This window comes from Actinomycetota bacterium, assembly GCA_005888325.1.
Lineage (GTDB): Bacteria > Actinomycetota > Acidimicrobiia > Acidimicrobiales > AC-14 > AC-14.
Genome location: VAWU01000028.1, coordinates 1 through 50,707, shown reverse-complemented (window position 1 = coordinate 50,707; position 50,707 = coordinate 1). Strand labels below are relative to the sequence as shown.

General features: G+C 70.0%; 50 protein-coding genes and 3 pseudogenes (1 of these 53 cut by a window edge). 14 read left to right on the top strand and 39 right to left on the bottom strand.

The features are described 5' to 3' along the window. The 4 genes and pseudogenes from disA to E6G06_11120 all read right to left on the bottom strand — a co-directional run. Positions 1-56, bottom strand: a pseudogene (disA, locus tag E6G06_11135) (DNA integrity scanning protein DisA); it reaches 962 nt to the left of the window's first position. A 43-nt stretch (positions 57-99) separates the two neighbouring features. Continuing rightward, on the bottom strand, positions 100-1,476 hold the full coding sequence (gene radA / locus E6G06_11130) for a DNA repair protein RadA (GenBank protein TML91019.1): 1,377 nt from the start codon (positions 1,474-1,476) through the stop codon (positions 100-102). A gap of 21 nt (positions 1,477-1,497) precedes the next feature. Then, complete coding sequence (locus E6G06_11125) at positions 1,498-2,238, bottom strand: hypothetical protein (GenBank protein ID TML91018.1); 741 nt, start codon at positions 2,236-2,238, stop codon at positions 1,498-1,500. 40 nt (positions 2,239-2,278) lie between these two features. Then, the gene (locus E6G06_11120; GenBank protein TML91017.1) at positions 2,279-2,650 is read right to left on the bottom strand and encodes a universal stress protein; all 372 of its coding nucleotides are present in this window, start codon (positions 2,648-2,650) and stop codon (positions 2,279-2,281) included. 57 nt (positions 2,651-2,707) lie between these two features. On the opposite strand from E6G06_11120, the gene E6G06_11115 reads away from it, so the two are divergent. Beyond that, positions 2,708-4,006 carry a peptidase S8 gene (locus tag E6G06_11115; protein TML91016.1) on the top strand — a complete coding sequence of 433 codons (1,299 nt, stop codon included), beginning with the start codon at positions 2,708-2,710 and terminating at the stop codon, positions 4,004-4,006. A gap of 9 nt (positions 4,007-4,015) precedes the next feature. Here E6G06_11115 and E6G06_11110 read toward each other — a convergent pair whose 3' ends face one another. Beyond that, entirely contained in the window at positions 4,016-6,505 is a 2,490-nt protein-coding gene (locus tag E6G06_11110; protein TML91015.1) for an ATP-dependent Clp protease ATP-binding subunit, read from the bottom strand. 122 nt (positions 6,506-6,627) lie between these two features. On the opposite strand from E6G06_11110, the gene E6G06_11105 reads away from it, so the two are divergent. From E6G06_11105 to E6G06_11095, 3 genes and pseudogenes are all read left to right on the top strand, one after another. Next, the gene (locus tag E6G06_11105; GenBank protein TML91014.1) at positions 6,628-7,617 is read left to right on the top strand and encodes a polyprenyl synthetase family protein; all 990 of its coding nucleotides are present in this window, start codon (positions 6,628-6,630) and stop codon (positions 7,615-7,617) included. A gap of 58 nt (positions 7,618-7,675) precedes the next feature. Continuing rightward, a complete protein-coding gene (locus E6G06_11100; GenBank protein TML91013.1) occupies positions 7,676-8,284 on the top strand; it encodes a hypothetical protein in 609 nt (202 codons plus the stop codon). A gap of 1 nt (position 8,285) precedes the next feature. Continuing rightward, a pseudogene (locus tag E6G06_11095) lies at positions 8,286-8,714 on the top strand (NDP-hexose 4-ketoreductase). A 181-nt stretch (positions 8,715-8,895) separates the two neighbouring features. Here E6G06_11095 and lysS read toward each other — a convergent pair. The 21 genes and pseudogenes from lysS to E6G06_10990 all read right to left on the bottom strand — a co-directional run bounded on the left by lysS (position 8,896) and on the right by E6G06_10990 (position 26,313). Then, positions 8,896-10,299, bottom strand: a complete 1,404-nt coding sequence (gene lysS / locus E6G06_11090; protein ID TML91012.1) for a lysine--tRNA ligase — start codon at positions 10,297-10,299, stop codon at positions 8,896-8,898. A gap of 1 nt (position 10,300) precedes the next feature. After that, complete coding sequence (locus tag E6G06_11085; protein TML91011.1) at positions 10,301-11,068, bottom strand: type III pantothenate kinase; 768 nt, start codon at positions 11,066-11,068, stop codon at positions 10,301-10,303. 9 nt (positions 11,069-11,077) lie between these two features. Further along, on the bottom strand, positions 11,078-11,929 hold the full coding sequence (gene nadC, locus E6G06_11080; GenBank protein TML91010.1) for a carboxylating nicotinate-nucleotide diphosphorylase: 852 nt from the start codon (positions 11,927-11,929) through the stop codon (positions 11,078-11,080). Beyond that, entirely contained in the window at positions 11,926-13,530 is a 1,605-nt protein-coding gene (gene nadB / locus E6G06_11075; GenBank protein ID TML91009.1) for an L-aspartate oxidase, read from the bottom strand. Before nadB ends, nadC begins: the two co-directional genes overlap by 4 nt. A 9-nt stretch (positions 13,531-13,539) precedes the next feature. Then, positions 13,540-13,929 carry an aspartate 1-decarboxylase gene (locus E6G06_11070; protein TML91008.1) on the bottom strand — a complete coding sequence of 130 codons (390 nt, stop codon included), beginning with the start codon at positions 13,927-13,929 and terminating at the stop codon, positions 13,540-13,542. After that, positions 13,929-15,563 carry a pantoate--beta-alanine ligase gene (locus tag E6G06_11065; protein TML91007.1) on the bottom strand — a complete coding sequence of 545 codons (1,635 nt, stop codon included), beginning with the start codon at positions 15,561-15,563 and terminating at the stop codon, positions 13,929-13,931. The genes E6G06_11070 and E6G06_11065 overlap by 1 nt, the downstream gene beginning before the upstream one ends. Positions 15,564-15,603: 40 nt before the next feature. Further along, entirely contained in the window at positions 15,604-16,056 is a 453-nt protein-coding gene (gene folK, locus E6G06_11060; GenBank protein TML91006.1) for a 2-amino-4-hydroxy-6-hydroxymethyldihydropteridine diphosphokinase, read from the bottom strand. A 16-nt stretch (positions 16,057-16,072) separates the two neighbouring features. Next, positions 16,073-16,432: a dihydroneopterin aldolase gene (gene folB, locus E6G06_11055; GenBank protein TML91005.1), complete on the bottom strand. Its 360-nt coding sequence runs from the start codon at positions 16,430-16,432 to the stop codon at positions 16,073-16,075. Between the two features lie 13 nt (positions 16,433-16,445). After that, complete coding sequence (locus E6G06_11050; GenBank protein ID TML91004.1) at positions 16,446-16,946, bottom strand: hypothetical protein; 501 nt, start codon at positions 16,944-16,946, stop codon at positions 16,446-16,448. Beyond that, entirely contained in the window at positions 16,943-17,698 is a 756-nt protein-coding gene (gene folP / locus E6G06_11045) for a dihydropteroate synthase (GenBank protein ID TML91098.1), read from the bottom strand. The genes E6G06_11050 and folP overlap by 4 nt, the downstream gene beginning before the upstream one ends. A 57-nt stretch (positions 17,699-17,755) precedes the next feature. Further along, complete coding sequence (folE, locus tag E6G06_11040) at positions 17,756-18,337, bottom strand: GTP cyclohydrolase I FolE (protein TML91003.1); 582 nt, start codon at positions 18,335-18,337, stop codon at positions 17,756-17,758. 43 nt (positions 18,338-18,380) lie between these two features. Beyond that, positions 18,381-20,255, bottom strand: a complete 1,875-nt coding sequence (locus tag E6G06_11035; protein ID TML91002.1) for an ATP-dependent metallopeptidase FtsH/Yme1/Tma family protein — start codon at positions 20,253-20,255, stop codon at positions 18,381-18,383. 8 nt (positions 20,256-20,263) lie between these two features. Further along, the gene (hpt, locus tag E6G06_11030) at positions 20,264-20,815 is read right to left on the bottom strand and encodes a hypoxanthine phosphoribosyltransferase (GenBank protein ID TML91001.1); all 552 of its coding nucleotides are present in this window, start codon (positions 20,813-20,815) and stop codon (positions 20,264-20,266) included. A gap of 39 nt (positions 20,816-20,854) precedes the next feature. Next, entirely contained in the window at positions 20,855-21,757 is a 903-nt protein-coding gene (gene tilS / locus E6G06_11025) for a tRNA lysidine(34) synthetase TilS (GenBank protein TML91000.1), read from the bottom strand. A 370-nt stretch (positions 21,758-22,127) separates the two neighbouring features. Continuing rightward, positions 22,128-22,484, bottom strand: a pseudogene (locus E6G06_11020) (response regulator). A 15-nt stretch (positions 22,485-22,499) separates the two neighbouring features. Continuing rightward, the gene (locus tag E6G06_11015; GenBank protein ID TML90999.1) at positions 22,500-23,570 is read right to left on the bottom strand and encodes a coenzyme F420 biosynthesis-associated protein; all 1,071 of its coding nucleotides are present in this window, start codon (positions 23,568-23,570) and stop codon (positions 22,500-22,502) included. 442 nt (positions 23,571-24,012) lie between these two features. Beyond that, positions 24,013-24,276, bottom strand: a complete 264-nt coding sequence (gene rsrA / locus E6G06_11010) for a mycothiol system anti-sigma-R factor (protein ID TML90998.1) — start codon at positions 24,274-24,276, stop codon at positions 24,013-24,015. Positions 24,277-24,288: 12 nt separating this feature from the next. Next, complete coding sequence (locus E6G06_11005; protein ID TML91097.1) at positions 24,289-24,840, bottom strand: sigma-70 family RNA polymerase sigma factor; 552 nt, start codon at positions 24,838-24,840, stop codon at positions 24,289-24,291. A 66-nt stretch (positions 24,841-24,906) separates the two neighbouring features. Next, the gene (locus E6G06_11000) at positions 24,907-25,089 is read right to left on the bottom strand and encodes a hypothetical protein (GenBank protein TML90997.1); all 183 of its coding nucleotides are present in this window, start codon (positions 25,087-25,089) and stop codon (positions 24,907-24,909) included. A gap of 121 nt (positions 25,090-25,210) precedes the next feature. After that, positions 25,211-25,396 carry a Flp family type IVb pilin gene (locus tag E6G06_10995; GenBank protein TML90996.1) on the bottom strand — a complete coding sequence of 62 codons (186 nt, stop codon included), beginning with the start codon at positions 25,394-25,396 and terminating at the stop codon, positions 25,211-25,213. A 170-nt stretch (positions 25,397-25,566) separates the two neighbouring features. Further along, positions 25,567-26,313, bottom strand: coding sequence for a hypothetical protein (locus E6G06_10990; protein TML90995.1), 747 nt, complete (start codon positions 26,311-26,313; stop codon positions 25,567-25,569). A gap of 35 nt (positions 26,314-26,348) precedes the next feature. Between E6G06_10990 and E6G06_10985 the strand changes: the two genes are divergently transcribed. Then, positions 26,349-26,561 carry a hypothetical protein gene (locus E6G06_10985; protein ID TML90994.1) on the top strand — a complete coding sequence of 71 codons (213 nt, stop codon included), beginning with the start codon at positions 26,349-26,351 and terminating at the stop codon, positions 26,559-26,561. Between the two features lie 72 nt (positions 26,562-26,633). Here E6G06_10985 and E6G06_10980 read toward each other — a convergent pair whose 3' ends face one another. After that, positions 26,634-27,110 (bottom strand): nitroreductase family deazaflavin-dependent oxidoreductase, encoded by a 477-nt coding sequence (locus E6G06_10980; protein TML90993.1) that lies wholly within the window; start codon positions 27,108-27,110, stop codon positions 26,634-26,636. 332 nt (positions 27,111-27,442) lie between these two features. Continuing rightward, entirely contained in the window at positions 27,443-29,065 is a 1,623-nt protein-coding gene (locus tag E6G06_10975) for an MFS transporter (protein ID TML90992.1), read from the bottom strand. A gap of 37 nt (positions 29,066-29,102) precedes the next feature. Here E6G06_10975 and E6G06_10970 point away from each other — a divergent pair, with 37 nt between their 5' ends. Then, positions 29,103-29,717 (top strand): TetR/AcrR family transcriptional regulator, encoded by a 615-nt coding sequence (locus E6G06_10970; protein ID TML90991.1) that lies wholly within the window; start codon positions 29,103-29,105, stop codon positions 29,715-29,717. 40 nt (positions 29,718-29,757) lie between these two features. Here the strand turns inward: E6G06_10970 and E6G06_10965 are convergent, their stop codons facing one another. Beyond that, complete coding sequence (locus E6G06_10965) at positions 29,758-31,080, bottom strand: glycosyltransferase family 39 protein (protein TML90990.1); 1,323 nt, start codon at positions 31,078-31,080, stop codon at positions 29,758-29,760. 159 nt (positions 31,081-31,239) lie between these two features. Then, positions 31,240-32,589, bottom strand: coding sequence for a glycosyltransferase family 2 protein (locus E6G06_10960; protein TML90989.1), 1,350 nt, complete (start codon positions 32,587-32,589; stop codon positions 31,240-31,242). On the opposite strand from E6G06_10960, the gene E6G06_10955 reads away from it, so the two are divergent. The 3 genes from E6G06_10955 (at position 32,507) to E6G06_10945 (ending at position 34,697) form a co-directional block, all read left to right on the top strand. Then, entirely contained in the window at positions 32,507-33,109 is a 603-nt protein-coding gene (locus E6G06_10955; GenBank protein TML90988.1) for a class I SAM-dependent methyltransferase, read from the top strand. The two genes, E6G06_10960 and E6G06_10955, sit on opposite strands and share 83 nt — an antisense overlap. 393 nt (positions 33,110-33,502) lie before the next feature. Beyond that, positions 33,503-34,234: a PAS domain-containing sensor histidine kinase gene (locus E6G06_10950; GenBank protein ID TML90987.1), complete on the top strand. Its 732-nt coding sequence runs from the start codon at positions 33,503-33,505 to the stop codon at positions 34,232-34,234. A gap of 106 nt (positions 34,235-34,340) precedes the next feature. Beyond that, positions 34,341-34,697, top strand: a complete 357-nt coding sequence (locus tag E6G06_10945; protein TML90986.1) for a cupin domain-containing protein — start codon at positions 34,341-34,343, stop codon at positions 34,695-34,697. Between the two features lie 12 nt (positions 34,698-34,709). Here E6G06_10945 and E6G06_10940 read toward each other — a convergent pair whose 3' ends face one another. After that, positions 34,710-36,395, bottom strand: coding sequence for a hypothetical protein (locus E6G06_10940; GenBank protein ID TML90985.1), 1,686 nt, complete (start codon positions 36,393-36,395; stop codon positions 34,710-34,712). A gap of 135 nt (positions 36,396-36,530) precedes the next feature. Between E6G06_10940 and E6G06_10935 the strand changes: the two genes are divergently transcribed. Both E6G06_10935 and E6G06_10930 read left to right on the top strand, forming a co-directional pair. Continuing rightward, positions 36,531-36,923: a GntR family transcriptional regulator gene (locus E6G06_10935; GenBank protein TML90984.1), complete on the top strand. Its 393-nt coding sequence runs from the start codon at positions 36,531-36,533 to the stop codon at positions 36,921-36,923. A 128-nt stretch (positions 36,924-37,051) separates the two neighbouring features. Continuing rightward, a complete protein-coding gene (locus E6G06_10930; GenBank protein TML90983.1) occupies positions 37,052-38,245 on the top strand; it encodes an acyltransferase in 1,194 nt (397 codons plus the stop codon). Positions 38,246-38,269: 24 nt separating this feature from the next. Here E6G06_10930 and E6G06_10925 read toward each other — a convergent pair whose 3' ends face one another. The 4 genes from E6G06_10925 to E6G06_10910 form a co-directional block, all read right to left on the bottom strand. Then, positions 38,270-38,704 (bottom strand): VOC family protein, encoded by a 435-nt coding sequence (locus tag E6G06_10925; protein ID TML90982.1) that lies wholly within the window; start codon positions 38,702-38,704, stop codon positions 38,270-38,272. Between the two features lie 40 nt (positions 38,705-38,744). Continuing rightward, positions 38,745-39,479 carry a hypothetical protein gene (locus E6G06_10920; protein ID TML90981.1) on the bottom strand — a complete coding sequence of 245 codons (735 nt, stop codon included), beginning with the start codon at positions 39,477-39,479 and terminating at the stop codon, positions 38,745-38,747. After that, positions 39,472-40,125: a nitroreductase gene (locus E6G06_10915; protein ID TML91096.1), complete on the bottom strand. Its 654-nt coding sequence runs from the start codon at positions 40,123-40,125 to the stop codon at positions 39,472-39,474. The genes E6G06_10920 and E6G06_10915 overlap by 8 nt, the downstream gene beginning before the upstream one ends. A 153-nt stretch (positions 40,126-40,278) precedes the next feature. Beyond that, positions 40,279-41,844: a hypothetical protein gene (locus tag E6G06_10910; protein TML90980.1), complete on the bottom strand. Its 1,566-nt coding sequence runs from the start codon at positions 41,842-41,844 to the stop codon at positions 40,279-40,281. 267 nt (positions 41,845-42,111) lie between these two features. Between E6G06_10910 and E6G06_10905 the strand changes: the two genes are divergently transcribed. Then, positions 42,112-43,782: a hypothetical protein gene (locus E6G06_10905; protein ID TML90979.1), complete on the top strand. Its 1,671-nt coding sequence runs from the start codon at positions 42,112-42,114 to the stop codon at positions 43,780-43,782. Between the two features lie 18 nt (positions 43,783-43,800). Here the strand turns inward: E6G06_10905 and E6G06_10900 are convergent, their stop codons facing one another. After that, on the bottom strand, positions 43,801-46,344 hold the full coding sequence (locus tag E6G06_10900; GenBank protein TML90978.1) for a hypothetical protein: 2,544 nt from the start codon (positions 46,342-46,344) through the stop codon (positions 43,801-43,803). A gap of 227 nt (positions 46,345-46,571) precedes the next feature. Here E6G06_10900 and E6G06_10895 point away from each other — a divergent pair, with 227 nt between their 5' ends. After that, positions 46,572-46,856 carry a hypothetical protein gene (locus E6G06_10895; protein TML90977.1) on the top strand — a complete coding sequence of 95 codons (285 nt, stop codon included), beginning with the start codon at positions 46,572-46,574 and terminating at the stop codon, positions 46,854-46,856. Positions 46,857-46,920: 64 nt separating this feature from the next. Here the strand turns inward: E6G06_10895 and E6G06_10890 are convergent, their stop codons facing one another. Genes E6G06_10890 through E6G06_10880 form a run of 3 tightly spaced genes read right to left on the bottom strand, consistent with a single transcriptional unit; the run spans position 46,921 to position 49,899 of the window. Then, positions 46,921-47,634: a hypothetical protein gene (locus E6G06_10890; GenBank protein ID TML90976.1), complete on the bottom strand. Its 714-nt coding sequence runs from the start codon at positions 47,632-47,634 to the stop codon at positions 46,921-46,923. Beyond that, positions 47,399-48,229: a hypothetical protein gene (locus E6G06_10885; GenBank protein ID TML90975.1), complete on the bottom strand. Its 831-nt coding sequence runs from the start codon at positions 48,227-48,229 to the stop codon at positions 47,399-47,401. Before E6G06_10885 ends, E6G06_10890 begins: the two co-directional genes overlap by 236 nt. A gap of 11 nt (positions 48,230-48,240) precedes the next feature. Then, complete coding sequence (locus E6G06_10880) at positions 48,241-49,899, bottom strand: DUF11 domain-containing protein (GenBank protein ID TML90974.1); 1,659 nt, start codon at positions 49,897-49,899, stop codon at positions 48,241-48,243. 224 nt (positions 49,900-50,123) lie between these two features. On the opposite strand from E6G06_10880, the gene E6G06_10875 reads away from it, so the two are divergent. Continuing rightward, positions 50,124-50,707 (top strand): hypothetical protein (locus E6G06_10875; protein TML90973.1); only part of this gene is annotated, 584 nt, incomplete at its 3' end.

Below are 50,707 nucleotides of genomic sequence, written 5' to 3'. Positions count from 1 at the left end.
CGGTCGAGGCCCTCCCGCAGCGGGCGCCCGGGCGCGACGGCAGCGAAAGCGTCCATGAGCGCCTTGCTGCGCCGGGGGGGCACGCCGAAAGAGTAGCGGCTAGGTCGAAATTCGCACCCGTTCACGCCGCAGCCCGAGGGCGACGACGGCCTCGCTCAGCGTGCCCGCGCGGCGGACGGTGATGCCAGGTGGCGGGTCGGGGGCGGACGTGGCCACGAGCGCCTGCCCGAAGCCGAGCCGCGCCGCCTCGGCCAGTCGTCGCGGGGTCTGGCTCACCTGGCGCAGCTCGCCCCCGAGGCCCACCTCGCCGCAGGCCACGAGGTCGTCGGGCAGCGCGGTGTCGGTGTGGGCGGAGGCAAGGGCCAGGGCGAGCGCCAGGTCGGCACCGGGCTCGACGACGCGCACGCCGCCGACCGCGGAGGCGTAGACGTCGGACCCGCCGAGCGACAGCTGCACGCGACGGTCGAGCACCGCCAGCAGCAGGGCCAGCCGGCCGCTGTCGAGCCCCTGCGCCGACCGGCGCGGCATGGCCGCGACGGCGGCGGGCCCGACGAGCGCCTGGAGCTCGACCAGGAGGGGCCGGTGACCCTCGATCGTGGGCACCACGACGGACCCCGGCACGCCGGCGCGGCGGTCGGCGAGGAACATGCCGCCCGCGTCGGGCACGCCCAGCAAGCCCGCGTCGACCATCTCGAACAGACCGAGCTCCGACGTCGGGCCGAAGCGATGCTTCAGCGCGCGCAGCAACCGGAGGGCGTGATGACGCTCGCCCTCGAACGAGAGCACGGTGTCGACGATGTGCTCGAGTACCCGCGGACCGGCGAGGGCACCCTCCTTGGTGACGTGGCCCACGAGCAGCGTCGCGAGACCACGCGCCTTCGACACCTGCACCAGCTGCTGGGCGCACTCGCGCACCTGCGTGACGGACCCGGGCGCGGACCCGAGCTCGGGATCGTGGAGCGTCTGGATGGAGTCGATGATGCACACGTCGGGCGCGACCTGCTCGATGTCGGCGACGACGTTGGGGAGCACGGTCTCGCCCACCAGCCAGAGCGACGCGGGCAGCGCGCCGAGGCGCTCGGCGCGCAGGCGCACCTGCTGGCGGGACTCCTCGGCGGACACGAGCAGGCAGCGGGCACCGCCCGCGGCGAGCGACGCGAGCGCCTGGAGCAGCAGCGTGGACTTGCCGATGCCGGGCTCACCGCCGAGCAGGGTGACCGAGCCGGGCACCAACCCGCCGCCGAGCACCCGGTCGAGCTCGCCCACGCCCGTCGGACGCGCCGCCCACTCGTGCGCGTCGACCTCGACGATCGGCACCGCGCGCTCGGCGGCGGCGCCGGGCGCGCCCACCCCGGCCGGGCGCTCGACCTCCTCGACCAGCGTGTTCCACTCGTCGCACGCCGGGCAGCGGCCGGCCCACTTGGGCGCGCCCGCCCCGCACTCGCCACACCTGAACAACGTCCGGGCCTTGGTCACGGGCGCGACCCTACGCGTGCCCTACGACACCGGACGCGGACCGTCTGCGCCCGCCTCAGGCGCCTCCGGGGCGTGCCGGGTCACGCGCCGCCGGCGCCCTGCGAGCAGCGTGACGGCCCCCAGCGCCAGGGCGACGGCCCCCACGCCGGTCAACCCGAGGGCACGCACGTCCCACGACACCGACGACGCGTCGAGCCGCACCGGCGGCGCCCCCACGCGTGGCCGCCACGTGCGCACCCGACCGGGGAGACGCGCCGTCACCCGCACCTTCAGCAGTCGCTCGAGGTCGACCCCGAAGCGGCGCTTCAGCGTCGCCGCGTCGACACCGGGGTTGGCCGCTCCCAGCCGGCGCTCGAGCTCGGCGTCGGCGAACCCGGCGAGCCCGGTCCCGAGGTCGACGGTGCCCGTGAAGCGGACGCGGGAGCGGAACCGCGAGCCCCCGTGCGTGAGCGCGAAGCCGCGAAAGGGGCCGCCGGGCCCGGTGAGCTGCGCGACCGCCCGATGCGCGCCGGCCGGTGACGCGAACGGATGGCTCGCGCGTATCCACGTCAGGCCGTCGCGCTCGCGCTGCGGCCCGACGACGCGCCAGCCGGCTCGACGAAGGTCGTCGACCTGCAACTGCCCCGCCAGATCGGGCACCTGGGCCAGCGCCTCGCGGTCGAGCCCGACGCCGGCGCGGATGACGCCGCCCCCGTCGGCGCGGGCGTCGACCTCGGTCGCGATCGTCACCTGGCACGCGGAGCACACCAGCAAGAGCGCCACGACCGCGAGGAGCCCCAGGCGGGGCGACGCAGTCGCCAGGTCAGGTCGTGCGGACGATGAGGAGCGAGCGCGACGCGTGGTGGCTCACCTTGTTCGGCACCGAACCGAGGAACGAGCGCCCGGCGCCGGTCATCCCCCGATTGCCCACCACGAGCAGGTCGTAGCCCCCTTCCTCCGCGATGTCGAGCAGCGCCGTCGCGGGGTCGCGCCCGTCGACGCGCGTTTCGATCGTGACGGCCGCGTCGCGGTGCCGCTCCGCCTCGGCTCCGACGACGTCAGCCGCGTCGTCGTGGCGACCCGCCATGACGATGGTCAGGCCGGCGCCGAACGCCGCGGCCACCTCGACGGCCCGGTCGACGGCGCGAGCTGCGGTGGTCGAGCCGTCGGTGCCTACGAGTACGCGCTCCAGCACGGCCGTCGACCGTAGTTGCTCGACGTGCCGCGCGCGGCCCCGTACCCTCGGCTCTCGATGCGACGGCCAGGAAGGCGACCGCTCGGAGCAGCCATCGTGGCCTTGGGACTGTTCACCTCTCTCTCGGCGCCCGCGATCGCGCGTCCCACCGCGCCCAACACCCCCAACGCAATCAATGCCGACGTGACGCACCGCGCGCAGCACCGGCGCGTCTGCCCACGGGAAAGCGGCCTCACGGTCGCGTGCCAGGCGATCGTGGTCACGCGCTCCGACGGCCTCCACCCGCTGGCCCTTCCCGGCCCGTCGGGCTTGGGGCCCTTCGATCTCGCCGCGGCCTACGGGTTGTCCGACCCGCGCCGCACCGACTGGGTGTGGAACGGGCGCAAGGTGATCGTCATCGACGCGTACGACAACCCACATGCGGAGTTCGACCTCGCCGTCTACCGCCAGACGTTCGGGTTGCCGCCGTGCACGACGGCCAACGGGTGCTTCAAGAAGATCTCGCAGGAGAAGGGCACGCGCCTGCCGCGCGGCGACGTCGTCTGGGGCCAGGAGATCGACCTCGACCTGCAGATGGCATCGGCCGTCTGTCCGCTGTGCAAGATCACGCTCATCGCGGCGGCGTCGGCGGAGCTGCCCGACATCACGCGCGCGGCTCGGCGCGCGGTCAGCCGCAACACGAGCGCGATCAGCAACAGCTACGCCACCGATGAGTCGCCCGAGAACAACGCCTTCGAGACCGCGTACGACCAACCGGGCATCGCCGTCACCGCGAGCTCCGGCGACAGCGGTTACGCCAGCACGTTTCCGGCGACCTCGCCGCACGTGATCGCGGTCGGTGCCACCAGCCTGGTGCGCGACTCGTCACCGCGCGGCTGGGACGAGACCGCGTGGAGCGGCAGCGGAAGCTGGTGCAGCGCGTCGTTCGACCCGCCGGCCTGGCAGCTCGGCCTGGTCGCGTCGGACCCGAGCGGCAGCACCTGCACCCGACGCACCACCGCCGACGTGGCCGTCGTCGGCGACCCGGCCACGGGCGTCGCCGTGTACGATAGCTACGGCTCCGTCGGGGGCGACAACTGGTTCCAGTTCGGAGGCACGAGCGTCGGAGCACCCATCGTGGCGGCCCTGTTCGCGGTCGCCGGCGACGCCGTGCAGACCGCCGCCGTCTACCCGTACCCGGCCCGGCGTCTCTACGAGCAACGTGCCGCGATGCGCGACGTCACCTCGGGCTCCAACGGCAACCCGCTCCACGACTGCTGGCCCGCGTCGCCCGATCCCTACTACCTGTGCCACGCGCAGGTCGGCTACGACGGCCCCACCGGGCTGGGCGCGCCGAACGGCTTGGGAGGGTTTTAGCCCGCGCTGCTACTCGGCCGGGCCGGCCTCGGCCAGCTCGACCGGCGGCTGGGGCTCGATGCTCTCGATGGCCCGGAAGGCGATCTCGCCGTTCTCGGCGTCGACGATGATCGTCTCGCCGGCGCGGAACTCCTTCCAGAGGATGCGCTCGGACAGCGCGTCCTCGACCAGACGCTGGATCGCCCGGCGCAACGGTCGGGCGCCGAGGGCGGGGTCGTAGCCCTTCTCGGACAGCAGGGTCTTCGCCGCGTCGGTGAGCTCGAGACCCAGGCCCTGGGTGTCGAGCTGCTCGCGCACCCGGCGCATCATGAGGTCGACGATCTGGAACACCTCGTCGCGCGTGAGCTCGTGGAACACGATCGTCTCGTCGATGCGGTTCAGGAACTCGGGCCGGAAGTGCTGCTTGAGCGCCTCGTTGACCTTCTCGCGCATCTTCTCGTAGGTGACCGCCTCGTCGGTCTTGGCGAAGCCGATGGCGGCCTTCCGCAGATCGGCGGTGCCGAGGTTCGACGTCATGATGATGACGGTGTTCTTGAAGTCGACCGAGCGACCCTGCGCGTCGGTCAGCCTGCCGTCCTCCAGGATCTGCAGCAGCGCGTTGAAGACGTCGGGGTGGGCCTTCTCGATCTCGTCGAACAGCACGACGGAGAACGGCTTGCGGCGCACGGCCTCGGTGAGCTGGCCGCCCTCCTCGTAGCCCACGTAGCCGGGAGGTGATCCCACCAGCCGGCTGACCGTGTGCTTCTCCATGTACTCGCTCATGTCGAGCTGGATGAGGTGGCCCTCGTCGCCGAAGAGGAACTCGGCGAGCGTCTTGGCCAGCTCGGTCTTCCCGACACCCGACGGTCCGAGGAAGATGAACGAGCCACTGGGCCGCTTCGGGTCCTTGAGGCCGGCGCGCGTGCGCCGGATGGCCTGGGACACCGCCTTGATGGCGTCCTCCTGGCCGACGACCCGCTTGTGCAGCTCGTCCTCCATGCGGAGGAGCTTCGCCGTCTCCTCCTCGGTGAGCTTGTAGACGGGGATGCCGGTCCAGAGCGACAGGACCTCGGCGATCTGCTCCTCGTCGACCTCGTCGAACAGGTCGATGCCGGCGTCCTTGATCTCCTGCTCCTTGGTGGTCCTGCGCTCGAGCAGCGCCTTCTCCTGGTCGCGCAGCCGCGCCGCCTGCTCGAACTTCTGGTTCTCGATCGCGGTCTCCTTGTCCTTGCGGACACGCCCGATCTCGTCCTCGATCTCCTTGTAGTCGGGCGGCGTCTGCATGCGCCGGATGCGCATGCGGCTGCCGGCCTCGTCGATGAGGTCGATGGCCTTGTCGGGCAGGTGGCGGTCGGAGATGTAGCGGTCGGAGAGGTTGGCCGCGGCCACGATGGCCTGGTCGGTGATCGTGACCCGGTGGTGCTCCTCGTAGCGGTCGCGGATGCCCTTGAGGATCTCGATGGTGTGGGTGACCGTCGGCTCCTCGACCTTGATGGGCTGGAAGCGGCGCTCGAGCGCAGCGTCCTTCTCGAGGTGCTTGCGGTACTCGTCGAGCGTGGTCGCGCCGATGGTCTGCAGCTCGCCGCGCGCGAGCATCGGCTTGAGGATGCTGGCCGCGTCGATCGCGCCCTCGGCCGCGCCGGCGCCGACGAGCGTGTGCAGCTCGTCGATGAACAGGATGATGTCGCCGCGGGTGCGGATCTCCTTCAGCACCTTCTTCAGGCGCTCCTCGAAGTCGCCGCGGTAACGGGAGCCCGCGACCAGGGCGCCGAGGTCGAGGGTGTAGAGCTGCTTGTTGCGCAAGGTCTCGGGAACGTCGTTGGCCACGATGCGCTGGCTCAGGCCCTCGACGATCGCGGTCTTGCCGACGCCGGGCTCGCCGATGAGGACCGGGTTGTTCTTGGTGCGGCGCGACAGCACCTGCATCACGCGCTCGATCTCACGCTCGCGACCGATGACGGGGTCGAGCTTCTTCTCGCGCGCGAGCACGGTGAGGTTGCGTCCGAACTGGTCGAGCACCAGCGAGCCGCTCGGCGCGGCCTCGCCGCTCGGGCCCGCGCCTGCGCCCGAGCCCTTCTCGCCCTGGTAGCCCGACAGCAGCTGGATGACCTGCTGACGCACGCGGCTCAGGTCGGCGCCCAGCTTCACGAGCACCTGGGCGGCCACTCCCTCGCCCTCGCGGATCAGCCCGAGCAGGATGTGCTCGGTGCCGATGTAGTTGTGGCCCAGCTGCAGCGCCTCGCGCAGTGACAGCTCGAGCACCTTCTTGGCGCGCGGCGTGAAGGGGATGTGACCGCTCGGCGACGAGCCCCCCTGGCCGATGATCTCCTCGACCTGGTTGCGGACGGCTTCGAGCGAGATCCCGAGGGATTCGAGCGCCTTGGCGGCGACACCCTCGCCCTCGTGGATGAGGCCGAGGAGGATGTGCTCGGTGCCGATGTAGTTGTGGTTGAGGAGCCGCGCCTCTTCCTGGGCCAGGACGACAACCCGGCGGGCTCGGTCAGTGAAGCGTTCGAACAATTGACACCGCCTCCCACGACGGTCGTAGGTGCCGACTCAGTCTACTGGCCATAGCTTCGTAGGGAGATGCCCCGAGGTTTACCGATTCCCCTGTTCGGCGGCCGCGAACGTATCGTGCAGGCGTGATCGACCTGGCCTCGCTGCTGCGACTGCCCTGCCTGGGCGACGATCTCGCCCGGGTGGAGACGGCCCTCCTCGTATCGATCGAGGCCGACGACCCCTTCCTCACCGAGGTGGCCGGGCACCTCATCAGCGCAGGTGGGAAGCGTCTCCGCCCCGCTCTGACCCTCGCCGCCGCCTCCACGGCCGACGGGGGGGACGTGACCCCCGCCTCGCGCGACGTGGTCATGGGGGCCACGGCCGTCGAGCTCGTGCACCTCGGGTCGCTGTACCACGACGACGTCATGGACGAGGCCGAGAGCCGCCGGGGGGTCGAAAGCGTGAACGCCCGCTGGGGCAACCTGGTCGCCATCCTGGCGGGCGATTTCCTCCTCGCCCGGGCGTCCGAGATCGCCGCCTCCCTCGGCACCGAGGTCGCGGGGCTCCTCGCCGCCACCATCAGCCGCCTCTGCACCGGGCAGGTGCGCGAGGTGCGCACCGCCTTCGACAGCACGCGCACCGAAGCCGCATACCTCGCGTCGATCACCGACAAGACGGGGGCGCTCATGGCGGCCAGCTGTCGCATCGGGGGCATCACCGCACGGCTGCCGCGCGCGCACATCGACGCGCTGACGACCTACGGCCAGCAGCTCGGCATGGTCTTCCAGATCGTCGACGACATCCTCGACGTGGTCGCGACCGACGAGCAGCTCGGCAAGCCCGCCGGCAACGACCTGGTCGAGGGTGTGTACACGCTGCCGGTCATCCGTGCCCTCGCCGATTCCGACGGCGCGGACGACCTCGCCGCGTTGCTGGGCGGCCCGATCGACCGCGCCGGCGCCGACCGCGCCCGCGCCCTCATCCGGTCGAACGGCGCGGTGGCGGCCGCCAAGGACGTCGCCCGTCTCTACGCGAAGGAGGCGGCCGCGGTGCTCGACGAATTCCCCGAGAGCCCGGTGGTCGGGGCCCTGCGCGGTGTCGGCGACCACCTGATCGACACGATCCCGGGCTGACGCGCGCAATTCGGCGGCGCCGAGCGGCCGGGTCGCACTGGACGTAGCGTGACGTGCGATGTTCGAGCGTTTCACGGAACGGGCGCGGCGGGTGATCGTGCTGGCCCGGGAGGAGGCGCGCCTGCTGGACCACGACCACATCGGCACGGAGCACCTCCTGCTCGGCGTCGTCGCCGATGACGGGGACGCGGCCGGGGCGCTCGCCGACCTCGGGCTGGATCTCGAGACGGCGCGTCGCGAGGTCGAGGACGCCGTGGGCCGCGGTGCCGCGACTCCGAGCGGGCACGTCCCCTTCAGCCCTCGAGCCAAGAAGGCGCTCGAGAGCTCGCTGCGGGAGGCGCGGGACGACGGGCACGACCACATCGGCCCCGAGCACATCCTCCTCGGCATCGTGCGCGACTACGACGGGACGGCGGCCGAGGTGTTGGCGAAGCACGAGGCTTCGCCCGAAGCGCTACGCGCGCACATCCGCTCGCGCCTCGAGACCGGCCCTGCCGCAGCCACCACTCCGCCCCTCTGCGGGCGTTGCGGCGCCGGCCTCACCGACGCGCTGACGACGACTGAGGTGCAGGTGCCCGAGCACGAGGGAGAAGGCCGCCTGGCCGTCACGTTCGCACGCTGCGAGCGGTGCGGCGCCGTCGTCGGGCTGTTCCCCGGAGGGCCCTGAGGTGTTCGAGCGCTTCACGGATCGCGCCCGCCGGGTCGTCGTCCTCGCCCAGGAAGAGGCGCGGCTCCACAACCACAGCTACATCGGCACCGAGCACATCCTCCTCGGCCTCCTGCACGAGGGCGACGGAGTCGCCGCGAGGGCCCTCGAGTCGATGGGAATCGCGCTCGAGGCCGTCCGCAGCCAGGTCGAGGAGATCATCGGCGAGGGTGGCCTGTCGCCGAGCGACCACCTCCCCTTCACACCTCGCGCCAAGAAGGTGCTCGAGCTCTCGCTGCGTGAGGCGATGCAGCTGGGCCACAACTACATCGGAACGGAGCACATCCTGCTCGGCCTGGTCCGCGAGGGCGAGGGCGTCGCCGCCCAGGTGCTCGTGAAGCTGGGCGCCGACCTGAGCCGCGTGCGTCGCCATGTCATCCAGCTCCTCTCGAGCCTGACCGGCGCGCGGGAGAAGGTCGACGTGACGACGGCGCCGGTCGAGCCCGACGTCGAGCCGCGGTGTCCCCGCTGTGGCGCGGACCTCACCGCGCAGGCGGCGTACCGCATGACCGATGCGGGCGCCGCGATCGTCTTCTGTCTGTGGTGCCACACGACCGTCGGCGTGTTGGGACCTAAGCCTGCTCCGGCCTGAGCGTCGGGAACAGGATGACGTCGCGGATGTGGTGGACGTCGGCGAGGAGCATCAACACCCGATCGATCCCGATGCCGAGACCTCCCGTCGGTGGCAGGCCATATTCCAGGGCGCGCAGGTAGTCGTCGTCGACGGTCATCGCCTCGTCGTCTCCGGCCGCACTCTCACGTGCCTGGTGCTCGAGCCGGGCGCGCTGCTCGTCGGCGTCGACGAGCTCGCTGAAGGCGTTGCCGATCTCGCGTCCCGCGATGATCGGCTCGAAGCGCTCGACGAGACCGGGAAGCTCGCGGTGGTCGCGCGCGAGCGGTGAGACCTCCTTGGGGTAGTCGCACACGAACACCGGTCCCCAGAGCTCGCCTTCGGTGGTCTTCTCGTAGATCTCGAGCACGAGCTTGCCCGGGCCCCACCCGTCGTCGACCGGCACGCCGTGCTCGCCCGCGATGCGGCGCAGCTCGTCGACCGGCATCCGCACGTCGACGTGGGCTCCGATCTGCTCTTCGATCAGCGCGGTCATCGACGCCCGACGCCACGGAGGCGTGAGGTCGAGAGCGCGACCCTGGAACGCGATCTTCGTCGTGCCGCGCAGCTCCTCGCACAGATGGGCGACCAGCTCCTCGGTGAGCACCATCATGTCGCCGTAGTCCGCGTAGGCCTGGTAGAGCTCGAGCATCGTGAACTCGGGGTTCCAGCGGTAGCCGATGCCCTCGTTGCGGAACACCCGTCCGATCTCGAAGACCCGCTCGAAGCCGCCGACCACCAGGCGCTTGAGGTAGAGCTCGGGGGCGATCCGCAGGTAGAGGTCGAGGTCGAGCGCGTTGTGGTGGGTGACGAACGGCTTCGCCAGCGCGCCACCCGGGATCGGGTGCAGCAGAGGTGTCTCCACCTCGACGAAGTCGCGTTCCTCCAGCCAGCGTCGCGTCAGGCTCAGCATGCGGCTGCGCATGACGAACGTGCGGCGGGCCTCGTCCGTCACCCACAGGTCGACGTAGCGCTGCCGGTAGCGCGTGTCGACATCGGCGATGCCGTGCCACTTGTCGGGGAACGGACGACGGGCTTCGGCCAGCAGCACCCACTCGTGCACGCGCACCGAGAGCTCGCCCGTCCTCGTCTTCACCACCTCGCCTTTGGCCCCGATCCAGTCGCCGTGCGACAGCGCGGTGAGCTCCTCGAATCGCGCCGTCACCTTCGGCGTGCAGAAGAGCTGGATGCGTCCGCTGCCGTCCTGCAACGTGAAGAACGCGAGCTTCCCCATGGGTCGGTGCAGCATGAGCCGTCCGGCGACGGTCACGATGACGCCGGTCTCGGCCTCGGGCGCGAGCTCGTCGAACTCGTCGTGCAGCGCCGCGGCCGTGTGGTCGGGCTCGAAGCGGTACGGGATCGTCACGTCACGCGGTGTTCTTCTCGTAGATGAGGCGCAGGCCGTGCAGCGTGAGCCAGGGCTCGTGGTGCTGGATGGTGTCGGAGAGCGGGGCGATCAGCCCACCCAGGCCACCGGTCGCGATCACCGTGCTCCTGCCCAGCTCGTCCTCGAAGCGCCGCACCATGCCGTCGACCATGGCGACCGTGCCGTAGACGACGCCGGCCTCGATCGACTCCACCGTGCTCCTGCCGATGACGTTGCGCGGCTCGACCAGCTCGACCCGCCGCAGCCAGGCGGCACGGGCGAACAGCGCGTCCATGCTGATCTCGATGCCGGGCACGATGGCCCCGCCGAGGTACTCGCCGTCGGCCGAGATCGCGTCAAAGGTCGTGGCCGTGCCGAAGTCGACGACGACGGCCGGCCCGCCGTACAGGTCGAGGGTGCCCACCGCGTTCGCGATGCGGTCGGCGCCCACCTCGCGGGGGGTGTCGTAGAGGATGGGGACGCCGCTCTTGATCCCCGGCTCGATCACCACCGCGTCGAACCGGAAGTAGCGATCGGTCATCTCGCGCAACGCGGCCGTCAGGCGCGGCACCACCGATGACACCGCGATGCCGGTGATGTCGTCGTCGAACGAGAACCCGTGCTGATCGAGGAACTGGGCGAACAACAACGCGTGCTCGTCCGACGTGCGCTCCGCGTTGGTGGCGATCCGCCAGTGGTCGAGCAGGTCACCATCTCCGTAGAGGCCGATGACGGTCTGGGTGTTGCCGACGTCGACGACGAGCAGCATGACGTGCGGCTAGGCCCTTCCCGCGATCTCGATGTCGAGACCGATGTCGAGCACGGGCGCGGAGTTGGTGATCGACCCGGCCGAGATGAGATCGACGCCGAGGTCGAGGTACTGCCCGAGCGTCTCCATGGTGACGCCGCCGGAGACCTCGACGAGGCACCGCCCGTGGATGGTCGACACACATGCCGAGACCTCCTGCGGCGACATGTTGTCGAGGAGCACGACGTCGGCACCGGCCTCGACCGCCTGCTTCACCTGGTCGTGGGTGTCGCACTCGACCTCGACCGTTCGGCCCGGCCAGTGCAGCCGGGCCCGGTCCACGGCCTCCTCGATGGTGATGCCGGTGAGATGGTTGTCCTTCACCATCACGAAGTCGGACAGGCTGCCCCGGTGGTTGGCGCCGCCGCCCGCGCGGACGGCCGCCTTCTCCAGCGCGCGCAACCCCGGCGTGGTCTTGCGGGTGTCCCAGATGCGGGCCTTTCCCTGGGTGGCGCGCACCCAGTGCCGGGTGGTCGACGCCACCCCGGAGAGGTGTTGCAGGAAGTTCAGCGCGGTGCGCTCGGCCGTCAGCATCGACGCGAGCGGGCCCTCCACGTGCGCGAGGGTCTGGCCGGGACCGACCTCGTGGCCGTCGTCGGCCTGCCAGCGCACCTCGAGCGCCGGGTCGACCTGGTGGAACACCTCGGTAGCGGCGGCGCAGCCGGCAAGGACACCCTCCTCGCGCGCCACGATGGCGCCCGTCGCACGTTGGTGCACCGGGATGAGCGACGCGGTGAGATCGCCCAGCGCGCCGATGTCCTCCGCCAGCGCCCGGGCCACCGCTTCACGCACCGCGGCGCGCGGCGGATGAACGGTGCTCATGCGTTCCTCGCGACGCCGCCGCGCTTCTTGAAACCGAGGCCGATCACCAGCCGGAGCTTGAAGCGGTCCACCACGTCGGGGAAGTCGGTGCGCGTGTGCGCGCCGCGGCTCTCCTCGCGGACCGACGCGGCGGCGATGAGCGCCCGTCCGACCGTCGCCAGGTTGCGCAGCTCCCACACCTCGACGCGATCGTCGCCGGTCGCATGGTCGCCGGCCTCTCGCGCGGCACCGTCGGCTTGTCGGAGCGACGACGCGTCGCGCAGCACACCCGCGTGGGCGGTCATTGCCCGCTGCAACTCCTCGCGCGCCTTGGCCGGCGTCACGTCGCCGGCGCGGCGCGCCCGACCGGACCGCAGGTCGGGGCCCTCGATGCGGCGGCCTCCCTCGTCATCGAGCACGCACCGCATCGCCCCGGTCGGCTGCGGCCCGTCGACCCCGGCGAGCACCGCCTCGACGACACGAGGCGCGAATACCATGCCCTCGAGCAGGGAGTTGGACGCGAGGCGGTTGGCACCGTGGACGCCGGTGCACGCCACCTCGCCGCACGCCCACAGCCCCGGCAGGGCGGAAGCGCCTTCGAGGTCGGTGACGACACCGCCGCTGAGATAGTGGGCGGCAGGCGCGATCGGCAGCCAGTCGACCGTCGGGTCGAGGCCGACCTCGCGCACCGCCGCCGCGATCGTCGGAAAGCGCTCGTCGAAGCGCTCGAGCCCGGTGGCGTCGAGCCACAGGTGATCGACTCCCTGCTCGAGCATGCGCGCCGTCATCGCGCGCGACACGACGTCGCGTGACGCCAGCTCGTCGACGAAGCGCTCGCCGCTCGCGTCGCGCAGCCGCGCTCCGTGGCCGCGGAGCGCCTCGGAGAGCAGCGGTCGCGGCATCTGCGGATGGTGCAACGCAGTGGGATGGAACTGCATGAACTCCACGTCGGCGACCGGGACTCCGGCCCGCAGCGCCATGGCCTGGCCGTCGCCGGTCGACTGCGCGGGGTTCGTCGTCACCGCGAACAGCTGGCCCGCGCCGCCGGTCGCGAGCAGGGTGTGCGCTGCTCGCACCTCGTGGCGCACACCCGCGGCGTCGAGGGCCACCACCCCGCGGCACCGGCCTCCCTCCACGAGCAGGTCGACCGCGAACCAGTCCTCGTAGAGCGCGGCGGCGGTACGCCGCACGGCCTCGACGAGGGCCCGCTCGATCTCCACGCCGGTCGCGGCGCCGCCTGCGTGCACGACCCGGGCCCTCGAGTGCCCTCCTTCGCGCGCGAGCTGCAACACGCCGTCGGGATCCCGGTCGAACACCGCGCCGAGCGCGATGAGCTCGTTGACGCGCGCCGGCCCCTCGTCGACGAGCACGCGCACCGCGTCGACGTCGCACAGCCCCGCGCCCGCCGCCAGCGTGTCCGCCAGGTGGAGGTCGGTGGAGTCCTCGTCGTCGTGCAGCGCCGCGGCCACGCCCCCCTGGGCCCACCGGGTCGCCGACTGCGTGAGCTCGGCCTTGCTCAGCACGCCCACCCGCAGGCCCGGCTCTGCCGCCGCGCGCACCGCGGCCGAGAGCCCGCCGACACCGCTCCCGAGGACCAGCAGGTCGAGATCGGGGGGTGGCACGAGGCGAAGCTAGTCGGTCAGGTCGTGCAGCTCGGCCTGCAGGGCGGTCATGGCCGGGTCGGTCGGACGGTTCCGGGAGTCCACGTGCACGACGCGCGGCTCGAAGCCGTCGAGCTCGGCCTCCTCGTAGTCGCCGTAGGTGATCACGATCACGCGGTCGCCCGGATGGACGAGCCGAGCCGCGGCCCCGTTGAGCTGCACCTGGCCCGGCCCGCCCGCGATGGCGTAGGTCTCGAAGCGGGCGCCGTTGTCGATGTCGAGCACGGCCACCTGCTCCCACTCGCGGATGTCGGCTGCGTCCATCAGCACCGGGTCGAGGCTGATCGACCCCACGTAGTGCAGGTCGGCGCTCGTCACCGTGGCCCGGTGGACCTTCGACTTCATCATGCGGCGGCGCATCAGATCGTCACTCCCCTGTTGTCGATGAGTCGGGCCCGGCCGAAGCGGGCCGCGACCAGCAGCCTCAGCTCACCCGACAAGGTGTCGGGCGCGGAGAGGTCGTCCGCCCGGACGACCTCCGCGTAATCGATCGCGGCGCGCGGCTCGGCCTCGATGACCGCGCGCATGACGTCGCGCACCACAGCCGGGTCGCGCTCGCCACCCTCGACGAGCCGCACCCCCTCGCCGAGCGCGCGGTGGAGGACCGTCGCCGCAACCCGTTCTTCGTCGGTGAGATAGACGTTGCGGCTCGACATCGCGAGCCCGTCGGGCTCACGCACGGTCGCGACACCCACGACCTCGACGGGGAACGAGAGGTCGCGCACCAGGCGCCGGATCACGGCGAGTTGCTGGAAGTCCTTCTCGCCGAAGTAGGCGCGGCACGGCCCGGCCAGGGCGAGGAGCTTCGTCACGACCGTGGCCACGCCGGCGAAGTGGGTGGGGCGCAGCGCGCCCTCGAGGCCCTCCGAGACGGAGCCGACCGAGACGGTCGTGGCCATCGCTTCCGGGTACATCTCCTCGGTCGACGGCGAGAGCACGAGGTGGGCGCCGCAGTCCTCCGCCAAGGCGACATCGCGTTCGAGGTCGCGCGGGTACGCGCCCAGGTCCTCGGTCGGCGCGAACTGCAGCGGGTTCACGAACACGCTCACGGCGACGACGTCGCACTCGGCTGCGGCCCGCCGGATGAGCGACGCGTGACCCTCGTGCAGATAGCCCATCGTCGGCACGAACCCGACCGTGCGCCCCGCGGCCCGTGCCGCTTCGAGCTCCTTGCGGAAGGCCTCGACTCGATCGACGACGGCGATGTGCCCCCCGACCTTCCCGCGCGAGGTGACACGAGGACGTCCTTCTCCGCTGGAGAGTCGGTGGGCGGCAGCGGCCATCGCCTCGTACGCGGGCCGCTCCGAGGCGTCGAGCGCCGCCAGATGACGGTCGACGGTCGCCCAGTCGCGGCGCGCGACGGGGCCCGTGAGCGCGGCGGCCGGACCGAGGGTGGCCACGTTGTCGACGGTGGCGCGGACCAGGTCGAGGAGCGCATCGAGGGGGACCCCCGCGCTCGCGGCGACGCGCTCGGCCTGGCCGAGCAGGGCGACGAGGTGGTTCGAGGCGATGCACGCGGCCGCGTGGTAGGCGACGCGGTCGCCGTCGGCCACTTGCAGGCTGCGGCCCCCGAGGTCATGGACGACCCGATGGGCGAGCTCGTCGCCCGTCACCGCGAACCAGGCGCCCCCGCGCAGGGCGCGGGCACCGGTGTCGGCGTCGGGCAGGCCGACCAGGGGATGGATCACCGCCCGGCGACGGTGAGGGAGGAGCACGTCGAGACCGACCGAACCCGCGAGATGGGCGACGACCGTGCGATCGACCGGCTCGACCGCGGCGGCCACCGCGCCGATCGTGCCGTCCGGCGTCGCGATCACCAGAAGGTCGACGCCCTCTCCGTCGACATCGCAAGCCGCGGCCCGCACGTCGTCGCCGCGACCCAACGGAGGGAGCACCCGCCAACCCGCCTCCGCCAAGGCTCGAGCCAGTGACGTCCCGGCCCGACCGGGGCCGATGACCCGAAGCGACTTGGCCTGCTCGGAGTTGGTCTGCATGGTGTGACGTTCCGGCCCCCGTACGGGGTGCCGTTCGTGGCTACAGACTACCCGCGCACCTCACCGAACCTTCCACTCGGTCCTCCCAGTCGGGCGGCACCAGCTCGGGCGCCAGGTCGGCAAGGGGCGCCATCACGAAGCGACGCTCGTGCATGCGCGGGTGGGGCACGACCAGGTCGGGTTCGTCCACCTTCATGTCCCCCACCAGCAGCACGTCGACGTCGAGCGTGCGGGGGCCCCACCGTTCGGCGCGCACCCGCCCGGCCGCCGCCTCCAACCGGCGGGCCAGGCCCAGCAGCTCGCGTGGCGTCTGGTCCGTGTCGAGCTCGACGACGACGTTGAGGTAGATGGGCTGACCCGGCGGCCCACCCACCGGCTCGGTCTCGTACAGGGGCGACACCGCGACGACGCGGTCACCGATCGCTTCGAGCGCGTCGCGCAACAGCCGGCGCGAGTCGCCGAGGTTGGAGCCCATCCCGAGGAACGCGCGCACCGAGGGCCGCTCGCCCTCAGGGCCTCGTGATGCGCACCGCGGCCGACGTGAGGTCGACCGGCACCGGCGGACGAAGCTTGCGGACCGTCACCGTGACCGACAGGACCCGCCCGTCGGCGCACACCTCCTCGGCGATGCGCGTCGCGATGCGCTCCAGGAGCGCGAAGCGCTCGGTCGTGACCACCCGCTCCGCGATGGCCGCGATGGCGCCGTAGTCCACGGTGTCGCCGAGATCGTCGCTGGCACCCGCGGCTCGCACGTCGGTGACCACGTCGAGGTCGACCTCGAAGGGTTGCGCCCGCAACCGCTCCTCCGGCAGCGCGCCATGGACGCCGAGCGCACGCAGGCCGCGCAGCTCGATGCGATCGGTGGTCATTCGCCGCGACGGCCTACGGCTTGACGGCGGCCGCCTGGGCCACCACCTCACGGCCCTGCGGGCCCATCTGGCGCTGGTTGATGCGCTCGACGACCGAGATGGCCTCGGCGGGGACGGGCACCAGGCCCGCGTAGACGAGGTAGCCGGCCAGGACGCCCTGGAGCCGGTCGCCGAGCTCTTCCTGGTGGACGAGCAGCTTGTCTCCGTGACCCAGCCACTCGCGCACCTTGGGGTAGAGCTCGCCGAGGACGGCGCGGATGTCGTCGTGGGGACCCATCGGCACGTGCTCCCACGCCACGTCGAGCTCCTCGTACGCGTGAAGGTTGTGTGGCGACGCGAGCAACGAGATCACGCGCGTGAACCCCTGCTCGCGTATCCAGATGATCTCCTCCTGGCGGCGCACCCGGCGGTGGTTGCGCGCGTACCCGCCCGGTCGCTCGCTGACGGCGAGCTGGTCCTTGATGATCCACGCGAAGTTGCGCGGTGCGATGCCCTGGGCCCACTTGCCCTTCACGACGCGTCTCCGGGGTCTCCAACCAGACGCGCCGCCTGCGCGGCGGGCCGCACGTCGTGGACCCGCACCATCGACGCGCCCTCGATCATCGCCCACGCGGAGGTGGCGAGCGAGCCTTCGAACCGGTCGTCGGGCGCGCCGCCTGCGAGCTTGCCCAGGAACGACTTGCGGCTCGTGCCCACGAGCACGCGGTGGCCCGTGTCGGCCAGCACCCGGAGGTGCTTCAGCAGCGTGAGGTTGTGGGAGACGGTCTTGCCGAAGCCGATGCCGGGATCGATCCACACCTCGTCGACACCGGCCCGCTCGGCCGCGTCGGCGCGGGCCACCAGGAAGTCGCGGACCTCGGCGACCACGTCGTCGTAGCTGGGAGCGTGCTGCATCGTGCGCGGGTCGCCCTGCATGTGCATGGCCACCCATCCCACGCCGCCCGCGGCCGCGACCGCATGCAGCGAGGCCGACACGTCGTTCACGAGGGTGGCGCCGGCGGCGATCGCGCCCTCGGCCACCGCGGCCTTGCGCGTGTCGATCGAGACGCGCACGTGCGGCGCGAGCGCCTCGACCACGGGCACCACCCGGCGCAGCTCCTCCGTTTCCGCGACCGGCTCCGCCCCCGGCCGGGTGCTCTCGCCTCCGACGTCGACCACCGCCGCTCCCGCGGCCGCCATCTCCAGGCCGTGGGCCAGGGCGGCCTCCGGGTCGAGCCAGCGACCACCGTCGGAGAACGAATCGGGCGTGACGTTCAAAACGCCCATGACGCGGGGGAGCACGGCCCCGAATCTACCGGTGCCCGCAAGCACCCCGAACCACGCTCAGCGGCCGTGGATGAGCTGCATGGCCTCGGAGCGGGTGGCCGGATCGGTGCGGAAGAGACCGTGGACCGCCGACGTGATCGTGGTCGTGCCGGGCTTGCGGACCCCGCGCATCGACATGCAGAGGTGCTCCGCCTCGATGACCACGAGCACGCCCCGCGGCTGCAGCACGCGCTGAATGGTGTCGGCGATCTGGGTCGTGAGGTTCTCCTGCACCTGGGGGCGCCGGGCGTAGACGTCGACCAGGCGGGCCAGCTTGGACAGACCGGTGATGCGACCGTCGGCGTTGGGGATGTAGGCGACGTGGGCCTTGCCCACGAACGGGATGACGTGGTGCTCGCACAGCGAGTAGAGGGGGATGTCGCGGACCATCACCATCTCGTCGTGACCCGCCTCGAAGGTGACATCGAGCACGCTGTCGGGATCCTCGTGCAGGCCACCGAGAATCTCGCTGTACATGTCGGCCACCCGTTGCGGCGTGCGCACGAGCCCGTCGCGGTCGGGGTCCTCGCCGACCGCCTCGAGGATCTCGCGGATGGCCTTCTCGATGCGCGCCCTGTCGACGCCCGCTTCACCGTTCATCCGCGTCAGGCTAACGGCAGCTGTGTGTTACTTGCCCGGCGGGCTACGGCTTGTTCAGCGGTCGCACCCAACGACGCCCGTTGCCACTCTCTGCGCCCTCGGTGCGAGGCGCGCGCTTCGACACCTCGGCCAGGATCGCCATGACCTCGGCCGTGTCGAGGGTCTCCTTCTCGACGAGCGCGTCGGCGAGCTTGTCGAGCGTGGCGCGATGGGTGACGAGGATGTCGGCCGCCTCCTGGTGCGCCTCGTCGATGAGCCGGCGCACCTCCGCGTCGATGTTGCCGGCCACCTCTTCGGAGTAGTTGGCCTGGTGCCCGAAGTCGCGGCCGAGGAAGACCTCGCCGTTCTTCTGCCCGAGCTGCTGGGGCCCGATGGCGTCGCTCATGCCGAACTCGGTGACCATCGAGCGGGCGATCTGCGTCGCCTTCTCGATGTCGTTCTGCGCACCGGTCGTCGGCTCCTGGAAGATCAGCTCCTCGGCCGTGCGTCCGCCGAGCAGCATCGCGAGCTGATCCCGCAGCTCCGAGCGGGTCACGAGGTACTTGTCCTGCTCGGGCAGGGCGAGGGTCCAGCCCAGGGCGCGCCCCCTCGGGATGATCGACACCTTGTGGATCGGGTCGGCGTTCGGCAACGCGTGGCCGACGAGCGCGTGCCCGCCCTCGTGGTACGCGATCACGCGCTTCTCCTTGTCGGAGATGATGCGCGTGCGCTTCTCGGGGCCGGCGATGACGCGGTCGATCGCCTCCTCGAGCTGCGGCATGCCGATCTCCCTGAAGCCGCGGCGCGCCGTGAGGAGCGCGGCCTCGTTCATGAGGTTGGCCAGGTCCGCGCCCGTGAAGCCGGGAGTGCGCCGGGCCAGCACGTCGAGCGCGACGCCCTTGGCCAGCGGCTTGCCCTTGCCGTGCACGTTGAGGATGGCGCGCCTGCCCTCGAGGTCGGGGCGGTCGACGACGATCTGGCGGTCGAAGCGACCCGGACGCAGCAACGCGGGGTCGAGAATGTCGGGTCGGTTGGTCGCGGCGATGAGGATGACGCCCGCGCGCGTGTCGAAGCCGTCCATCTCCACGAGCAACTGGTTGAGGGTCTGCTCCCGTTCGTCGTGGCCACCGCCCAGCCCGGCGCCGCGATGGCGCCCGACCGCGTCGATCTCGTCGACGAAGATGATGGCGGGCGCGCTCGACTTCGCCTGCTCGAACAGGTCGCGCACTCGGCTGGCGCCCACGCCGACGAACATCTCCACGAAGTCCGAGCCCGAGATCGAGAAGAACGGCACGCCCGCCTCACCCGCGACCGCGCGCGCCAGCAACGTCTTGCCCGTGCCCGGGGGCCCGAACAGCAGCACCCCCTTCGGGATCTTGGCGCCCATGGCCTGGAACTTCGCCGGGGCCTCGAGGAACTCCTTGATCTCCTGCAACTCCTCGACCGCCTCGTCTGCCCCGGCGACGTCGGCGAAGGTGAGCTGCGGTTGGTCTTTGTTGACGACCTTGGCCTTGGCCTTGCCGAACTGCATCACTCGGTTGCCGCCGCCCTGCATCGCGTTCATCACGAAGAGGAAGACACCGATGAGGAGGATGAACGGCAGGAACGTCTGGAGGATCGCCCACCAGACGGGGTCGCTCTGCTTGTTGGTGGTGACGCTGACGTTGTCGGCCGCGATGACGTCGGCGGTGAGCTTCTCCGCGTAGCGCTCGGGGAAGCTGACCTTGTACTTGGTGCCGCTGGCGAGCTCGCCCTTGATCTCGTGGTCGCGGTCGAGGATCTCGGCTGTCCGCACCTTGCCCGCGGAGAGCTGCGCGTAGAAGCGGTCGAGGGTGAAAGCCTGCCGCTCGCTGCCGCCCTTGAGCGAGCCGGCCACGAGGAGCATGGTGACCAGGACCATCACGATCCAGAACGGCGCGCTCCGAAAGATCTTCTTCATCGGTGCCCTTAGGGTACCGACGGATCGGGACCTGCGTACACGCACACGAAGGGCAGGTTCCGGTACCGCTCGCCGATGTCGAGCCCGTAGCCGATCACGAAGTCGGGGGGGATGCGGAACCCGACGTAGCGCAGCTGCGGGTCGCGCTTCTGGAGCCCTTCGCGCACGAGCAGCGCGCACACCTCGAGCGACGCGGGCCCCCGGGCGAGCAGGTTCTTGCGGACGTAGGAGAGCGTGAGCCCGCTGTCGACGATGTCCTCCACGAGGATCACGTGGCGCCCGCTCAGGTCGATGTCGAGGTCCTTCACGATGCGGACGACGCCGCTCGTCTTGGTGGCGCTCCCGTACGAGGACACCGCCATGAAGTCGAACTCCACGGGCAGCGCCACCGCGCGGGCGAGGTCGCTCATGAACATGAACGCGCCCTTGAGGACTCCGACGAGGAGGGGTGCGCGTCCCTGGTAGTCCCCGGTGATCTCCTTGCCGAGGGCGGCGATGCGCTCCTCGAGCTGCTCGGCGGTGACGACCACCGGGCCGACGTTGGGATCGTCGCTCTTCATGCTCGAGGTAGTTCTCCGGGTCCGGGCCGGACGGGCGATTCAGCCATCCGCCTGACGGTAGCTGGCATCGAACGCGAGCCGCCCACGCGACCGGGAGACGCGCCCGATCCCGGTCACCTCGGTCGCCCGCACCTCCCCCCGCGCGACCGCGAGCACGCGCTCGACCGCTGCCGCATCCGGCGGGTGGCCACCGCGCTCCGCCGAGGTGGCGAGCCATCGCCGAACCGCGCGCCGCGCCAGCGCGACGGGCGCAGCCGCCAGCGCGCCCGCGTCGGTGGGGTCGATGGGGGCGGCCAGGGCGTCGAGCAGGTCGGCGTCGGCCCGGAGCAGCGCGGCCTGGCGGGCGACGACGCCGGCGACGTCGCGCCGGGCGATCTCCGAGAGCAGGGGCAGCGCCTCGTGGCGCACCCGGTTGCGACGGAACGCGGGGTCCGCGTTGCTCGGGTCGGCGACCGGCGTGAGGCCCTCGGCCGCGCACAGGGCGACCGTCTCGCTCCGGCGCAGGCCCAGCAGGGGATGACCCTCGGGGCCCATCCCGGCCAGGCCGTCGAGGCCCGCGCCCCAGCAGAGGTTGACGAGCACGGTCTCGGCCTGGTCGTCGGCGGTGTGACCGGTGAGGACGTCGGGCGGCAACACGCGGTACCGCGCCCGTCGCGCCCGCGCCTCGAGGTTCGGCCCCGGCGCCACCTCGGCCCGCAGCGGGCGGAACCCGGCACCCAGTCGCGCCGCGGCCGTCGCCACCACGTCGGCCTCGGCCGCGGAGCCGGCGCGCAGGCCGTGGTCCACGTGGGCGGCCGTCACCCGACAGCCGGCAGCCACCGCCAGGACGAGCAGTGCCAGCGAGTCGGCCCCGCCCGAGACCGCGCACGTCACGTCGGTGCCCGCCGCCGGGAAGTTGGAGCGGGTGAGCAGGTCGACCCGCAGCTCAGCCGAGGAGGTCACCTTCGCGGACCAGGGCGAGCAGCTCGCGGACGGAGCGCGTGCCCAGCTTGCGGCTGATGCGGCGCAGGCTGGCGTACACGTTCGACCGGCTGACCTGCAGGTCGGATGCGGCCTGGCTGACCGACGCGGTGGCGTGCAGCACGTCGAGCAGCTCGCGCTGCTTGGGCGACAGGGTGCCGATGCGCTCGCGCACGGCTCGCATGTGGGGCGGCTCGGACTGCGGCTCCGGAGCCCGCTCCAGTCGGGTGAGGTGGGGGTGCACCTCACCGTCTCGCCCCGCCGACGCGCCCTTCTCCATGCGCGCCAGCTCGGCCAGCGACTCCTGCTGCACGTGCTTGCGGCGCACGGGCTCGGGCTCACCCTCGAGCGCGCGGTTGACCTCGGCGCACAGCTCATCGGGCAGGAAGGGTTTCGTGAGGTAGCAGATGGCGCCCTCGATGCCACCTCGCACGCGGTCGTCGTCGGTGGTCCGTGCGGTGAGCATCACCACGGGCACGCTCGCAACCTCGAGATCCGGGTCGCTCTTGAGGCGGGCGAGCACGTCCCAGCCGTCGATGCCCGGCATCATGATGTCGAGGACCACCACGTCGGGGACCTTCCGCCGCACCAGCTCGAGCGCCTCGGCCCCGCTGCGGGCGAGTAGGACCTCGTGTCCGTCCAGCTCGAGGTTGACCTTGACGATCTCGAGGATGTCGGGTTCGTCGTCGACTGCGAGGACGGTGGCCATGGCCGCCCGGTCAGGCTAGTTGTGCGCCGCCTCGGGTGCCCGGACTCGCTCGAGCCACAGCTCGGGCGCGCGGATCTCGGGGAGCGTCGGCAACCACTCGCTCCCCCACCACACGGTCTCGAGCAACTCGGGCCCGCCTTCGCGCTCGACGGCCTCGATGAACCGCTCCCCCTGCTCGTACTGGAGCAGCTTGGCCTCGATGCCCGTCAGCTTCTGGACCACCTTCGTGAGCCCCGACGCCTGACGCCGCTGACGCAGCACCCGGGCGAAGCGGTCCGCGCTCGGCACGTAGGCCCGACCGGCGCGATCCATGGTGACGTCGCCGTGGCCCTCGAGCAGGCTCATCAGTCCCTGCAGCCGTTGCAGGACGGCGTGCTGCTCGGGACTCGCCAGCAGCGTCACCAGCCCCCCGTCGTCGAGGGGGTTGCGCCCGGCGCGCACCTGCTCGGCCGCGCGGCGGATGGCATCGAGGATGCGACGGGGGTCGGCGTCGACCGCGCCCAGGCTCTCGTCGACGAGCGAGAGGAAGTGCTCGCGCATCCAGGGCACGCCCGTGAACTGGGCGCGATGGGTCACCTCGTGCAGCGCGAGCCAGAGACGGAACTCGCGCGGCGGGAAGCCGTAGCGCTTCTCGAGGCTCAACACGTTGGGGCCCACGTAGTAGACGATGTCCTGCTCGTCGGGGTCGTCGTCCTCCGCGATGAGCAGGTCGTACTGGCCGAGCACGCGCGTCGACATCCAGCCGAGCAGCGTGCCCACCTCGGCACCCGCGACCGCACGGCCCACGTTGCCGACCGGGCCGGTGCTGAGCCGCGCGCCCAACCGATCGGTGAGGGGTCGCAGCAGCCGGCGGAACGACGCGACGTTGGCGCGGACCCAGCCTGCGCGGTCGGTGACGCGGGCGCGGGCAGGGCCCGAGAGCGAGCGCAGGCCCGTCTCGGCCGCCACCAGCTCTTCGGCCTCCGCGGTGAACTCATCGAAATCCGGCTGGAGCGAGGCGTAGTGGTACGACTCGGCGAAGGGCTCGCGCCCGGCGACCCGGATGGCGACCCGTTCGGCCAGGTCCCAGGAGACGGGGTCGGTCACAGGCGGCTCACCCGCGCGGGTAGCGGGCGGCTACCACCTTGACCACGTAACCGATCATCACCGCCAGCAGGGCGAGGACGGTCACGAGCACGAGCAGCGGCGCGAGCCAGAACGTCCACGGCTTGGCGGCGGCCAGGAGATCCATGAGGTCGATGGTAACCGTGGCGTTCCCGCGCGCCCCAGCCGCGGGGTGCTACGCGATCTTCCGGCCGCGGGTCCGAGGGACGGTCATCGGCTCGTGCTGCGAGCAGAAGGACCCGTTGTTGTAGATGGACAGGACGGTCTCACAGCCCCTCTCGCGACACACACGTCCGGCCTTGAATGACCGGGACGGGCGATCGTTGCCCGAGATCGGGCGTCCTCCGACAGCGCGTTCCGACATGCCCTCACCAACCGCGCGGGTCGGGTCGGGTATTCCTGGCGGAGCGCCTTCAAAGGAGCCCTACAGCTGGGGCTCGGAGCCCTCGAGGCCGAGGGCGCGGGCCACCCGCGCTCGCAGCTGCTCGGGCACCTGCTCACGGCACTTGTGGGCGATCACCATTCGCAGCTCGGCCTCGAAGTCGTACGCCTCGAAGCATGGCGGGCACCCGTCGAGGTGGTGCTGGATCAGCTCTCGCTTCTCCGGGGTCAGCTCACCGTCGAGGTAGAGGTACAGCTGGTGGACAGCGTCGCCACACATGTCCGGCCGTTCACCCATGGTGCTCACCCACGCTGATGCTCACCCATTCGCAGTTGGTTGACGTTCTCCGACGAGGCCCCGGTCGTGACCGAAGTCATACAACCGCTTCTGCAGCGCTTTTCTTCCGCGATGGAGTCGACTCATGACCGTGCCGATGGGAATGTCGAGGATCTCCGCGATCTCCTTGTAGGAGAAGCCCTCCACGTCGCCGAGGAGGACGGCGATGCGGAACTGCTCCGGGAGCGACTCGAGCGCCTCCTTCACCTCGGCGTCGGTGACGTGCTCGAGCACCTGGTCCTCGGCGCTCCGCCCCGCAGCCACCGCCTCCAGCCCACCCAGCCGGTGGTAGAGGTAGAGCTCCTCCACGTCCTCGAGGTCGCTCTCGCTCGGACGGCGCTTCTTCGCCCGGTAGGTGTTGATGAACGTGTTGGTGAGGATCTTGTAGAGCCACGCCTTCAGGTTGGTGCCCTCGCGGAAGCCCCCGAAGCCGCGGTAGGCCTTGAGGTACGTCTCCTGCACCAGGTCCTCGGCGTCGACGGGGTTGCGCGTCATCCGCAGCGCGGCCGTGTAGAGCGAGGGCATGTACTCCATCGCCTGCTCTGCGAACCTCGCCTGGTCGGCCACGGGACCAACAGTATCGGCGGCACCGGCCGGCCGTTACAGCCGGTAGTCCTCCTTGAGGCCCTCGACGAACCGGTGGAAGGCGATGTGGTCCGATCGCAGCTCGCGACGCTCCCCGGCCTTCTCGATCGTGACGGTGTCGTGCTCACGTGTCTCCCCGTCGTCCGCGATGAGCTTGCGCAACTCGTCGAGCGTCGGGTCGTCGCCCCAACCCGCCATCCCGTCACAGTACTGTCACATTGGCGGCGGGCACCCGGGTGCTTCGCACCACGCCCGCCGCGTCCGGCGGGGCCCCGACCCCGCCGGCTTCCACCAAGGATCCCCACTGCGCGGCGAGGTCCTAGCTGCCGGCGCCGAGCGAGCTTCCGACACCGCTGAGCCCGGTCGAGACATCGTGGCCGAGGAGCTGGAGGGCGCCCACACACACGAGTCCGATGAGGGCGAGCAGCAACGCATATTCGACGAGGCTGGCTCCCCGCTCGCTCGACACGAGCCTCAACTGCACCTGCTGCACGAGCAACGCCACGCCTCGCCTTCCCCCCGAAAACCACGGACTGCCGCCGCGACTCCGCGCCCCGATTTGTCACCGGCAAGCATCGAGAATGGCGGCGCGATTCTCCATAGTGCGCTCGGCTCATTTCCTGACAAATTTCACACACAAATACACGGTGCGTGAAGTCATCACCACGAAAGGCGCTAGATCCGGACCAGCCAGACCCCGCGCGCGGCATTGAAGAGTCGGGGTTGCCAGGTCACGACGTGGCGGCCCTTCTCGCCTGCGTCGGCGAAGCAGACCTTGCCCTTCGCCGTCCCTCCGAGCTGGCCGCGCGAGAGGAAGTTCGCGAGCGCGTCGAAGTCCGACGCCGCGCTCGACACGGCCTCTTCGGTGCCACCGGGCGTCAGCAGCGTCCAGTTCTCGGCACCCACGACGGTGAGGACGTCGCGGACGTCGTTGGTCTCACCCTGCTTCAGCGGGCTGCGCACGGTGACGTCGCCGCAGATCACGGCCAGCCCGTCGGCGGTCGTCGCGCGGGCCCAGCCGGTTGCCGTGGTCGTGTACCCGGCCAAGCGCACGGTGCCGCTCTCGCCGGCCAACTGATCGCGCGTGAGCATGCCCCGATAGCCGTTCTCGCCCCTGGGCAACGAGGCGGGTCGGCCCGCGACGCCAACGACGTTCTTGCTGACCTCGTCGACGCCCTTGCGGACGACGACCACGAGCAGGACGATCACACCCACCACCCCGACGGCCGCGACGATGCCGCCGATGATGAGGGCCTTCGCGCAGCCCGACATCCCTTGCCGCGACGCGGCCGGCGCGAACGCCCCTGGAACCGGGGCCGCGGGGATCGTCGGCGCCGCCCTCGCCGCCGGGTGAGCCTCCGGCGGGTACCACTTGCCGTCAGACGCCTGCCACCACCCGGCGCCCTGAGCAGTGTCGCTCATCGCCTCGGGACATCGTCGGTCGTACGCTGGTGAGGGTGAAGGGCGACCGGGTCGAGGTGCTCGTCGACATCGGCGAGAGCGTACGGCAGTTCGAAGTGGTGGCGACCAAGGCGGGACGGCGCGTGGAGGTCAGCAGCGGCCGGGGCATGATCGAGATCGTCGAGGTGACGCGCAGCGGACAACCGGTGCGCTCGGCCCGGTTCATGTCGAGCCGCGTCGTAGCCATCGTAGAGCATCCGAGCGAGTGAACTGGTGCCGTGGCAGGCAACGTTTGCCTCGCTCTTCGTCTACCCGACCAGGGCGGACGTCGTCGCCCGGCGTCAAGCGGTCCGGTTGCGCGGTTCGAGCACGATCACCGGCGTCTCGGTTGACCGCCGGACCGCATACGCGTCGAGCCTCGGATCGACCGCGACCCAGCGCTGCCACAGCCGATCACGCTCCTCGCCCGCCGAAGCGCGTGCGCGCACCAGGCGCGGCTGGTGGTGCGCCAATCGAATGACGGCGTCCGGGTGCGCCTCGAGGTTGAGCCACCACGCGGCATGGCCCTCGTCCCAGCCGTTCATCGCGAGCGCGACGAAGTTGGGACCGTCTTCGAGGTAGCCGATGATGACGCTCCGCTCTCGTCCGGACTTCCGCCCGATGGTCGTGAGGCGCAGCGCGCCCCAGCCGCGCTTGTTCGACGTGGTCCACACGAATCGGCCGCCACTGAGCCGGTACAGCGCGCGATGAACGCGCCAGGCCGTGTGGACGAACCACGGCGGCGGGTGTTTGGGCGGCCGGGTTGCAGCATTGCTCATTGGCGACACCTCTCGCACGGGGCGAGTCTCCACGGTAGGCCGCAATGGAACGGTACGGGCGGTTGGCTCGCTTCCCCGTCCTGCGGAGGTATCCAAGCGATTCCTAAGGACACTCGGAGCGATGGGCGTCGAGGCCGAGTTGTGGCGCTGATTGTCGAGAAGGAGCGCGCGGACCACCGCTTGGCTCTCAGAGCCGGCGGTAAGGGGCGCGCGAGGCGCTGTTCGGGGGGTCGTGCGGGCGGAGGCCGCAAGCCCGATCAGGTCATCGCCGCGGCATCAAACGACTGGCCAGAGTCTTGGCTCCCGGGGCAGCTGGTCAGCCGCACGAGGCGCTAGGCGGCTGCTCCTTCGATGGCCGGAGCTGGGCCGGCCGTTGGGATGGTACTGCTCGCGTCGGCGAAGGACGCTGGCATGTTCTCGTCGATGTCTGCCGCGGTGTCGTCGGACCGATGTGGGCCTCGCCACACGATGAAGGCAGCCCCGAGCAGACTGATGATCACACCACCGACAAGCGCCGCGCCGAGGCCCTGGATGAACGCGCTCTTGACGCCGTGGGCGAGCGCCGCGCCGTTGGGCCCCATGCGACCAGCCACGTCAAGTCCGGCTGCAGGTGAGCGACGTACGACGTCGGCGACGGACGCCGGTAGGCCGTTGGTGGTGCTCTCGATCGCGTGGACATAGCCCCTGTTGAACAGGGAGCCGAGGGTGGCGATGCCGATTGCGGAGCCCAGCTCTCGGGAGACGTCGTTCACGGCCGAGGCCACGCCTTGTTTGGCTCGCGGCAACGAGCTGACGATGGCGGTTGTGGCCGGCGTCGACGCCAGCGAGACGCCGACACCGAACACGCCGAGGCCAATGACGAACGACCAGTAGGTGGAGTCGACCCGCAACTGGGCGAGCAGCACGAACCCGACGGCGATGGTGGCCATTCCGCTGGCGATCACGGGGCGGACGCCGACGCGAGCGGCGAGGGCGGGTGCGACGACCGAGACGGGCATCGCCACCGCCGCGATGGGGAGCAGAGCGACTGTGCTCATGAGGGCGCTGTAGCCGAGGACGAGCAGCAGGAACTGCAGTCCGACCAGGAAGAAGCCCAGAGTCACGAGGAACTGCACCGTGATGGCCGCCGAGCCGGTGGCGAAGCCGCGCAGGCGGAACAGCCGGGGGTCGAGGAGCGGGTGCTCGACCCGCAAGGACCACATCGCCCAGCCGACGAGGCCACCAGCGGCGGCGGCGAACCCGCCCACGCTCAAGGGGCTGAGCCAGCCCCGCTCGCTGCCTTCGATGATTCCGAAGACGAGGCCGCCGATGCCCACGCCGGACAGCACCGAGCCGACGACGTCGAGGCGGGCGTGGTGTGGGTCGGCAGTATTAGGCGCAAGTACGGCAGCGGCCACAAACGCGACTCCAGCGAGCGCGGCAGCGGCCACGAAGGTCGAGACCCAGGAGAACTGCTCGAGCAGGGCGCCGGAGAGAAGCATGCCCAGGATCGACCCGGAGACGGCGAAGCCCGACCAGATACCGACCGCCCGCGCCCGCTCCTCGGACGGGAACACGGCCGTGATTGTCGACAAGGTGCCAGGCATGATCATCGCCGCACCGAGCCCCATGACGGCCCGCGCGACGATGAGGACGGAAGCCGAGCTTGCGGCCGCGCCGACTGCTGCGCCCGCGCCGAACACGACCGTTCCAGCCAGCAGCACGTTGCGGCGCCCGAGACGATCGCCGAGCGCGCCCATCGGGAGCACGAGGGCCGCGAGCGCGACGGTGTAGGCGTCGGCGATCCACGTCAGCTGCGTGGCAGAAGCGCCGATAGCCACCGCCACGCTGGGCAGGACCAGGTTCACCCCGGACACCGACCCCACCACCAGGACGAGCGCGAGGCACATGGCAAACAGCACGCCCATCCGCCGTCGGCTCGTCACCTGTTCTTGGACAGTCTGTCTCGTAGTCATGAGACAGACTGTCTCACACTCTTGCTTATGAGTCAAGTTGTCTCATACACTTGAGAGCGTGGACGACACAGTGCCAGTTGATCCCCGAGCCGAGCGGAGCCGCATCGCCATCCTGCGCGCGGCCGCGCAAATCATCGAGGCGGAGGGCTACGGCGGGGTTACCCACCAACGGGTGGCGGAGCGTGCCGGAGTCGGGAGAGCCACCGTGTACCGTCACTGGGCACAGCTCGACGACCTGCTCTTCGATGCGATCGCGACGCTGGACGCGCCGATCTTCCGGCCGGGCGACGGTGAGACGCTTCGCGAGTGGCTGCAGGCTGAACTCGCCTACGCCGGCGCGATGTTCGCGTCACCCGCGACGCAGCACCTGATCGCTGCCCTTGTAGATCGCGGCGCCAGCGACGCAGGCCTGGCCGCGCTACGCAAGGAGATCGGGAGTCGCGCCGACGATCGTCTGGGACACCGGCTCGGCAAGGCGCTCACCGATGGAGAGCTGACTCACGCCGCCGACGCCGCCGACGCCTCCGACCTCGCCGCCTTGCTCCTGGGGCCGCTGTTGTTTCGCGCCCTCATACAACCGCAGGAACTCGACGACGCCTTCATCGCGTTGGTGATCGATCACGCCCTCCCACCCAAGCGGCGCAAGATGTGAAGAGGCACAACCGTCATCGAGTCCTGGTGCCGTTACGGCGCTAGGAACCCGGGGGCCCCACCTTCGCCGGCACCCGCGCGGTGTCCGGCACCGCGTCCGAGGTGCTGCCGTCGGCGGACCGCCGTCGCTCCGCCTCACTTCCACGCGTCGACGACCGCCGTCGCGGGGACAGCTGCGAGATCACCGCGTCGATCGTGACCGCCGCCCCGAGCGCGAGCGCGACCTCGGCCAACGCGCGATAGCGGGTCTCACCGATCGTCACCGCGACCGAGAGCGCGGGCGTCAACAGCAACGCGAGCAGCGGGAACGCGGGGACGCGGCGGCGACGGAGGATTACCGCGCCGGCGATCGTCCCGGCCGCGAGCACGTAGTAGATCGCCAAGCCCGCGCGCGAGAGGGCGAGCTCCTTGGTGGCGAGCTGGTCGAGTTGGAGCTGCCCGTCCGGATGGTAGAAGCCCCACGTGCGGCCCTCGCGCGCGAACACGACGAACGGCAACCGTCCGAGGTTGTGCTCGATGAAGCGGCGAGCCTCACGCCGGTAGACCAGTCCCGCGGTCGAGTGATCCCGCGCCTTCACGTTCAGGCGGGCGACGCAGGGCACGGACCAGTAGCCGATGAAGGTTCCGTAGTACGTGTCGCGACAGTTGCCGGCCAGCAAGGTGGCATCGGGGATCGAGAGAAAGACGGGGTGCTCGAAGCGGACCAGGTTGTACCCGACCCAGGGAGCGACGGTGGCGAGCGCCGCGATCCCGGCGACAGCCAACAGGGCGATGCAACGACGCGCGCCCAGCCGAGAGAACACCACGAGGGGCAGAACGAGCAGCGGCAGAAGGAGCGTCGCCTCCGACCGCGTCAGAGCGGTGAGCCCGCACACGAGGCCGAGCACGGCGGCGCGCCCCCAGCTCGGCCGCTCCCAGAATCGGTACGCCACGAGCAGCGTCAGCGCGGCCATGAGGAGCACCAGCGTCTCGGACATGATGAGCGCGTCGCTGAACCAGAAGTTCGGGTAGACGGCCGCGATGAACGCAGCGATCAGCCCGATCCGTTTCCCGCCGAGGTGCCGCCCGACCAGGCCGACCACCCCGATCGTCGCCGTGCCGATCAGCGCCGACCAGACCTGGTGGGCGAAGAAGCTCTTGAAACCGAAGACCGACGCCACAGCCAGGGCGACGATGTAGCCCGGTGGATGGTCGGCGCCGGGAACCGAGCGCCCCTCGGCGACGAAGTAGTACGGCTGCACGAAGCCGTGGCCCTCCGCCAGGAGGTTGGCGCCCCCGTGGTAGTAGAAGACGTCGCTTCTCACGACGGGGTGTTGCGTGTGCACGTGGATGTAGTAGCCGCGCACCCCCAGCCCGAGGACCATGATCAGGCCGAGCCACAGGAACCAGCGGCGATCCCACGACCTACTGGTTGTGATAGCTCCCCCCAACGCCGTCGTTCGACCCGTCGATCCGCCAAGGCTCAATCTGTCAAGGCTAAGGATCACACGCGGGGCGAGTCAACGCGCCTGAGCCCGCGCGCCTCAGTCCATGGTGGCCCGCGTCGCCACCTCGTCGTCGTCGCCCTGGGGGAACAGATAGCGGCTGACGACCCCGAAGCTGGCGAGGGTGCCGCCCACGATGAGGAGGCTGTGGGCCAGCGCGGCGAGCGCCTGACCGCGTGACGGCTGCGGGTTGTCCTGCACCCAGATGATGAAGAGAACGAAGTCGATGGCGAGGCCAGCGGCGATCGCGCCCAAGCCGGCGGCAAGGCACCTCCCCGGGAACCCGGGGCGCCCTGCGAACGCGAAACGCTCGCGGATGGCTCCGGATGCGACCGACGAGCGGTTGGCGAGCACCGCGCCCGCCAGGAGCGCCTGGGTGCCGAGCACGATGGCGATGCCCGAGAAGAACACCGGTTGCCAGCGCAGCGAGCCCACCTCGACCCCGGATGGACGCAGGAATCCCAACGCCGCGAACACGGCACCGAAGAGGACGAGCACCGCGCCCGGGCCGATGAGCAGCAGGTCGGGGGCGAGCAGCAGGATGAGCTGGAGGTGGCGCCACCCGTCGCCGACCGCGTTCAGCTTCGACTGACCGATGCGCTCGCGGTAACCGGCCGGCACCTCCCTGACGCGCAGCCCGGCGCGGGCGGCCCGAATGAGCATCTCGGAGGCCAACTCCATCCCGGTGGACCGCACGTCGAGCAGTGCCACCTTGTCGCGGCGGAAGGCGCGGAAACCCGACTGGCTGTCGTTCACGACCTTGCCGCCACACGCGCGCGCGACGAGGAACGTGAGGGTCGGCGTGCCGACGAAACGATGGAGAAACGGCATCGTCCGCCGGGTGGCGGCGTCCAACCGTGCGCCCAGCACCAGATCGGCATCGTCGCGCTGCACGGGCGCGACGAGGTCGGGGATCTTGGTGAGGTCGTAGGTCGAATCGGCGTCGGCCATCACGATGATGTCGCCCCGAGCCGCTGCGAACCCCGCTCGCAGGGCACTGCCGTAGCCACGTCGCTTCTCGTTGACGACTCGGGCGCCGGCGGCTTCCGCCACCTCACTAGACCCGTCGGTGGAGCCGTTGTCCACGACGACGACCTCGCCGACGATGCCTGCTCCCGCCAGGGTGTCTCGCGCTTCCTTCACGCACAGGCCGACGGAGTCCGCTTCGTTGAAGCACGGAAGCACCACCGAGACGGCGACGCGCCCGGGAAGCGTCACGCCGTCGCCCTCGCCCGATTCCACCGTGCGAGCGTAGCGATCGGGGTAACGGGCACGCGGTCGAGCCACCGCCTCTACGCTCTGAACCGTGAGCCTCGTCGGCCGACTCCATTCGCGAGCCGTCCATGGCCGCCGTGTGCGCACGCTGGCCGCCCGGCTCGCGTCGGTCATCCCCCCCAATGCGCGCGTGCTCGATGTCGGGTGCGGCGACGGCGCCGTGGCCGCGTTGTTGATGCAATCGCGCGAGGACCTCGAGGTGAGCGGCATCGACGTGTTCGTGCGCCCGACGACGCACATCCCCGTCGTGGCGTTCGACGGACATCGCATCCCCTTCGACGACGCCGAATTCGACGCGGTCGTGTTCGTCGACGTGTTGCACCACACGGAAGACCCCATGGAGCTCCTGCGGGAAGCAGTCCGCGTCGCGCCCGGAGCCATCATCGTGAAGGATCACGCCGCCGACGGGCCTCTCGCCCGACCGATCCTGCGGCTCATGGACTGGGTGGGCAACGCACACCACGGCGTGGCGCTGCCGTACAACTACTGGTCCACGCCCCGGTGGCAGCGGGCCGTGGCGGAGCTGGGACTCCGGACCGAGGTATGGCAAACGAGCCTCGGGCTGTATCCGCCGCCGGCCTCGTGGATCTTCGAGCGCGAGCTTCACCTGCTCTGTCGCCTCGCCGCGTCCTGACCGCTCGCGTGGCGAACGCTCGCCTCGACGCCCGGCGCTGAAGATCCGCCGCCGGCTCTCATCGGGTACTCATGAACGGCCCTTCATCATGGGCGCCTGGCTCGGCCCTTCCGGTACACCCGCCAACCCAGCGGCGGGGCCGGGCCATCTTCTTCACTGCGGCGCTGCGCCGGACCCCCCGCCGGCGCGGCCCCGCCCGAGGGCTCAGCGCAACCGGTCGAGTGCGAGGTTGAGGGTCACCACGTCGACCGCGCCCGCTAGTTCCTCACCGAACCGGGCATGGGTTACCGCTTCACCGGGTGAGCGTTAAGGACCCGCGAAGACCCAGGACCCGAACGCAAAGAAACCGTAAGACCCCTCCGCTCGGCCTGCATTCGGGAGTACAACAGAGTCATGGACCCGAAAGATCGCGTGGCGTTCGGATCGGGTATCGGTGCCCTCGGCGCGATCGGAGCTGCGGCCGCGCTCGTCCCCGTCCGCGAGCAGCTCGGCTCGGCGAACGCCGCGCTCGTGCTCGTGCTGTTCGTGTTGCTCGGCGCGATCATCGGCGGCCGTCGTGCCGGTTACCTCGTCGCCATCGTCGCGGCCATGTCGTTCGACTTCCTCCACACCCGGCCGTACGGGTCGCTCAAGATCGCCGACGGCAAGGACATCCTCACCCTCGTGCTGCTCGTGGCGGTCGGGATGATCATCGGCGAGATCGCGTTGCGGGCCGACCGGATCCGAGACGTCGGCACCCGCCGGTGGGCCGGGGTCAGGCGGATCCACCGCGTCGCCCAGCTGGCAGCTGACGGGCAGGCCGCCGACGACGTCATCCTCGCCGTCACGGCCGAGCTCACCGAAACCCTGCATCTCCGGAACTGCTGGTTCGAGCGGGCGCCATACCTGGGGACGCTCGACACGATCGAGCCGACGGGCTCGCTCGCGACAAGGGAGTTCCACTACACGCACGAGGGCTTCGAGCTCACGCGTGAGGGCGTCGAGATCCCGGTCCGCTCCGGCGATCACATCCTCGGGCGCTTCGTCCTCATCCCGACCCCGGGTGTCGGGATCTCCAAGGACGACCGCCTGGTCGCGCTCACACTGGCCGACCAGGTCGGGATCGTCCTCGGCCGGGCCGCCTGATCGACGCGTCGATCACAGCGGGGCTTGCGTAGCCCGGCGCGGTCGCGAGCATGATGGTGGAACCGATCGAGCAGGAGACGCCGTGGACGTTCGCAATGTTCGGGATGTGACGCCGGAGGTCGAGCACAACGGGACCGTGCCGGTGTGGTGGCTCATCCATCCTCGCGAGATGAAGAGCCTCACCGAGGGCGGTTATCTCGAGTTGGCCAACGAGTTCGAGGTGCCGGTCGGCGGCGAGGTGTACCCGCACACCCACCCGACACACGAGTTCTACTTCGTCATGACCGGCCGTGGAGTCATGACCGTCGGTGACGACCACCGCGACGTGGCGCCGGGCGACCTCGTCTACATCCCGCCCGAAGCGGTCCACAGCCTCCGCCCGAGCGGCGGCGATCCGATCCACTGCTTCTGCTTCGCCGTGGGGCTCGCGGGGGCGGGCGTCATCGACTACACGACGCACTGACGCGGACCGGGATCACGGCGCGGTACGTGGCGCGAACACGGCCACCGCGGGACCGAGCCGAGCCTCCAGCTTGGAGCGCTCGCGCACCCAGGTGAGGTCGTCGAGCAGGCCCGCGCCGTGGCGGGCATCCAGCTGCGCGACAAGCGCGCTGAGCTCCGATCGCTCGCGGCGAGGCCGCTTGCCCCGGTAGGCGATGACGCGGAGACCGGACCGGGCCGACAGCCTCTCCACATCGATGTCCGCTGCGACCGTGAGGATCGACCGCAACGGGCGGCGTCGGTGAACGCGGTGTTCGCCGAAGGCGTCTTCGCGTCCGGGGTCGACTCGACCGGCGATCCCACGGCGCTCGAGCTGCAGGACAAGTCCAGTCGCGACGAAATAGCTTCCGAAGGACTCGGGACGCACGAGTACGTCGCCGTCGCCAGGCGGCAGAGCCTCCACCACTTGGGGAGTGATGGCACGAAGCGCCGACGACTCCCGCTCGTACGGCGGACGCGCCGTCACCGCGCTCGCGCTGTTGACACCTGCCAACACGACCAGCGCGGCGAGCGAGGCCGGCACGAGCCAGCGGCGACGCACGACCGTCCACGCCGTCCATGCGACGACGAGCCCGGCAATCATCCCGAGCACCCACGTCCAGCGCAGCCGGTACTCGTAGACCAGACCGACGGTGCGCTCCACGGCGAACACGCCCGAGAGCAACGCGACGGCGAGCGTGGCCGTCAGCCGACGCGCTCCGGACATTCGCCGTGCCCACACCACAACCGCTGCAACCACGAGCGGCACGAACAGCACGGGCACGCGCGCGGAGTAGAGGTACGTCGGCTCGGCGCTGAACGCGCCCAGCTTTTGATGTCCGGTCACCCACTCGGGGAGCCAGGCGAACTGTGCCGCGATCACGCGGTAGCCGTCGGCCAAGGTGTGCGCCTTGTTGTTGCTCGCGGTGAAGTACTTGACGATCTCGCTCATGTTGCCGGGCGTACGAGAGAGCTGCTCGACGATGGGCGGCAACCAGAGCACGAACAGAACCGCGGTCGCCACCAACGCGGCGCGGGTCAGCGCGCGTCGACCGCCGGCCCCCCGGCGGAACGCGGCCACGGTCAATCCCGCGGCGCCCCACGCGAATAACGGGAAGGCGAGTGGCACGTAGCCGACGTGGGTCTGGGCACAGAACGAGGCGACGCCGGCCGAGACCGGCAACGCCCACGCATCGCCACAGGTCATCGCCCACGTGAGGAAGACCAGGAGGCCGAACGGCAGCACGGTGATGTACGGGTTCCACGGGTTGCGTAGGAGGTCGGGCCCGAGGCTGCGTACGAGCAGGCCACTGCCGAGCAGAGTGAGGAGCAGGAGCGGCGTACCCCCGTGCCGCCGGGCAACGAAGGCCATGCCCGCGATGGCCAACCCGTTGATCAGGAGGGCTCCGAGGTCGAGCCCGATCGACGCGCTGCCACTCAGCCGGTACGGCCCCGCGAGGAGGTAGAAGAGCGCGGGGCCCGGGTGGTTCCAGCGATCCCGGGAGGGCAGCCCGAGCAGCACGGGGTGACGACCTACGTCGCGCGTGCGCAGCTCGGTGAGCGCAAGGTCGGAGCCGGGGTAATAGGTGTCGCCGACCTTCACGACCAACGCGACCGCCGAGATCACGAGCGGCACGAGCGCCAGCGCAACTGCGAGACCGACCAGTTGGCGGCGGCGCAAGTGAGGCGCGAACGACTCCGTGTCGGGCGCGGTGACGACAACCGATCTGCTGATCGCGCCGATCCTCGCGCCGCTTGACGGGCGGGCGGCGCCAAGCCACCATTCATCTATGTACCTAGTGAAATGTTTCTCTGGATGATCGAGTTCCACATCGATACGCGATCCGGCGTCGCGCCCTACCGGCAGCTCGTCCAGCAGGTTCGCCAGGCCCTTCGCCTCGGCCTCCTCCACGAAGGCGACCAGCTCCCGACGGTCAAGAACGTCGTCGCCCAGGTGGCGATCAACCCGAACACCGTCCTCAAGGCATACCGCGAGCTCGAGCACGAAGGGCTGGCGGCGGGCCGGCCCGGCCTCGGAACGTTCGTCACCCGGTCCCTGGCCGATTCGTCCCTCGCCGCGCACAAGGCGCTCCGAGCCGAGCTCGGCCGATGGCTCGACAAGGCGCGTCGAGCCGGACTCGATGCCGACAGCATCGCCGCGCTGTTCGAGAGCACGTTCCGGGCGTCGGCGGACGCGGACGTCGCATGACCGCGATCTTCGTGGCGCTCGATTCGCCACCGCACGGCCTGAAGCGGGCCGGAGCACGCCTGCCGTCTACCCTGCTGTACGACCGTGAACGAGCTCGCTGTCCCTGCTGACCAAGACTCGGATTCGACGTGACCGAGACCATCGGCGGCCTCGAGTCGGCGGCCGAACCGGAGGAGGACGCGAGAAGGTTCGCGCATTTCCCCTGCTTCGACGGCTATCGCGCCATCGCCGTCACCGGTGTGGTGCTCCTCCACGTGGCGTTCGCCTCGGGCTTCATGTACCGCCACCCCTCGCTGGGTGGCTACCTGTTCAACGCCGACTTCGGGGTCTCGCTGTTCTTCATGATCTCGGGCTTCCTGCTGTACCGGCCATTCGCGTCGTCGCACATGGCCGGCCGACCGGGCCCGGCGGTGCGTCCTTACTTCCGGCGTCGTGCGCTGCGGATCCTGCCCGCCTACTGGGTGGCGCTCACCGTCGTCGTGTACGTCCTGCATCAACAGCACATCCACAGCCTCAAGGAGTTCCTCCTTCTCTACGGTCTGCTCCAGATCTACAGCGAGCCGTACCACTTCCACGGGATCCAACAAGCGTGGTCACTCGGCACCGAGGTGAGCTTCTACGTCTTTCTGCCGCTCTACGCGGCGAGCGTGCGCCGGCTCAGCGTCGGCGTGAGGGCTCGACACCGGCTGGCACTGGAGCTGGGACTCGTCGCGCTCCTCTGCGCGATCGGGCTGGCGAGCCGCTTCGTCCTCATGACCGCGCGGGGCGAGGACACCTACTCCCTCACGACGCTTCCCGTCTATCTCGACCTGTTCGCCTTGGGCATGGGCCTCGCGGTGCTGAGCGCCTGGGACGCGTCACGCTCCACGCCGGCGCCCCGCCTCGCAGCGATGGGACGGCGGCCGTGGCTGTGGTGCCTCGTCGCGGTCGCCGCCTACTGGACGGTCGTCAACCGGCTCGACATCCCGATCAACTACAAGACGCCGCTGACTCCGGGGCAATGGGTGGCTCGCGACGGGCTGTTCGGCGTGGCCGCGTTCTGCCTCCTCGTCCCCGGGGTCTTCGGACCACAGTCCCGCGGCGGGGTGCGTCGCTTCCTGCGGCTCCGACCGGTGCAGTGGCTGGGGATGGTCTCCTACGGGGTCTACCTGTGGCACGAGGCCGCGATCGATCTCTACCAGCACTGGACACACACCCGCTTCTTCACCGGCGCGTTCCCGTTGATGCTCACCGGTACGGCCGCCATCACCCTCGCGATCGCGGTCGCGAGCTACTTCGTCGTCGAGCGGCCCGCGTTGCGGCTCAAAGGTCCGCGGGCGTAAACCCGCTCCGGCCTCGGTCGGAATTCAGTCCGTGCCGAAGTCGGGCAGGATGATCGAGCCGTCCTCGCGGAGCGCGAAGCCCGGGTTGTAGGAGATCTCCCAGACGTGGCCGTCCGGATCGGAGAAACACGCGGCGTACCCTCCGTAGAACGTCTCGCCGGGCGGTCGTGTCATCGTGGCCCCGGCGGCCTCGGCCGCGGCAGCCACCTGCTCGACCTCTTCCGCGGAGCGGACGTTGTGGGCGAGGACGACGCCATCGAAGGAATCACGGCCGGTGTCCGCGACACCAGAGTCGAGCGCGAGCTTGTCCCTGCCCCAGAGAACGAGGACGACGCCCCCGGCCTCGAAGAACACCGTCTCCTCGACTTCCTGACCTCGCCAGCCCAGCCGCTCGTAGAACGCTCGGGCGCGCTCGAGATCGGTGACACCCAGTGTGATCAGGCTGAGGCGCGGTTCCATCCGAGGAACGTACTTCGGCGTGGCAGCAGTGCAGCGCGAATCAGCGGTCGGCGCCGTCCGGTGGCGGCAGCGCGACCACCGGCTGCTCGCCCGCCCCCAGGGCTTGACGCTCGCCCGCACGTGCCGAGAGGGTCGTGAACCACAACAACGCGCCGATCACGCCCCAGTTGAGGACGGGCGAGATCTCCAGGAAGCGTTGGGTGGAGACCGTGAGCGCCAGCACGAACCGCACGACCGCCTCGCCAACCAGTCCGAGCCCCCACACCGCGGTGACGAAGCGGAACCTCCGGGCGGCGCCGGGCAGGTCCCAGATGCCGTTGAACTCCTCCACTTGCGCAGGGTCACCCCCGGTGGCGAAGGAACGGCCCAGATAGAACATCACCGGCCGCTTCGCCGTCAGCGAGCAGAGGCAGACTGCGCCGAACAACCCGGTGAGGAGCGACTCGCGCACCTTGAGCAGTGTGGCGCTGCCGTGCATGGCGACGGCACCGACCAGGCCGACGGCGATGCCGATCAGGGCGATTATGCCGATGGGTTCGAAGCGACCGTGTCGCAGGCGCTCGAACGCGATCTCGGCTACGGGAAAGACCATGACCGCAGCGAGAGCGACCGCGTCGGAGCCGACGTGGGGCCGCAAGAGGCTGTACCCGACGACCGGGAACACACCCGCCACGACGAGTTGGGGCGCGAGCCGGCGGAGGCTCGGCACCATCGCCTGCGCGGCGGACGGCGTGCTCTCCTCCGCGGCGTCCCCGCGCGACGACGCGTCAGGCACCGCTGTCTCGCCACGGTCGGTTGCCGAAGCGGTCGAGGTGCACCACGTCGCCCACCGGCTTGCGCGTGGTCGGGCCATAGCGGCCGCGGGGCCACCCGAGCGGTACCGCGCAGCACGGCTGTACCGACAGCGGCAGTCCCAGCAACCGCCGCACGACCGTGGTGCTCCACAGCGGCAAGGTGATGAGGGAGGCCCCGAGACCCATCGAGCGCGCAGCCAACAGCAGGTTCTGCACCGACGGGTAGATCGAGCCGTAGTAGGACGACTCCGCGATCGGCGGCAGCGGCACGAAGGGCGCCCGCCCACCCCGCAGGCAGGCCACGATGACGACGGGGATCTCCACGAAGTGCTCCACCTGCCACTGCACGGCGCGCAGGATCCTCGCCATCGGTTCGTTCTCGCCGGATCGGTTGACGACACGTTGGCCGACGCCCCCGTAGAGCTTCCAGGCCCGGGCGTACTGGGCGGCGAGACGCTCCTTGGCGGCGAGATCCTTCACCACCACGAACTCCCAGTTCTGCCCGTTCGATCCGGTCGGCGCGTGCAACGCCAGCTCGATGCAACGCACGACGATGGCGTCGTCGACCGGGTCGGGCAACACCTTGCGCACCGCCCGCTGCGTGCGCATCGCGTGTTCGAGGGGCATCTGGAGGCCGTCCTCGACATCGGCGAGTGGGCGCTCGCCCTCGGGGCCTCGGTCGTGGCGGGACCAAGCGTCGGTCATCCGCGAACCCTAGAGCGGTGGGTCACACGGCGGTGTTCGGTAGACCCGGAGCCGTCGCCGCGTGAACCTCGCACATCAGCGCGATTTGACGAGGCCGAAACGGAGCTGGGTTGGCAGGCTGATCGAATCGGCGATTGCACCGGGCCCGATCTCGTACAGGGCCGGCCAGCGCCCGACAGTGAAAGCGGGGTCGTTCGACTGCCAAGTCTGGCCGTAGTCGTTGCTGTACGACACCGCCATGGTGTTCGACGTCACGATGACTCGGCCGTTGCTCATGGACACCGCGCCGGGGCCACCCTGCTGGTCGGTCGATATGCGGGTGCCGAGGTCGCCGGTCCAGGTGACTCCATCGCTGGAGCGTTTGTAGTGGACGTAGAAGTTGTCGACGCCGCCCAACTCGAACAGCAGGAGATATTGACCGTTCTTCATCCTGATCACCACCGGCATCCCCGGCCGGGAACGGTTGTCCTGGAGCGCGGCGGCAAAGATCTTGAGGGAACCCCAGGTTTGGCCGTTGTCGGGCGAGATCTTCTGCGTGATCCGTTGCCGGAAGCCGATCGCGGCCTGGGTGCCGTCGGCGTACATGATCGAGACCCGGCCGTCGGGGAGGAAGAACAGCCACGGCTCACACACATTGAGGTACTGGTTGCCCTGTGGATTCTCGTTGCCCGCGACCTTGACCGGCCCGGTCCAGTGCATCCCGTTGTCGCTCGAGCGCCAGACCGAGATGCGGTAGGAGACGAGGTTGACCCAGTTGCGGGTGGCCAGCAGGACGTCACCCTTCGGCACCTTCAGCAGGTTGGGGTTGCCGAGCAGCCGGTCGCCGTCATCCACGGTGGCGATCTTGGTCCAGCTGCGGGCGTTGTCGGTGCTCTTGTAGATCCAGATCTCGGCGCGGTACTTGGTGATCCCGACGGTCGTGGCCGCCAGCCAGACGCCGTCTCGCAGCTTGGTCATCCTCACCCATCCGCCCGCGGGGAAGTTCGTGGTCTGACCCCAGTCGATGACCTGTCCGGGAGCGAACTGCTTCACGTTGAACAGCACGGGCGCGCTGAGGGCCGATGCGCTGCCCACGTACGCCTTGGCCTGGATCTTGTGGCCGCCCTCGGCCACGGTGGTCGAGTTCCAGTGGTAGTTCCAGCCCAGACCGGCCGTGGCCTGCCCGATCAGCACGTCGTCGATGTAGAACTCGACCCGATCCACCGGCGCGCTCGTGGTCGCCGCCAGGTCGTAGTAGTCGCTGACGATCTGGCCGTTGCGGGGGGCGACGACGGTGACCACTGGGGGGGTCGGTTGCAGGACGACGTCGAGCACGGTGTCGGTCGCGACGGCCTCGCCCGAGATCGTCGCCGGCGCCAGCGCGCTGCCCGAAGGTGGCGTGAAGCGCACGTCGTAGGTCCCCTCCGCCACCGAGATGGCGTAGTGACCGGTGCCATCCGTCGTGGCCGTCGCCACTGCGTTGCCCGTCGGCGGATCGAGGACATCCACCACGACGTCCACCACCGGGGTGCTCGAGTCGTCGGTGACCGTGCCCGACAGCATGAACGTCGCCGCGCGGGCCGGAGCCACTCCGACCACCGCGCCGCCGAGGAGAGCCAGCGCCGCCGCTAGTATCCCGGCTCGAAGCCGTCTGCGGCCCACGCTGCACCCCTGTCATGTATCGCCGTCTCGATTCAGACTAGCGTCCCCCGTCGACGCTCGACGCAAACAGGCAACAGCCGCCTCCGCGTGCTCCTGGCGAGAGCGGTCGGCGCTGACCGCTACGATCGACCGATCACCGCACCCGCTCGGTCGCAAGCGCCAAGCGCGCCATTGGTCTCAGCGCAACACCGAGCGCCGCAAGACCGCAGCCGGCGCGTGTCCCGAGGCGTCATAGCGCTCGGGCTGGTTCCGCTTCTGGTGTCCGCCGTGACCGTGTTCGTTCGGGTCCGCTCGAGCTACTACCCGGCGGGCGATGTCGCGGGCACGGAGCTACAAGTTCGGGACGTGGGCCATCATCCCGTCCTTCTCGGTCTCTTCTCCCGGGATGGATGGAACCATCCGGGTCCCATCCTCTTCTATGTGCTCGCGGTGCCGTATCGCTTGACGGGTGGCCGCTCGATCGGTCTGCTCTTGGGCGCGCTGCTGATCAACGGCGCCGCCATCCTCGGAATGGCCTTGATCGCTCGACGGCATGGCGGCACTCCGCTGTTGCTCTTGACTCTCTTGGGCTGCGGCCTGGTGGTCAGGAGTTTCGGGCCCGACCTCGTGCGCGATCCGTGGAACGTCTCGATCACCGTTCTCCCGTTCGGGCTGCTCGTCTTTCTCACATGGGAGATGATCTCCGGCTCGGCGTGGGCACTGCCGGCCGGAGCGTTCGTGGCGTCCTTCTGCATCCAGACCCATGTCGGCTATGCCCTGCTCGCGGCCCCGCTGCTGGTGCTCGGTACGTCGTGCCTGGTCGCGCAGTCGTACCGACGCGTGCAAGCGGGCCGCGCCGCGGCGGTCCGTCGAAGTCGTCCTCTCCGAGCCGCGCTCGTGGCGGCCGGAGTGCTCGTGGTGCTCTGGCTGCCTCCCGTGCTCCAGCAGATCACCGCCGCTCACGGCAACCTCGGAAAGATCGCCGGTTACTTCCTCGATGACTCCGGCAAGAAGGCTCACACCCTCGCCGAGGGCTGGCGTTTGACGAGCAACCAGTTCGGGAGCCGTCCCGAGTGGATCACCGGCCACCGAGCGGTGATCCCCCTCCGCTTCGAGCCTGCGTCGCTTCTCCACGCCGCCTTTCCCGTTTATCTCCTGCCGTTCGTCGGCGTCGCGTTCGCGCTCTGGCGCCGAGGGGAGAGAGACGCCTTCTGGTTGACCGCGACCGTCGGGTTGACCCTGAGCCTGGGTGTCGTGTGGGTGGCTCGCACCCTGGGGCCGGTCTACGACTACCGGCTGGGCTGGATCTGGGTGGTCACCATGTTCGCTTTTGTCGCCACCGCTTGGGGGGCCTGGCGGCTGGTCGATGAGCGAGTCAGACCGACCACGAGGCGCGCACTGGGTGTGGCCTGTGTCGTGGCCCTGGGCGCGATCACACTCGTCAATGCGGTGTATGCGGCAAGGCCCGTCGGGGACGCGTACTCACCGCAGGTTGCGGTGTTGGCCCGACAAACAACCGCGGCCCTGCCGAGAGGCTCCGGCGACGTCATCGTTCGGTGCAGCGGCGATGAGGGCTGCGTCTATTACGCGGCGTTGATCCTCTGGCTGGAGCGGCACGGAATATCCGCGCGCACACAATCCGCGTACGGTCTTGTCGGCTCTGACTCCGCTCATCGCGTCCACCGGCACGGCCCGGTTCGAGCGATCCTCGACGTCGAGATCAGCAAACCCTTCGGCAAGTTCGATGCTGCGGCCGACCGTCCGGGCCATCGAATGATCGCCTACTGGGGCCTGCTGCCCCGCGCAGAGCGCGCCCAACTCGTCCGGCGCATGACGGCCATCCGGGCGCAGCGTGACGCGGGCACCCTCGACAAGACGTCGTTCTACGTCGAGGCGCTCGACCTTGACAGACGCTTGAGCACCGCGGCCGTCGGCGTGTTCTTGACGCAACCGCACTAGCGCGCGGTTCGGGTCGGCTCAGTCGTCGTCGATGATCGCGCCGGCGCCGCTGGCGCGTGTGATGGTGGGACCGGTTGAACCCGACAGCACGAGGGAGAACGTCTCGAGCGCCTCGGGGCGGTAGTCGCCGGTGAGCTTGACGAAAACGGTGGCGCCGGTGACGCCGGGGGCGAAGCTGAGCGTGCCCAGGCGCGGCTCATAGTCGCCGCCCGCCAGCGTCGCGCTGCCGTCCACCGTGCCGAAGTTGACGCTGACCGAGCTGCCCTGCGCGCTCGAGAGGCGCACCGGGAACACCGCCAGCGCGCTGAGGTCGTCGCCTTCCACCACGCTCACGTCGCCGATGGCGAGTGTCGCACTCCCGCCGTTGGGATCGTCGTCTAGCAGAGTGGCGGTGCCGATGGCGCGCGCCAGCACCGCGCCGCCCGAGGGCCACACCAGGCGCACCTTGAAGCTCTCGTTGGCCTCGTTGGCCATGTCGCCGTTGACCGTGACCTTCACCCGTTGCTCCACCACTCCGGGGGCGAAGTCGAGGCGACCCGACTGGCCCACGTAGTCGCCGCTCGCGCTCGTCGCCGAGCCGTCATTGGTGAGATAGACGACGCTGATCAGGTCGGGTTGCGGTGATGAGAGTCGCACGGTGAACACGGCCTGGGCCATGCCCCCGTCGCCCTCGTTCGTGGTGACGTCGCCGATCGTCAGCTGCGGAGGGACCTTGGCGTCGGTGATCATGCCGACCCCATAACCGTTGGCGAAGAAGAGGCGGTGACCCGCAGAGTCCGCGGCGATGCCGTTGAACCAGAGGAAGTCGCCTGCCGCCGTGGTCGAGGCGGACGTCGGGGCGTAAGTGAGCGGTTGGCCGCGATCCGGGATCACGAGCGTGTACGCACCACCGGGCGCATCGCTCCGGTAGACGCCACGGCCGGTGCCGTTCACGTCGAGGACAACGTACAGCGACCCCCCGGCATGGGTGAGGCTGTCGGCCGTGCCGGGTGCCGCGACCGTTGTCACGACCGCGGTCGCGATGACGACTTTGCGCAGCCTGTTGTCTGCGATCCAGAGGTTGGTCCCGTCGGTGGTGATGCTCGTCGGCGGGCTGCTAGCGCCGGCACCGAACCGCGCGGCCGCGCCCGTGCCGTCGGTTTGGTTGCCGCACTGTCCCGGCACCCCGGCCAGCGCGGTCATGGTCGCGGTGGCGATCACGATGTCGTAGACCGCGCAGTCACCGTGCACGAGATAGAGGTGGCCACCTTGGTAGACGAGGTCGTGGGCGGGGTTGCTCGCCGTCGGCAGCGTCACCAGCGTGCTCACGGCGCCGGTCGCTTTCGAGATCCGAGCGACCGCGTCAGGCTGGGCGACGTACAAGTCGGTGGCATCGTGGGTGATGCCGCGTGGCTGGTCGAGGCCGGTGGCCAGCGTCGTCACCGCGCCGGTTGCGATCACGACCTTGCGTACCGCTCCCGTCGCGCGGTCGGTGACGTAGAGGTTGAGGCCGTCGGACGTGGTGTCCGCGGGGTTGGTGAAGCGGGCAGCTGCGCCGCGGCCGTCGACCTGGCCCGCAGCGGCGATGCCCGCCGCACCGCGCGACGCCCCCGTCGCCAGCGTGATCTCCGTGAACCGCGGTCCATGGGCCGCCCAGAGGTTCACCCCGTCGGTGAGGAGGTCGACGGCTTGGAGTAAGGGCGGGGTGATGTCGACGACACCGCCCGTTGCCGCGTTGACCTTCCAGATCTTCCAGTACTCGCCGCCGTCCTCGGTGTCGATGAAGTAGAACGCGGCGACGTACACGAACCCACCGGAGACGGCGACGCCCATTGCGTTCTGGTTGAACGCACCGGGATCGGTGAACGCAGCGCGCGTCGTCACAGCCCTCGTGCTCGGCACGAGCTTGCGCAACTTGATGCCGTCTCCGATCCACAGCACGCCACTCGCGTCCGACGTGATGCCGTCGGGGAACTCGAAGCGCGCCGCCGCGCCGATGCCGTCGACCGAACCCACGGCCCCCGGCATTCCGGCCACCGTGGTGACCGCGGCCGTCGCGAGCGTCAGCTTGCGGATCGTGCGGTTGTAGCTGTCCGCGATGTAGACGCTGAGCTCGTCCGGCACGACCACGATTCCCTTCGGGCCGTTGAAGCGAGCCGCAGCGCCTGCGCCGTCGGCCGAGCCCACGAGCCCCACCTGGCCCGCGATGGTCGACACCTCTGCGTTGCCGATCCGCACGCGCCGGATCGTGTCGTTGTTGGAATCGGCCACGTACAGGTTGTCGCCGTCGGTGGCCAGGCCCTGCGGGACGTTGAACCGGGCAGCGGCGCCGTAGCCGTCGACCGATCCCGAGACGGTGCGATCGCCTGCGAACACCGCCCATGCCGACGTGGTGACGTCGATGCGATCGATGGCGTTCCCGTCGATCACGAAAAGGTCGTTGCCAACCTTCACCGCGTCGCGGGCGTCGATGTACGGCGATGGGATCGAGCCCGCGAGCTGACGAGCCGTTGCGGTCGGTCGGGTCGCCCCGGCAGGAGGAATCGCGAGCGGCGTCACCCCCAGAGCCGCGACCAACGCCATGCACGCCGTACCGACCCTGACACCGCGACGCCGAAGCGGCCCCGTCACTCGAACTCCCCTCGAGTCGACGCGGAGACACTACCGCCGCGCGGCAGGCCCAGGAGCCCGAGGACGGATCGGGGGCGGACCTAGGATCTCTTCACTCCCATCGGTTACCGGACTGGGGGCGATGCTCGTCCGAGCAGCTCGCCGGCTGGACGCCGGCGTGACCACGAGGGAGGTCAACCATGTACGCACGACTCGTCAGGTTCTCGTTCGGCCCGGGCAAGCGGGCGGAGGCCCAGGCTCTCGCCGACGAGCTGATGCCGCTGATCACGTCCCAACCCGGCTGCGAAAGCGCCGTGGTGTTCGGGGACGACAGCGACGGTGAGTACGGGATCTTCGTGCTGTGGCAAACCGAGGCCGAAGCGGACGCGGCGGCGCAGTTGGTCCGGCCGAGGATGATGGAGCACCTCCAACGCAACGCGCAAGGTGCGCCGGAGATGCGCCTGTTCGAGGTGATCTCGCGCTGACCCGTGATGGCAAGGTCGGATGACCCTCGCTCAGAAGGACAGGTAACGCGATGCTGCGGGCCAACTACCCGGCGAAACGTGCCAACTGATCACCGCGACGACTACCGGCGAGGAGCGCACCGTTTGGTTGGCTCGTGAGAACGTCGACGCTCTGGATGGCGGTGCTCGTGGCGATGCCGCCCGAACCGAAACTGGTATCGAAGTCGCCAGCCGGGTCGAACCTGGCGAGAACGGCGCGCTGGCAGTCGATGCCGGCCAGCACTACCGCGCCATAACGTTGGGTGGCGAAGGCGAAGACATTGAACGGGTTGGTCGACGGCATTGCGTGCGTGACCCGACCCCCAGCACCGAAGGTCGAGTCCAACGTCCCGTCGGGGTTGTACCGGGCGAGCGCAAACAACACCCGACCATCGGCGCCCTGGGTGGACCCCCCAGCCAGCAGCTTGCCACCCGCGCGCAACACCAGGCCGCGGAGAAACGACTCCCGGTCGATCCCGAACCCGAAGTCGGTGGTGACCACGCCGTTGTCCCCGAAGCTTGCGTCACGGATACCGGTCGGCGTCAGGCGAACGAGCTCGAACACCGCCGTGCCCACGGGGTCGTTGGGCCTGACCCCGGACGCGCCGACGACGAGCTTGCCATCGGGCTGAACCCAGGACGTGCGCAGGCCCTCCGGCAGCAAAATGGCCACCCAGGCCCACGATGCCCGCCCAGCCGAAGGTGGTGTCGGCACTGCCGTCGGGGTTGAGCCGAACCACGAGGGTCCCGTGGCTTCCATCGCTCACCGCCACGATCTTGCCGTCGGGCTGAAGCACGACCGCGACGATGGCGTCGTAACTGCCGAGATCGCTGACGACTACGCCCCCGTTGCCGAAGCTGGCGTCGAGCGTGCCGTTGGGCAGGTAGCGCAAAAGGCCCAGCTCCGTCGGCGGCGGCATCCCGGCCACGAACGAGACGGAGCCGCCCACGAGGAGCTTGTCGTCTGGTTGGCGCACCACGAGCTCCGCCGTGCTGGCGTAGCCGACGAAGGTGTCGACTACGCCCTTGTCGCCGAAGGTCGCATCGGGGGTGCCGTTGGCGTTCAGTCCGCGCAGTGTTATGTGAGGCGGGTCAAACGATGTCTGAAACGTGCCCGGCACAACGATCCGACCATCAGGCAAGACGGCCGGTTGACCGAAGTGGCCGTTGGCGCCGAGGTCAAAGCTCACCACACCGTTGGTGCCAAAGGTCGGGTCGAGGTCGCCGGGGCGACACGCCACAAGCAGCACAGCCGCGATCGCCAGCACCGCAAGCAGACGAGCTCGCCTCATCGTCATACGTTCGCGCCCGCAGGAGGCCAACACACGTGTGCGCCCGGCCAACGGTCCTGCCATGGCATGCGCCCTCAACCGGGCCGCACGGTGACCTGCACCGAGGCTGTGTTGTCGGCGGTGTTGGGGTCGAACTCGTGGGCAGCGAGGGTTGCGGTGTTGGCCAGCATCCCCGGGCCGCGCGGCTTGACCACCAGGGTGATGGTGGCGGAGGCACCCGATGGAAGAGCTCCCAGCGAGCAGGTGAGGGTGGTGGCGCCGTCCCACGCGCAGGACCCGGTGCTCGTGGCCACCCGGCGGAACTGCACCCCGCCCGGTAGGGCGTTGGGCCAGGTGTCGTGCAACTGCACGTTGGTGGCCATGAGCGGCCCGTGATTGGTGGCGGTGAGCGTCCAGGTGAGCAGCTTGCCGGTCATCACCGGGTTGGGCGTGGCGGTGATGCCGAGCGAGAGGTCGGCGCCCGGCTGAGCCTCGTACACGCCTTGGTCGATCGCCGAGCCGACGATGCGGGGGTTGCCGTCGAGGTCCCACGGGGTGAGGCCGGGCGCGTCGCTGTCGCCGGCGTCGACGGAGGGCGAGGCGCCGCGCAGGTGATAGTCGCCTGCCGTCGGGTCGACGAACAACGGGTCGGCGGAGATGTTGCTGTTGACGCCGGTCTGGTCGGTGCAGTTGCGGCCATAGCGCGGCACGGTCGTGCTGTACACATTGTTGAACGTGATCAACGGAACCGTGGCCCGGGGATAATCGCCGCAGTCGAGCACCGATGAGCCCGACTCGGAGACCGCCACGTTGTTGACCACCCTGGACGCGGAGTCGAACCCCGCGAGCGTGAGCGCCGAACCCGATGCGGCTTGGTTGCCCACGAACGTGTTGTTGACGAGGTAGGGACCCCGAGTGTTGCCGGGGACCAACCAGTAGGCACCGCCGCCCTCGTCGCTCGCGGTGTTGTCGACGACCAGGTTCTGCTCGAAGAGAGCGTCAGACTGGTTCACGGCGTAAATTCCGCCGCCGTGGCTTAAGACCGCGCGGTTGCGCCGGATCACGTTGTTGCGGATGATCGGCGAACCCGCGGCGAACAGTCCGATGCCACCGCCATCGGTCGTCACGTTGTCTTGGATGACGTTGTCCGTCACGACGGGCGCACCTTCGCCACCCAGAAAGACGCCGCCACCGTCGCCGCCCGCGGGGCCGCGCCCATTGCGTTGGATGATGTTGTGTGTAATCAGAGGGGCGCCAAACTGTTCGGCAATACCGCCACCGGCAAACACGGCCGCGTTGTCCTGGATGACGTTCAGCTTGATCGTCGGCATGGCGTGCACGATGGACACGCCGCCACCCGCGTCGCCGTACCCTGGCACGGAGTAGAAGTCGGTGAAGCCGTGCTGAATCGTGAAGCCCTTGAGCACCGAGGCACGGGTCTCCAACGAGTGGAAGAACACGATAGGACCGACACCGTTGCCGTCGATGACGGTGGACGCCGCTCCCGCGGCTCCGACCACTTTGATGGCCTTGCCGTGGAAGTCGATTCGGTGCTCGCTGTAGGTGCCGGGGGCTACGAGCACCGTGTCGCCATTGACCGCCGCGTCGATGCCCGCCTGGATGCTCGGGTAGTCGCCGGGCACGTTGCGCACCACGGGGGCAGCCGAGGCCGTCGTCGAGGCCGACACCAGCACCGCGCAGAAGGTGGCCGATGCGACCACCGCGTGCGTCACCCGCCGTTGCAGCGATCTCATCTCACCGTCCCCACTCCTGGTCTCCGCCCGTCCCAGGACCCATGCCTGGAGGCGGAACCCCAACAGCCCATCGTTACCAGGGTCGGCTTCGGGTCCGCCTCCGCTGGGTTGAGCCGTCCGACGCACACCTCGGCTGCACACCGTTCTCTCCGGGTCGTCCAGGCGCACAACCCAGTTTGTGGCATTTAGCACGGTTCCCCTGCGTTGCCGTACGATCTGTGCTCATGCGGAGACTGCTCGTGGTCATGATCGGCATGACGGTTTGTATGCCCGTCCGGGCTGATGCAGCAGAGCCCCATACCGTCGTGGTCGACGATGACCTGTCCTGTGCAGGCGCCGCCTTCTCGACCATTCAGGCCGGAATCGACGCCGCCCAGCCGGGAGACTTCGTGGCGATCTGCCCGGGCGTCTACCCCGAGCAGCTCACGATCACCAAGAACCTCACGCTCACCCCCTACTCCGGTGATGCGCGTCCCGTTGTGCGCGCCCCCGCCGCCCCGCACGAGTCGCGCTGCGGACCGTCGGGAAGTGGTGTCACCGCCATCGTCGATGTCTGCGGCGACGGAGTTGTTGCAAACCTCCTCGACGTGACGGTGGCCGGACCAGGTCCGGGCGCCTGCGGGAGCCTGAACTCCGGCGTGCTCATCACCGGTGGCTCTCAGGTGTTCGCCTTCGGCCTCCAGGTGCTCGACATCCGCGACGAACCCCTCAGCGCGTGTGACTCCGGCGTTGCCATTCAGGCAGGCAAGGCCGCATGGGCGTCAACGGGGACATTCGCCACCAGCGGCGGGCTCATCACGACCGGCTA

Coding starts and splice junctions, on each gene's coding strand:
- E6G06_11115 (TML91016.1), top strand. CDS start 2,708: ATGCGACGGCCAGGAAGGCGACCGCTCGGAGCAGCCATCGTGGCCTTG.
- E6G06_11100 (TML91013.1), top strand. CDS start 7,676: ATGTTCGAGCGTTTCACGGAACGGGCGCGGCGGGTGATCGTGCTGGCC.
- E6G06_11085 (TML91011.1), bottom strand. CDS start 11,068: ATGCTGCTCGTCGTCGACGTCGGCAACACCCAGACCGTCATCGGCCTC.
- nadC (TML91010.1), bottom strand. CDS start 11,929: ATGAGCACCGTTCATCCGCCGCGCGCCGCGGTGCGTGAAGCGGTGGCC.
- E6G06_11070 (TML91008.1), bottom strand. CDS start 13,929: ATGCGCCGCCGCATGATGAAGTCGAAGGTCCACCGGGCCACGGTGACG.
- E6G06_11065 (TML91007.1), bottom strand. CDS start 15,563: ATGCAGACCAACTCCGAGCAGGCCAAGTCGCTTCGGGTCATCGGCCCC.
- folB (TML91005.1), bottom strand. CDS start 16,432: ATGACCACCGATCGCATCGAGCTGCGCGGCCTGCGTGCGCTCGGCGTC.
- folP (TML91098.1), bottom strand. CDS start 17,698: ATGGGCGTTTTGAACGTCACGCCCGATTCGTTCTCCGACGGTGGTCGC.
- folE (TML91003.1), bottom strand. CDS start 18,337: ATGAACGGTGAAGCGGGCGTCGACAGGGCGCGCATCGAGAAGGCCATC.
- E6G06_11035 (TML91002.1), bottom strand. CDS start 20,255: ATGAAGAAGATCTTTCGGAGCGCGCCGTTCTGGATCGTGATGGTCCTG.
- hpt (TML91001.1), bottom strand. CDS start 20,815: ATGAAGAGCGACGATCCCAACGTCGGCCCGGTGGTCGTCACCGCCGAG.
- E6G06_11005 (TML91097.1), bottom strand. CDS start 24,840: ATGGAGTACATGCCCTCGCTCTACACGGCCGCGCTGCGGATGACGCGC.
- E6G06_11000 (TML90997.1), bottom strand. CDS start 25,089: ATGGCGGGTTGGGGCGACGACCCGACGCTCGACGAGTTGCGCAAGCTC.
- E6G06_10990 (TML90995.1), bottom strand. CDS start 26,313: ATGAGCGACACTGCTCAGGGCGCCGGGTGGTGGCAGGCGTCTGACGGC.
- E6G06_10980 (TML90993.1), bottom strand. CDS start 27,110: ATGAGCAATGCTGCAACCCGGCCGCCCAAACACCCGCCGCCGTGGTTC.
- E6G06_10975 (TML90992.1), bottom strand. CDS start 29,065: ATGACTACGAGACAGACTGTCCAAGAACAGGTGACGAGCCGACGGCGG.
- E6G06_10965 (TML90990.1), bottom strand. CDS start 31,080: ATGGTCCTCGGGCTGGGGGTGCGCGGCTACTACATCCACGTGCACACG.
- E6G06_10960 (TML90989.1), bottom strand. CDS start 32,589: ATGACCGACGCGAGCCGGGCGGCCAGCGTGCGCACACGGCGGCCATGG.
- E6G06_10950 (TML90987.1), top strand. CDS start 33,503: ATGGACCCGAAAGATCGCGTGGCGTTCGGATCGGGTATCGGTGCCCTC.
- E6G06_10935 (TML90984.1), top strand. CDS start 36,531: ATGATCGAGTTCCACATCGATACGCGATCCGGCGTCGCGCCCTACCGG.
- E6G06_10925 (TML90982.1), bottom strand. CDS start 38,704: ATGGAACCGCGCCTCAGCCTGATCACACTGGGTGTCACCGATCTCGAG.
- E6G06_10915 (TML91096.1), bottom strand. CDS start 40,125: ATGCCCCTCGAACACGCGATGCGCACGCAGCGGGCGGTGCGCAAGGTG.
- E6G06_10900 (TML90978.1), bottom strand. CDS start 46,344: ATGGCGTTGGTCGCGGCTCTGGGGGTGACGCCGCTCGCGATTCCTCCT.
- E6G06_10895 (TML90977.1), top strand. CDS start 46,572: ATGTACGCACGACTCGTCAGGTTCTCGTTCGGCCCGGGCAAGCGGGCG.
- E6G06_10890 (TML90976.1), bottom strand. CDS start 47,634: ATGGAAGCCACGGGACCCTCGTGGTTCGGCTCAACCCCGACGGCAGTG.
- E6G06_10885 (TML90975.1), bottom strand. CDS start 48,229: ATGGCAGGACCGTTGGCCGGGCGCACACGTGTGTTGGCCTCCTGCGGG.
- E6G06_10880 (TML90974.1), bottom strand. CDS start 49,899: ATGAGATCGCTGCAACGGCGGGTGACGCACGCGGTGGTCGCATCGGCC.